Below are 56,744 nucleotides of genomic sequence, written 5' to 3'. Positions count from 1 at the left end.
CAGCGCGCTTGGCTGGCGTTATCCCGCGACCTTGTTCGGCGCGCTCGCGATCGTCGCAATCTATCTGTGCGGACTCGCGCTGTTCGCAGCGCAGTCGCCGGCGATCGCCGCCGCGCTGATCGCGGCCTTCAACCAGATGCTCTACGTGCAGGCGCGCATCGCGATGCTGGACATCTTCGCGCTCGGCTTCGGTCTGCTCGCCACCGCCGCCTTCATGCATGGGTTTCGCAGGGAGCGGCCGCAAGCGCTGTTCGCGGTGGCGGGCAGCCTGTTCGGCCTTGCGGCCGCGTGTAAATGGAGCGGCCTGTTCCCGCTCGGCGTCTGCATCGTCGTCGTTGCGGTGATCCGCCTGATGCAGGGCTGGCACACGCTGTTCGCCGATGCGAAGCCGGACGACTGGTATCGGCCGGAGCTTTGGCCCGGCCTGAAGCTGCATCATGTCGCGCTCTGCTTCGCCGTCCTGCCCGGCATGACTTATCTTGCGGCCTTCGTTCCGCTTTACGGATTGTCACTGCCGGACTTGATCGAGGCGCAGCGTCGGATCTTTGCCGACAACACCACGACGGCCATTGCCGGCCACACCTATATGAGCGCATGGCCGTCCTGGCCGCTGCTCGCGCGCCCGGTCTGGTTCCTGTTCGACAAGACGGCGGAGGACCACGTCGCTGCGATCGTCTTCCTCGGCAATCCCCTCGTGCTGTGGCCGGCACTGCCCGCACTCGCCATCGTGCTGCGCGACTTCATCGTGGCGCGGCGCTGGGACGCATTCCTGATCGCGGCATTCTACTTCGGTCCCTGGCTCGCCTGGGCGTTGCTGCCGCGCACGCTGGGCTTCATCTACTACTATCTGCCGGCCGCGACAGCGGCGACGCTGGCGCTGGTCTATGCAATGCGCCGCGATGGTCTGCCGCGCTGGCTGCTGTGGGTCTATGTCGGCATCGCCGCGGCCGGCTTTGCGGTGATGCTGCCGATTTCCGCAGCCTTCGTCGGCACCTCGATGGGGAGCTTCAACCGGCTGATGCTGTTCCAAAGCTGGATATGATTTCGCCGCCTGTCGGGCTGCGGCAGGCGGCGTGTTTCACCCAGGGGCGGAGAGTTACTTCGCCGCGGTCTTGGTGTCCATGTTCACGACCTGGACCCGGCGGTTGATCGGGTCGGCGCCGTTGGCTGCATCCTTCAGCTTGGTCTCGCCGTAGCCGACGGTGACGAGATCGTTGCCGTTGAGGCCGTAATTCTGCATCAGGTACTTCTTGATGGTGTCGGCGCGCCGTTCGGAGAGACCTTGATTGTATGCTTCGCCACCCGTCGCGTCGGTGTGGCCGGCGACGACGAAGGTCGAGCCCTTCAGCGCCGGATCGGACAGCGCCTTGCCAAGCGCCTGGACCGAGGCCACCGACGTCTTGGCGATGTCGGCCGAGTTGTAGTCGAACTGGATCTCCAGATCGATCTTCGGCTTGGTCGCAGCGAGCTCGGCAATCTGCTCGCGCTCGCCCGTCGAGAGCGACCGGGTCGAGCGGTTCCGCACGGTGTTCAGGAAGGTCGCTTCCTTGGCCTGCACGGTCGTGTCGGCCTGGGGGCCAACGGACAGGCCGCGCGTCGCCGGCTTCGGCTTCAGCGCATCGACGATCTGGTCGGCGGAGAAGTTGTTGTCGCCGGCCAGCGCAAGGCTCGCCGTCATCGTCAGGGCTGCGGAGAGAGTTATCGCCTTCAGTCCAAAGAATTTATCAAAACGGGTCATTGTCGTATCCTCGCTGTTACGCCTGATGGCGATTTGATGCTGCGAGCCTAGGGCAGGTTCAACGGCGTCGATGTGATCTTGGTCACATTCGAAACGACGACCCGAGGGCACCCTGGTCCGGTTCGATCGTTCGCAGTCTGCTTTCGGACCGGCAGCCGCGGGGTTCCGGGAAACCCGAAAGTCGCAAAGGCGTCGCCGCACCGCCCGCCCGCGAACAAGAATTCGACCAGATGCCCGCCTAGCACGCTTCAATCATTCGACAATTTGACGCGAGGGGAGGCGAGTTCCGTCCTGTGCCGAGGCCAAGTGACTATCAGCGCGACTATCAGTTCCATCGCAGCGGCCCGCCGGACCGGACAGTGACCCCGAGCACAATGCCCATCTATATCGGCGCGGCGATGATCGCGGTGGCGATCCTGCTGTCGACACTGATCACGGGGCTGACCTCCCGCTATGTCGGCCTGGAAGGGCCGACCGAGGAGAACATCTGGCTGGTCGATCGTCTCACCGGCAGCGTCTATCGGTGCCAGTCGGAGGGGCGCGGCAAGGCGTCGTGTGAACCCGATGTGGCGACCGGCAGCGTCGGGGAGCGCCCAAAAGCCGCACGTTAGGCGCAACGAAAATATCTTCTCTGCGAGCCGTTTGTCCGGGAAAGATGGATGCTGCGTTGGCCGGCATGTAGCCGGCTTCGTTTCCGGAGGAGAAATTGATGAAGACCCTGTTGCTCGCGGCAACGTTCGTTGCACTTGCTCTGTCTCCCGCATCCGCCGCCAAGATGGCATGCACCAGTGCGAACATGGCAAAGCTCGTTGGCGGGCTGGGCGGCGAAGACACGCCGGGCAAGATGGCAGCGAGGAAGTCGATGGCCTCGGCCAATTCTGAGATGAGCAAAGGCAACATGCGCGCCGCCTGCAAGCACTACATGAGCGCCGAAAAATCGATGGCGATGAAGTAAGGTTTCCTGCCGAACTTGCACGTTCTGGCCGCGCTGGCAGCAGATGGCAGCGCGGCTTTTTCTTTCGCCCGCCGTTTTGCCGTGTCTCTTTTTCCTGCGCGAATCCCGCTACATTCCTCCTCGCAATGTCCCGCGCGCCCAAACCACTCCCGCTCACCACGACACAGGCCCGGCAGATCTGGCTCCATGCCCAGCGGCTGGATCAGCGCGCCCCGTTCGGCGAAGGCGCACAGGCCGCCGCGGCCGCAGTCGCGCATCTCGGCTATGTGCAGATCGACACCATCAACGTCATCGAGCGCTGCCATCACCACATCCTGTTCAGCCGGATCCCGTCCTATCGCCGCGCCGATCTGCGCCATGCCCAGAGCATCGACAAGACCGTGTTCGAGTACTGGACGCACGCGCTCTCCTACGTGCCGGCGAACGACTTCCGCTTCTTCCTGCCGGCGATGCGCGAGCACCGCCGCGAGGGGCACAAATGGTTCGCTGCGGTGAAGCCGGCCGACACGCGCAAGGTGATGCGGCTGCTGCGCACCGGGCCGCTGACGATCCGTGACATCGACGACGACGTGCTCGTCGAGAAGGAGCATCTGTGGCAGAGCCGCAAGCCGTCGAAGCGGGCGCTGCAGCTCGCCTTCTATACCGGCGCCGTCACCATCAGCGAGCGCCAGGGCATGCTCAAGACCTATGAGCTGACGACGCGTCATTTCGGCTGGGACAGGCTGCCGAAGCCGGCGCCGGCAAGCGAGATCACGGCCTATCTGCTCGATCGCGCGCTGCGCTCGCAGGGCGTGGTTAGCCTCGATTCGGTCTGCCATCTCGATGCGCCGAGCAAGAAGCCGGTCGCGCGCCTGATCGCCTCGCGCGTCCGCCGCGGCGAGCTCGTGCCTGTCGCGATCGAGGGCGCCGGCAAGCAGGAGCACTGGGCTTCGCCCGCAGCGCTCGAGCCGCATGAGGTATCGCCCGATCTCGTCCACATCCTTTCGCCGTTCGATCCCCTGATCATCCAGCGCAAGCGCACCAACCTCATCTTCGGCTACAACCATCTGTTCGAGGCCTATGTGCCGAAGGCCAAGCGCAAGCTCGGCTATTTCGCGCTGCCCGTGCTGGTCGGCGACGAGATCGTCGCCGCGCTCGATCTCAAGACCGACCGGCAGAACAAGAAGCTCTTGATGCAGAAATGGACCTGGGTCGGGCAGGGCAGGAAGACGGCGGGCCGCAAGGAGCTGAAGCGCGTGATCGAGGAGGAGCTCGACCGCTTCGAGCGGTTTCAGGTGGCGGAGTGAGGGCTTGGCATCGGTCTCGTAGGGTGGGCAAAGGCGCGTTAGCGCCGTGCCCACCATCTGCTTATGGTGGGCACGCTTCGCTTTGCCCACCCTACGAGGGTGTGCATCTTGGCAACTCGATCGATCCAACCGCCGAGCGCAATCCCGATCACGTAGGCCACGAGATTCCACAGCGAAAAGATGCGCCCCAATAGCAGCCCGCCGGCCGTGGTCAGCCGGAACGCATCGAGCCATGGCGTGTGCACCAGCCGGAAGACTTCGACGACGATGGCGATCACAGCCGCGATCGCCGCAATCTGCGTCTGCGTGAGTCCCGGCAGCACGGCTCCGACCAGCAGAAACACCATCGTGGCCCATAACAGCGAGCCGCCATACTTCACCACGAAGGCTGGAAACCCGAGCGGGAATCCATACCAGCGCAAGGACAGCCCGCAGACGATCACCGCGAGTGCGAGGCCGGCGCGGATCAGCGAGATCCGCATCGGCGCCACGGGTTGATCCGGCTGCGCTCCGCGCATTGCTCGCTCCATTGACTCTTTGCCCGCGATGCTCAAAACCGCCACTTGGCCCTAGAAAAAGCAACAACCCGGGGGGAAGCCATGAGCCAGACCACCTATGCCGGTTCCGCCGGCGGTGCCGAGAGCGCCAGCAAGAGCGATATCGAAACCTCGACCATCCGCGCGATCTCCTGGCGACTGATCCCGTTCCTGGTGCTGGCCTACTTCTTCTCCTATCTCGACCGCGTCAATCTCGGCTTCGCCGCGCTGACCATGAATGCGGAGCTGAAGTTCACGCCGCTGATCTTCTCCTGGGGCGCTGGCATCTTCTTCATCGGCTATTTCATCTTCGAGGTGCCGAGCAATCTGGCGCTGGAGAAATTCGGCGCCAGCCGCTGGATCGCCCGGATCATGGTGACCTGGGGCATCATCTCGGCGCTGATGGCAATGGTCAGCGGCGTCACCAGCTTCTATGTGCTGCGCTTCCTGCTCGGCGTGGCCGAAGCCGGCTTCTTCCCGGGCATCATCCTCTATCTCACCTATTGGTATCCGGCCGAATATCGCGCCCGCTTTCTTGCGGCCTTCGCCATTGCGGTGCCGGTCTCGACCGTGATCGGCGCGCCGATCTCGGGCCTGTTGCTCGGGCTCGACGGCATGATGGGGCTGAAAGGCTGGCAATGGCTCTTCATCATCGAGGGCATTCCGTCGGTGCTGCTCGGCATCGCCACCTGGTTCTACCTCACCGACAAGCCGGAGAAGGCGGACTGGCTCTCGGCCGAGCAGAAGGCGTGGCTCAAGGCGAAGCTCGATTCGGAGATTGCGGCCAAGCAGGCGGTGAAGCATTTCTCGCTCGGCGAGGCGCTGACCTCGCCGAAGGTAATCACGCTGAGCCTGATCTATTTCGGCTTCGTCGGCGCGCTCTACGGCATGCAGTTCTGGCTGCCGCAGATCGTCAAGGCGTTCGGCCTCACCAACGCCCAGACCGGGTTCGTCACCGCGATCCCGTATCTGTTTGGCACCATCGCCATGATCCTGTGGGCGCGGCATTCGGATGCGAGCCGCGAGCGCGTGTTCCATGTCGGCGCACCGCTGATCCTGACTGCTATTGCGCTCGCGGTGTCCTCCTATCTCACCGATCCCACGCTAACCATGGTGGTGCTGACGGTCGCCGCGATCGGCGTGTTCTGCTGCTTCGGCGTGTTCTGGACGCTGCCGACGGCCTGGCTCTCCGGCACGGCGGCCGCCGGCGCCATCGCGCTAATCAACTCGATCGGCAATCTCGCCGGATTCGGTGGGCCGTACCTGATTGGCTGGGTCAATGAAGCGACGGGGCAGACCTCGACCGGTCTCTTGGTGCTCGCCGTGCTGCCGCTGCTCGCGGGCATCCTGGTGTTCGTCGGCGGCCACGACAGCAAGCACGAATTCGCCGGCCAAGGGCGGTAGTGCAGGGTCTTGTAGGGTGGGCAAAGGCGCGGCCCTTCGCGCCGTGCCCACTGTCTTCCCCTACGCTGACCTGATTGGTGGGCACGCTCCGCTTTGCCCACCCTACGATAGCACCGCTGTCGCCATTCCACTCAAAACGCACCACCCCCTTAACAATCACGCATTCCTGATGACTGACGATTATTGACTTTTATCAGTGAACAGTCGACATTCCTCTCAATCGAGATGCAGGAGTGTCCTTCGATGTTCGTCCGGTCGGTTTTGTCGAGCTATTCCAAGCTTTTGGCAGGAGCCTCGCTCGCCCTGATGGCCGTTTCGCTGGCGGGGTGCAACGATACCGTCGCCGAGAAGGCCGAACCGCCGCGGCCGGTTCTGGTGGCAACCGCCCATTATGATGCCGAGACGCCGGAGCGCAGCTTCGTCGGCACCATCCGCCCCAGGATCGAGAGCGATCTCGGCTTCCGGGTCGCCGGCAAGGTCGCCAAGCGCCTCGTCGAAGTCGGCCAGACGGTCGAAGTCGGCCAGCCGCTCGCCACCCTCGACGAGATCGATTTGAAGCTCCAGGCCGAGCAGGCCGTTGCCGAGCAGAGCGCCGCAACCGGCGTGCTGGCCCAGGCCGCCGCCGCCGAGCAGCGCGCCAAGGACCTCAAGGCCAAGGGCTGGACCACCGACGCGCAGCTCGACCAGAGCCGCGCCGCCGCCGATGAAGCGCGTGCGCGCTTGAACCGGGCCGAGCGCTCGGTCGAGTTGACCAAGAATTCCCTTTCCTACGCGACGCTCGTTGCCGACGCCCGCGGCGTCGTCACCGCAACGCTGATCGAGCCCGGCCAGGTGGTCGCCGCGGGCCAGGCTTCGATCCGTGTCGCCCGCTTTGCCGAGAAGGAAGCGGTCGTCGCGATCCCTGAGACGCTGGTTGGACGTGCCAAGTCGGGCGTCGCCAGCGTCACTCTTTGGTCCGAGCCGAACAAGAAATACACGGCCAAGCTGCGCGAGATCGCGCCGGCGGCGGATCCCGCCACGCGCACCTATCTGGCAAAGTTCTCGCTGCCCGAGGCCGACGACAAGGTCGCGCTCGGCATGACCGCGACGCTGACGCTGTCGGATGCCGCCACCGAGCGGGTCGCGCGGCTGCCGCTGTCGGCGCTGTTCAACGAGGGCGGCAAGCCGTCGTTCTACGTCGTCGACGACAACGGTGGCGTCACGCTCAAGCCGGTCACGGTGAAGTCCTACGAGAGCAAGGACGTCGTCATCACCGGCGGTGTGGAGGAGGGCGCCAAGATCGTCGCCCTCGGCGTGCAGAAGCTCGATCCGGGCCAGCGGGTGCGGATCGTGTCGTCGCTGAGCTTCTAAGAAATTCTTACGAGTTACGTCGTGTGAGGTGAGTTTCGGCCCTTGTCCCTAAGCAAAGGCTGAAGCGGCGAAGCGATCCAGAACCTGCCCAGCCCCCTGGATTGCTTCGCTGCCTCGCGACGACGGTTTGAGCATCGTTGTTTGCAACTGGATCGTCTTTCGGAGAGTGCGATGAAGCGCTTCAACCTTTCGGCCTGGGCCGTCAGCCATCCGACGCTGGTGCTCTTCCTGATGATCATCCTCGGCGTTGCCGGCTTCTTCTCCTACGAGAAGCTCGGTCGCGCCGAGGACCCGTTCTTCACGGTGAAGGTGGTCAACGTCTCCGTGATCTGGCCCGGCGCGACCGCGCAGGAAATGCAGACCCAGGTCGCCGATCCCATCGAGAAGAAGATCCAGGAACTGCCCTATTTCGAGAAGGTGCAGACCTATTCCAAGCCCGCCTTCACCGCGCTCCAGGTGACCTTCCGCGACAACACGCCGCCGAAGGACGTGCCGTACCTCTTCTATCTCCTGCGCAAGAAGCTGGTCGACGTGCAGGGTCAGCTGCCCGCAGGGATCCTCGGACCCGTCGTCAACGACGAGTTCTCCGACGTCGATTCCATCCTCTACATGATGACCGGCGACGGCGCCGACTATGCCCAGCTCAAGAAGGTCTCCGAAGGTTTTCGCCAGCGCCTGCTCAAGGTGCCCGGCGTCACCAAGGTCGACGTCTACGGCAACCAGGATGAGCGCATCTTCGTCGAATTCAGCCATGCCAAGCTCGCCACGCTCGGCATCACGCCGCAGGCCCTGTTCGATTCGCTCGCCAAGCAGAACAACGTGACCCCGGCCGGCACGGTCGAGACCTCCTCGCAGCGCGTGCCGCTGCGCGTCACCGGCGCGCTCGACGGTGCCAAGGCCGTCGCCGAAACGCCGGTCGAGAGCAACGGCCGCGTGTTCCGTCTCGGCGATATCGCCACCGTCACCCACGGCTATGTCGATCCGCCGAGCTTCGTCGTGCGCCAGGAAGGCAAGCCCGCGATCGGCATCGGCGTCGTCACCGCCAAGGGCGCCAACATCCTCGAGCTCGGCAAGCAGGTCGAGAAGGCGACGGCCGACTTCATGAAGGCGGTGCCGCAGGGCGTCGACGTCAGGCTGATCGCCGACCAGCCCAAGGTGGTCGAGCACGCCGTCGGCGAGTTCGTGCACTCGTTCATGGAAGCGCTCGTCATCGTGCTGTTCGTCTCGTTCCTGGCGCTCGGCTGGCGTACCGGCATCGTGGTCGCGCTGTCGGTGCCTTTGGTGCTCGGCATCGTCTTCGTCGTCATGAACACAATGTCGCTCGACCTGCACCGCATCACGCTCGGCGCGCTGATCATCGCGCTCGGCCTGCTCGTCGACGACGCCATCATCGCGGTCGAGATGATGGTGGTGAAGATGGAGCAGGGCTGGGACCGCATGCGCGCGGCGTCCTTTGCCTGGGAATCTACTGCGTTTCCGATGCTCACGGGAACGCTGGTCACGGCCGCTGGCTTCCTCCCCATCGGCTTTGCTAATTCCGCGGTCGGCGAATATGCCGGCAGCATCTTCTGGATCGTGGCGATCGCGCTGGTCGCCTCCTGGTTCGTGGCGGTGATCTTCACGCCCTATATCGGCGCCAAGCTGCTGCCCGAGATCAAGGTCCACCACAACCATGATCCGCATGCGGTCTACGAGACCCGCATGTACCGCGGCTTGCGCGCCATCGTGCAATGGTGCGTCAACCACCGCATCACCGTGGTGGTCGCGACCGTTGGCGTCTTCGTCGCCTCGATCGTCGGCTTTGGCCAGGTCCAGCAGCAGTTCTTCCCGCTGTCGGAGCGGCCCGAGCTGTTCCTGCAGCTGCGCCTGCCCGAGGGCACCGCCTTCAACGTCACCGAAAAGGCGGTGAAGAAGGCCGAGACGCTGCTCAAGGACGACAAGGACATCGAGACCTATACCGCCTATGTCGGCCAGGGCTCGCCGCGCTTCTGGCTCGGGCTCAACCCGCAGCTTCCGAACGAGGCCTTTGCCGAGATCGTCATCGTCGCCAAGGGCGTCGAGGCGCGCGAGCGCATCAAGGCCAAGATCGAGACCGCGGCTGCCGAGGGCTTCCTGACCGAGGCGCGCGTGCGCGTCGACCGCTTCAATTTCGGCCCGCCGGTCGGCTTCCCCGTCCAGTTCCGCGTGATCGGCCCGGATGCCAACAAGGTCCGCGAGATCGCCTACCAGGTCCGCGACGTCATGCGGGAGAACAAGAGCGTCAAGGACGTCCAGCTCGACTGGAACGAGCAGTCGCCTTACCTGAAGCTCGTCGTCGACCAGGACCGCGCCCGCGCCATGGGCCTGACCCCGCAGGACGTCTCGCAGGCGCTGGCGATGCTGATCTCGGGCTCGCAGGTCACCACCGTGCGCGACGGCATCGAGAAGGTCGGCGTGGTCGCCCGTGCGATCCCGTCCGAGCGTCTCGATCTCGGCGGCGTCGGCGATCTCACCATCACCTCGCGCAACGGCGTCGCCGTGCCGCTGCAGCAGATCGCTCGAATCGAATATGCCCACGAGGAGCCGATCATGTGGCGGCGCAACCGCGACATGGCGATCACCGTGCGCTCCGACGTCGTCGATGGCGTGCAGGCGCCTGATGTCACCAACCAGATCACGCCGAAGCTGAAGGCGATCAAGGATCACCTCGAGCCGGCCTACCGGATCGAGCCGGGCGGCGCGTTCGAGGAATCCGCCAAGGGCAACGCCTCGATCTTCATCCTCTTCCCGGTGATGGTCATGGTGATGCTGACGCTGCTGATGATCCAGCTGCAGAGCTTCTCGCGCCTGATCCTGGTGTTTCTGACCGCGCCGCTCGGCATCGTCGGTGCCTCGCTCGGCCTCAACGTCGCCAATGCCCCGTTCGGCTTCGTGGCGCTGCTCGGCCTGATCGCGCTCGCGGGCATGATCATGCGCAACACGGTCATCCTGGTCGACCAGATCGAGACCGACGTCAGCCACGGCCTGACCCGGCGCGAGGCGATCGTTGAGGCGACCGTCCGCCGTGCCCGACCGGTGGTGCTGACGGCGCTCGCCGCCATTCTGGCCATGATACCGCTGTCGCGCTCGGCCTTCTGGGGCCCGATGGCGATCACCATCATGGGCGGCCTGTTCGTCGCGACCTTCCTGACGCTCCTGTATCTGCCGGGCCTCTACGCCCTGTGGTTCCGCAAGAGCCTGGACGAGGCCGGAACGCCCGAGCAGCCTGCCGCGCCGCAGCATGGGAGCGATGACCCGCACGCAATTCCGCTTGCCGAAGCGGCTGAATAGATGAGAAGACTGCTGACCAACGAGTCCTGACTGATGGCCCTTGTTTCGGAACATATCGAAGTCGACACCCGGGATCGCATCCTCGAGGTGGCCGAGCGGCTGTTCCGCCAGATCGGCTACCAGAAGACGACGGTCGGCGACATCGCCAAGGAGCTCAGGATGAGCCCCGCCAACGTGTATCGCTTCTTCGAATCGAAGAAGGCGATTCATCAGGCGGTGGCGCGCTCGCTGATGGGCGAGGTCGAGCTGGAGGCGCAGCGGATCGTGGCAAAGCCCGGTCCGGTGAAGGAGCGCTTCCGCGAGCTGCTCACCACCATCAATCGCATGAACACCGAGCGCTATGTCGGCGACAACAAGCTGCACGAGATGGTCGCGATCGCGATGGAGGAGGACTGGGACGTCTGCGTCGCCCATATGGAATGCATCGCCGGAATGATCGGCCAGATGATCGCGCAAGGCGTCGCCTCCGGGGAGTTCGAGGCGCCGGACCTGCAGCTGGCCGCGCTCTGCTCCTGCTCTGCGATGATCCGCTTCTTCCACCCCCAGATGATCGCCCAGTGCGCCACCAAGCCGGGCCCGACCATCGACCAGATGATCGATTTCGTCATCGCCGGTCTGTCGCCGCGCCACTGACGGGCGGGGGCGTTTGCTCCTATAAGCAAGCCGTTCCGCCCCGGAATGACGGGCCGGTGGCGGGCAATGACGGACCAACAAACTCCGTCATTGCGAGCGCAGCGAAGCAATCCAGACTGTCTCTGCGGAGGGATTCTGGATTGCTTCGCTGCGCTCGCAATGACGAGCGGGGGAAAGCCAGCGTGACCGACAAAGACCTGTACTTCTACGAGCCCTCCAAGGGCCACGGCCTCAAGCACGATCCCTTCAACGCCATCATCGCGCCGCGGCCGATCGGCTGGATCTCCTCGCGCGACGCCAGGGGCCACGTCAACCTCGCGCCCTACAGCTTCTTCAACGCGTTCTGCTACGTGCCGCCGATCATCGGCTTCTCCTCCACCAACTGGAAGGACACGGTGGCGAACATGGAGCAGACCCGCGAGTTCGTCTGGAATCTCACCACGATGGATCTCGCCAAGCACATGAACGCGACCGCCGCGCACGTCGCCCCCGAAGTCGACGAGTTCGAGGTCGCGGGCCTCACGGCCGTGCCCGGCAAGCTCGTCAATGTCCCGCGCGTCGGCGAGAGCCCCGTCGCCTTCGAGTGCAAGGTCTCCGACATCGTCCGCCTCAAGGGCGCCGACGGCAAGGAGGCCGACGCCTGGCTGACGCTCGGCGAAGTCGTCGCCGTCCACATCGACAAGGCCTTGATCAAGGACGGCGTCTACCAGACCGCCGCCGCCCGCCCCATCGTCCGCGCCGGCCGCCGCGGCGACTATTTCGAGATCAAGCCGGAAAACATGTTCGAGATGGTCCGGCCGGATTAGGTCACTCCCGTCATTCCGGGGCGACGCGTAGCGTCGAGCCCGGAATCCATTGGTCCACCGAGCTGCTGCACGATGGATTCCGGGCTCGCGCTTTGCGCGCCCCGGAATGACGCCCCCACCCCTCCCGGAACTGTCCCCACGCCCAGGCCGTTATGGCTCGGGCGGCCGCCCGGCCGCGTCAATGTTGCAGGCGAGATGTTCGCCTCCGCCCGCCGATTTTCCGCTAAAATGACCTGTCTCCGCGCCGATGCATGAGGTCCGCCATGAGCTTCCGCCGCGACACCATCACAAAGCCGATCTTCTCCTGGGCGCGCGGCGTGCTGCCGGCGATGTCCGACACCGAGCGGGAGGCGCTGGAGGCGGGCGACGTCTGGTGGGATGCCGATCTCTTCACCGGCAACCCCGACTGGTCGAAGCTGCTGAAGGTCCCGCAGGCGAGGCTGACGGACGAGGAGCGGGCGTTCCTCAATGGCCCCGTCGACGAGCTCTGCGCCATGCTTGACGAGTGGAAGATTTTCTGGGAATCGCGCGACCTGCCGCAGGACGTCTGGCACTTCGTCAAGCGCGAAAAGTTCTTTGGCATGATCATTCCGAAGGAGTTCGGCGGCCTTGGCTTCTCGCCCTACGCGCATTCGGAAGTCGTACGCAAGATCTCGACCCGCTCGATCGCGGCCGCGGTCACCGTGATGGTGCCGAACTCGCTCGGCCCCGGCGAGCTCCTGATGCGCTTCGGCACCATTGAGCAGCAGCAGCGCTGGCTGCCGCGGCTCGCCGACGGACGCGAGATTCCCTGCTTCGGCCTCACCAGCCCGGAAGCCGGCTCCGATGCCGCCTCGATGGTCGACAGCGGCATCATCTGCAAGGGCGAATTCGAGGGGCGCGAGGTCGTCGGCCTCCGCCTCAACTGGCACAAGCGCTACATCACGCTCGGCCCGGTCGCGACGCTGCTCGGCCTTGCCTTCAAGGCCTATGACCCCGATCATCTCGTCGGGGGCCAGGAAGAGCTTGGCATCACCGTGGCGCTGATCCCGACGAACTTGCCCGGCGTCGAGATCGGGCAGCGCCACCTGCCCTCGATGCAGGTCTTTCAGAACGGCCCGAACTGGGGCCGCGACGTCTTCATTCCGCTCGACTATGTCATCGGCGGTGGGGAGCGCCTGGGGCAGGGCTGGAAGATGCTGATGACCGCGCTCGCCGCCGGCCGCGGCATCTCGCTGCCGTCACTGTCGGCGGCCGGCGCCGCCTATGCTGCGCGCACCACCGGCGCCTATGCCCGCATCCGCGAGCAGTTCGGCATCTCGATCTCCAAGTTCGAAGGCGTCGAGGAGCCGCTGGCGCGCATCGTCGCCACGGCCTATCAGCTCGATGCGGCGCGCCGGCTGACCTGCGCGGCGCTCAATGCCGGCGTCCATCCCGCCGTCATCTCCGGCATCATGAAGTTGCACGCGACCGAGCGGATGCGCACCGCGGTCGACGACGCCATGGACATCCATGGCGGCAAGGCCGTGATCGACGGTCCGCAAAACTATCTCGGCAATCTCCACCGCGCCGTGCCGGTCGGCATCACGGTGGAGGGCGCCAATATCCTGACCCGCAATCTCATCGTGTTCGGGCAAGGAGCGATCCGCGCCCATCCTTACCTGCTCGACGAGATGAATGCGCTCGCCGATACCGATCGCGAGCGCGGCCTCAGCGCGTTCGACAAGACGTTCTGGAAGCATGTCGCCCACAGCTTCCGGACCCTGTTCCGCGTCTTCGGCCGGAGCTGGACCTTTGGCGCATTCGCGCCGGCGCCGGATGCGGGCGACGCCACGCCTTTCTACCGCCAGCTCTCGCGCTACTCCGCGGCGTTTGCGCTGTGCGCCGACATGGCGCTCCTGACGCTCGGCGGCGCGCTCAAGCGCAAGGAGATGCTGTCGGCCCGCTTCGGCGACATCCTGTCCGAGCTCTACCTGCTCTCGGCCGCGCTGAAGCGCTGGCAGGACGAGGGGCGGCAGAAGGAGGATTTCGCCGCGCTGGAATGGTGCATGGCGACCGGGTTCAAAACCATCGAGAACCGGCTTGCCGAAATCCTGGCCAATTTGCCGAACCGCTTCGTCTCCGGCCTCCTCAAGCTCGTGGTCCAGCCGTTCGGCGCCCGCGTGCTCGGCCCGTCCGATCGCGTCGTGCACCAATGCGCTGCCATCGTGCTGGAGCCGTCGGCGGCGCGCGAGCGCCTCACCCCGGATCTCGCTCATGTCGACGACGACGGCGGCTTTGCCCGGCTGGAGCGCGCGTTCAAGCTGGTCGCGGCGACAGATGCGATCGCCAGGCGCATGCGTGCTGCGCATATCCGCGACTGGAAGGAGGCCGTCAGCAAGGGCGTGGTCACCCAGGCTGAGGGCGAGCAGCTTGCTGCAGCTCATGAAGCCGTCACAAAAGTGATAGAGGTCGACGATTTTGCGCCGGAGGCGCTGTCGCCGATTTACAAGAAAACCGTCAATGTGCATCAGTTCTTCCAGGAACTCGGTGAGCAGAGGGCGGCGAGCTGATGGCACGACCGGTATTTATCGTCGACGGCAGCCGGACGCCGTTCCTGAAGGCGCGTTCGGGGCCCGGGCCGTTCACGCCGGTCGATCTCGCCGTGCAGTGCGGCCGGCCGCTGCTGGCGCGCCAGCCGTTCGCGCCCGATAGCTTCGACCAGGTCATCCTCGGCTGCGTCAACGTGATCGCTGACGAGATGAACCCGGCCCGCGTCGCCGCGCTTCGGCTCGGCATGGGTGAGGACATGGTCGCCTTCACCGTGCAGATCAATTGCGGCTCGGGCATGCAGTCGATCGACACCGCCTATCGCTATATCCGCGAAGGCCATGCCGACATGATTTTGGCTGGAGGCACCGAGGCCTTGAGCCACGCGCCGCTGGTCTGGCCGAATTCCGGCGTGCGCTGGTTCGCCGGTCTTGCCACTGCCAAGGGCGTTGCCGCGAAGATCGCCTCAGCGTTCAAGCTGAGGCCGCGCGATCTCAAGCCGATCATCGGCCTCGAGCGCGGCCTGACCGATCCCGTCACCGAGCTGAACATGGGCCAGACCGCCGAGGTCGTCGGCCATCTCTTCGGCATCACGCGCGCACAGTCGGATGCCTATGCCGCCGAAAGCCATCGCCGGCTCGCGCATGCGCAAAGCGCGGGTTATCTGAAGGGCGAGGTCGAGACCGCGTTCTCCCGCGACGGCAAGTTCTTCGACCACGACGACGGCGTGCGCCCGGACTCGACGGCCGAGACGCTCGCCAAGCTCCGGCCGGTGTTCGAGCGCCCGTGGGGCCAGGTCACGGCCGGCAATTCCTCCCAGATCACCGACGGTGCGTCTTGGGTGATCCTCGCCTCCGACGCCGCCGTGGCAAAGCACAAGCTGACGCCGAAAGCCGTCATCGTCGACAGCCATTGGGCCGCACTCGACCCCAGCATCATGGGGCTCGGCCCGGTGATGTCGGTGACGCCGCTGCTCCAGCGCAACGACCTCACCATCAAGGACGTCGAGACCTGGGAGCTGAACGAGGCCTTCGCGACGCAAGTGCTCGGCTGTCTCGCCGCCTGGAACGATGACAAGTTCTGCCGCGAAATATTGCGGCTCGATGGTGCCGCCGGCGAGATCGACCGCGAGAGGCTGAACGTCGATGGCGGCGCGATCTCGCTCGGCCATCCCGTCGGCACCTCCGGCAATCGCATCGTGCTGCATCTCGTCAATGCGATGAAGCGGCTCGGCACGCGGCGCGGAATTGCCACCGAATGCATCGGCGGCGGGCTCGGTGGCGCCATGCTGATCGAGGCGGTGTGACCATGGATTCCAAGATCATGACCGTGCTCGGCGGCCGCGTGCTGGAGCTCGGGCCGCAGCCCGCACCGGATGGTCCCTACAAGCACTTCAAGCTGACGCGCGATGCGGATGGTGTCGCCTGGCTGCTGTTCGACCGCGCTGACGCCAGCGCCAACACGCTGTCTTCCGATGTGATGGAGGAGTTCGACGCCGTGCTCGCGGCGATCGAGACCGAGCGCCCCGCCGGTCTCGTCATCCGCTCGGCAAAGCCGTCGGGCTTCATTGCCGGCGCGGATGTCAACGAATTCCGCGGCGCGTCCGATCCCGACATGGTCGAGACGCGCATCCGCGCCGCGCACGCGGTGGTCGACCATCTGGAAGCGCTAAAGCTGCCGACGGTCGCGGTCATTCACGGCTTCTGCCTCGGCGGCGGGCTCGAGGTGGCGCTGGCCTGCCAGGCCCGCATCGCCATCGAGGGGGCGCGTTTCGGCTTCCCGGAGGTGATGCTCGGCCTGCATCCTGGTCTCGGCGGCACCGCCCGGTTCACAGCGCTGGTCAATCCGACCCAGTCGATGGCGCTGATGCTGACCGGCCGCACCATCGACGCGCGCCGCGCCAAGGCGCTCGGCCTCGTCGACACCGTGACGCAGGAGCGCCACGTCCAGGGCGCGGTGAAGGATGCGCTGTTCGGCCGTCTGAAGCGGGCCAAGCCCGGTCTGCTGACGCGCGCCGCCAATCTCGGGCCAGTGCGCGGCCTGCTGGCCAAGCGCATGCGCGCGGAGGCCGCGAAGGCCGCATCGCGCGAGCATTATCCCGCGCCCTATGCGCTGATCGATCTCTGGGAGACCGATGGCGGCAGCAAGTCCGCGATGCTGAAGGCCGAGCAGGCCTCGTTCGCCAAGCTGATGGTGACGCCGACCGCGCAGAACCTGATCCGAGTCTTCTTCCTGCGCGAGCAGATGAAGAAGGCGGCAGGCTCCGGCAACACGGTGAAGCAGGTCCACGTCATCGGCGCCGGCGCCATGGGCGGCGACATCGCGGCCTGGTGTGCGGGGCAGGGCTTTCGCGTCTCGCTCGCCGACATGAAGCCGGAGCCGATCGCAGGCGCGGTGAAGCGCGCGGCCAACCTCTACGGCAAGATCATCCGCAAGCCCACCGACGTGCGCGACGCGCTCGATCGCCTGATCCCCGACATGGACGGCGAGGGCGTCCGCAACGCCGATCTCATCATCGAGGCGGTGCCGGAGAAGCTGGAGCTGAAGCAGAAGGTCTATGCCGGGCTCGAGCCGCGGATGAAGCCCGGCGCGATCCTCGCGACCAACACGTCGAGCATTCCGCTCCAGGACCTGCGCACGACGCTGGCGCGGCCGGAGCGGCTGGTCGGCCTGCATTTCTTCAACCCGGTGTCGCGGCTGCAATTGGTCGAGGTCGTCAGCCATGACGGCAACGATACACAAGTACTCAAAGAGGCGCTCGCCTTCGTCGGCGCCATCGACCGCCTGCCGCTCGCCGTGAAGAGCTCGCCCGGCTTCCTCGTCAACCGCGCGTTGACGCCTTACATGCTGGAAGCGATGGTGATGCTGGACGAGAAGACGGACCAACGCCTGATCGACGCTGCGGCCGAGCAGTTCGGCATGCCGATGGGACCGATCGAGCTCGCCGATCAGGTCGGACTCGATATCTGCCTCGACGTCGGCGACATGCTGCGCACCAAATTCGGCGATCTCCTGCCGCCGACGCCGGCCTGGCTGCGCGAGAAGGTCACCAAGGGCGAGCTCGGCCGCAAGACCGGCAAGGGTTTTTACACCTGGAAGGATGGCAAGGCGGAGAAGACGCCGTTGCCGCAGACCGGTCCGCGCGTCACCGACCAGATGATCGACCGCCTGGTGCTGCCGATGTCCAACGTCTGCGTCGCGGCCCTTCGCGAAGGCATCGTCGACGATGCCGATGCAGTCGACGGCGCCATGATCTTCGGCACCGGTTATGCACCGTTCCGCGGCGGTCCGCTGAACTATGCGCGCATGCGTGGCGTCGAAAACATTGTATCCACTCTGGGCGCGCTGGCTGAACGATTCGGCGCGCGTTTCGCGCCCGATCCGGGCTGGGACAATTTCAAGTGAGCAATCTCGCGTGAGAGGGGCATGAACGAGCAAGCCACGACCGGCCCGAGCGGCGATCTCTGCATCCGCACGCTGGCGATGCCGGCCGACACCAATGCCAACGGCGACATCTTCGGCGGCTGGCTGCTCAGTCAGATGGACGTCGGCGGCGGCGTGTTCGCCTCGAAGGTTGCGCGGTCGCGCACCGTGACGGTCGCGATCGAGGCGATGAATTTTCGCAAAGCGGTCTATGTCGGCGATCTCGTCTCGGTCTATGCCAATCTCGTGCGCGTTGGGCGCACCTCGCTGACCGTGCATCTCGAGGCGTGGGCATTGCGGCGCAAGGAGCTGCATCCGTTCCTCGTCACCGACGGTCATTTCACCTACGTCTCGATCGACGACCACGGCCGTCCGCAGGCGATCCAGCGAAACGATCCGCCGATCGCGACGTAATCGCGCGCGGCGCTCTGCCTCATCTTGCGAGCTTTGCAGCGCCGCAAAACGCGGCACGAGCAAGTCACCCGCGTCGCGGCTTCGCCAAGAACCAGTCATAAAACGGATGAGGTCCCGGCGTACTCAATTGCGTGTCGATTCGGGGTGGAAACGGCCTCAAATGCCTAGGGAACCTTTGGGCAGGAGCACCGTTGTTTGCCCGCACTGAGGAATCCACGGACTATGCCGGACAGCTACATCATCGAAGTCGATTCGCAGACCGCAGGTATCGTCGTTCGTTCTTCTGGAGGCTACTGCTTCTTCGCCTCGTCGCACCGCTTCAACCGTCTCGAAGGCCAGCTCTTCCGCAACGCCCGCGAAGCCGAGCGCGCCGCGCGCAGGCTGGTGAACGGCGATGTGAAGGAGGCGGCGTAAGCACCTACCGCCGGTGATTTCGACGCGCGAGGCGTGGTCGGAATTTTTTGCCGCCCCTTCCTTCTCCCCCTGTGGGAGAAGGTGGCATAGGCCGCCTCCGGAGGCCTTAAGAGAACGCCGAAGCAAAGCTTCGGCTATGGCGCCGGATGAGCAGTATCTTTCGGTGCATTCAAAAATCAGAGAGGTGCTCGCTGAGGCAACCCCTCACCCGGCTTCGCTTTGCGAAGCCACCCTCTCCCACAAGGGGAGAGGGCAAGAACGTCATCACAACTTCGTCGCCGCCCGCGACAACAGCTTCCACTCGTCGCCCTGCTTCTGCCAGTTCATCAGGATGTGAAGGTTGGTCGATACTTTTTTCCCATCGGCCGCCATCTCCTGCTCGCCCAGCCAGTGGAAACGCACGATCGCTGCGGGGCCGACCACCTTGATGGTGGGATCCTTGTATTCGATCGACAGAAACTTCGACTTGCCGTCGGTCGCGTTGGCGACGAAGGTCGCCTTGTCCTCGACCTTGCCGCTGGAATGGCTGTAGCTCAGTTCCTCCGCGCACAGCGCGCCGAGCGCCTTGGGATCGGCCGCGATCTGGGCGAGGCGGAAGGCCTCGACCCTCTTCGCCACGGCTTCCTCGTCTGCCGAAGCGGCGAGCGCCGGCGTCGCGAACGCAAGCGCGGAGACGGCAAGAGTCGAGAGAGCCAGATCGCGTCGGTTGATCGTCATCGTTTCCTCCTTTTTGATCTTGCAACCAGTGTTGCAGTCGCGCGCGGCTTTGTCGAGTGTCACCTGCCAGTCATGTGGACGCGTCATTGCGCGATCGACGCCGTATTGATACGCCTTCCGCATCGATGCGTCGCGCATTTGGGAAAGTACGGAAATGATCGAGACCAGACACGATGGAATGGGCCGGGCGTTGTTGTTCGACATCGACGGCACGCTCGCCGACACCGACCCGTTGCACTTGAAGGCTTTCAACCAGGTGCTCGGCCCGCACGGACACGTCTTCGATCACGCACGTTTCTCCCGCGAGCTGCAGGGCTTCGCCAATGTCGCGATCGGCGATCGCTTTCTGCCCCACGAGGCGCCGGAGCGGCGCGCCCTGATCCTCGAAGAGAAGGAGGAGGTCTTCCGCACCCTGGTGGCCGGACAGATCGCACCGCTGCCGGGCCTGATGGCGCTGCTCGACCGCGCCGATGGCGCCGGCATTCCCATGGTCGCCGTGACCAACGCGCCGCGTCTCAATGCCGAGCTGCTGCTCTCCGGCCTCGGCATCACGCATCGTTTCAGGGCGCTCGTGATCGGCGCCGAGCTGCCGCATGGCAAGCCGCATCCGCTGCCCTATCAGGAAGGGCTGCGTTTCGTCGGCGCGAGGCCGCAAGCCTCGATCGCATTCGAGGACTCCCGCACCGGCGTGCAGTCCGCAACGGCGGCCGGCATTCCGACCGTCGGCATCCGCACCAGCCTCAGCCATGCTGACCTGGTTGGAGCAGGCGCGGTCGCCTCCGCCAGCGCGTTCGACGATCCGGACCTGATCGCACGTCTTGCAAGCGTCATGGCGTGGTAAGAAATGGCGTCGTGAGAACCTCCATCCGTTAACCGTGATCGGCATCCGCATTGACCGCAGGCACGAACCGCCGCACCATGCATCATCCTGATGTGAGGCCTTTGCCGTGACCGGACTGACCCATCGCCAAGCTGAAATCCTCAACATCGCGCGCGCCTCCGGCCGCGTCATGGTCGAGGAGCTCGCGCGCCGCTTCGAGGTGTCGGCGCAGACCATCCGCAAGGATCTCAACGATCTCTGCGAGCGGCGTTCGCTGACCCGCATCCATGGCGGCGCCATCATCGCCTCGGGCGTGGAAAACCTCGCCTATGAGGCGCGCCGCTTCGTCGCCGCCGACGAGAAGAAGGCGATCGGGGCGGCCGCCGCCTCGCTGATCCCGAACGGCTGCTCGCTGTTCATCAACATCGGCACGACGACGGAGGAGGTCGCGAGCGCGCTGACCTCGCATGAGGACCTGCTCGTCATCACCAACAACCTCAACGTCGCGATGCTGCTCTACCGCCATCCGCGGATCGAGGTGGTGGTCGCCGGCGGCACGGTGCGGCGCGCCGACGGCGCCGTGGTCGGCTCGACCGCGACGCAGCTGATCGGCCAGTTCAAGGTCGACTACGCCATCATCGGCGCGTCCGCGATTGACGAAGAGGGCGCGCTACTCGACTTCGACTATCGCGAGGTGCAGGTGGCGCAGGCCATCATTGCCAATGCGCGCAGCGTCATGCTGGTCGCCGATTCCACAAAACTCCGCCGCAGCGCACCGGTGCGCATCGCGCACATTACCCAGATCCAGACCTTCGTCACCGACCAGGAGCTGCCCGAGCGCCTCGCCACCATCTGCCACAGCAAGGGCATCGAGGTGGTCGAGGCGATGCCGAAGGGCGCGGATATCGACGATGCGCCGACCGACGGCCAGGACGCCGCACCGGAAGCCGCGCCAGTGGTGCGGCTGAGATAGCGGCTAAGCGTCGTCCCACGGGTTGAGCAGCGCAACGCCCGTCGGTTTGAAATCCTCTACGTTGCGCGTAACAACCGTCAAACCATGAACGAGCGCGGTTGCAGCAATGAGCGCGTCGCGCTCGGCGCGCGGGTTGGGAACGTGAAGTTGTGCGCAACGCTGCGCGACAGCCGTATCGATAGGCAGGATCCGACCCTCGAAGCGAGCCAGAATCTGGCTGTTGATCCAGCTGCGCAAGATGGCACCTTGCGCTGCGTCCCTGCGTTCGATCAGGCGTGCGCCAAGTCCGATCTCGAGAATCGAAATGACTGAGATGAAGAAGCTTGCTGCCGGAATTGCGCCTGCCCAGGCAACGACGTGCCGATCGGCCTTGTCCGGTCGCCTCAATTCGGAAATGAGATTGGTGTCCAGCAGGAACATCAGCCGAGATCAGCAGCCCTGAAGATGCCCTCGTCCACGCGAGGCGGATCGAAATCAAAATCCGCGTTCGTTTGCGCCAGAGCTTCCGCAAGGCTCATGTGTCCGCCGGTTAGGCGCAAGTAGTCCTCGATGGTCAGCAGGACATGGGCTGGACGGCCGCGGTCCGTAATGAAAACGGGTCCTTGCGATGCCGCTTTCTTGGCGCCGCTGGTGTCTTGATTGAATTCTCGGCTGGTCAGGGTGGTCACCATCGTCTGAGCCTCCAAGCCGTGGCCATGCTCCGCTCGGGAAGCTATGTAGGAATGTTGCTACATACAAGTGCAAAGGCGTGCCGGCCCACTGCCTGGATGCCGTTCGGTCGAGCTACTTGCCCCAAAATATATCCATCCACCTGCCGATTTCGCTGCCTCATTGCCCACCAAAAAAGTTCCGCTTTCGCTTCCTTTCGCCTCTCTTTCATCTTGCTTTCGTTTTCCGGTGTGATCTAATGAAAAGCGAAAGTAACCGCTCGATAACGGGCGGTCGCCGGGGGATGCGTCTGTTGGAGCGTATTTTCGATCTCGCCATCATTGGAGGCGGTGTTAACGGCTGCGGCATCGCGCGCGACGCGGTGGGCCGCGGCAACACGGTTTTCCTGTGCGAAATGAACGATCTGGCGAGCGGGACATCGTCCTGGTCGACCAAGCTCGTGCACGGTGGCCTGCGCTATCTCGAATATTACGAGTTCCGGCTGGTCCGCGAGGCGCTGATCGAGCGCGAGATCCTCTGGGGCATCGCGCCCCACATCATCCGCCCCCTGCGTTTCGTTTTGCCGCATCATGCCGGCCTGCGCCCGGCCTGGCTGCTGCGCCTCGGCCTCTTTCTCTATGATCACATCGGCGGCCGTCACCTGCTGCCGGCGACGCGCTCGGTCGATCTCAAGCGCGATGAGGTCGGCAAGCCACTGATCCCGAATCGCTACAGCCGCGCCTTCGAATATTCGGACTGCTTCGTCGACGATGCCCGCCTCGTCGTGCTCAATGCGCGCGATGCTGCCGACAAGGGGGCCGAGATCCGCACCCGCACCCGCGCCACCGAGATTCGCCAGTCGGACGGCCTCTGGACCGTCAGCATGGTCGACACGCTGACGGGCGCGCGCTCGCAGATCCGGGCCAAGGCGCTGATCAATGCCGGCGGGCCCTGGGTCGAGGACGTCCTCGGCCGCGGTGCCGGCGTGAATGCGAAAGCCAAGGTGCGCCTGGTGCAGGGCTCGCACATCGTCGTGAAGAAGCTCTACGACCACGACCGCGCCTACATGTTCCAGAATGCCGATGGCCGCATCATCTTCGTGATCCCGTACCAGGACGACTTCACGTTGATCGGCACCACCGACCGCGACTATGACGGCGATCCCGCCAAGGTGAGGGCGACGACTGAGGAGATCGAATATCTCTGCAAGGCGGCGAGCGAATATCTGGCCAAGCCGGTCGCGCCCGCCGACGTGGTCTGGACCTATTCCGGCGTGCGTCCGCTTTATGACGACGGCGCCAGCGAGGCCAAGGCCGCCACGCGCGACTACGTGTTCGAGCTCGACACGCCCGGCGGCGTGCCGCTGCTGTCGATCTATGGCGGCAAGATCACGACCTATCGCAGGCTCGCCGAGGAGGCGCTGGAGCGCCTTGCGCCCTATCTGCGCAGCGCGAAGGCGCGCGAGGGCTGGACCGGCAAATGGCCGCTGCCGGGCGGCGACATGAACGTATCCGACATCGACGGCCTGATCGCCGAGCTGCAGCGCGGCTATCCCTTCCTCAGCCATGCGCATGCGCGGCGCCTGGCGCGCGCCTATGGCACCCGCGCCACCAAGCTGCTCGGCGATGCGAAATCGGCTGCGGATCTCGGCCAGGCCTTTGGCGCCACGCTGACCGAACGCGAGGTCCGCTATCTCATGGCCAACGAATGGGCCGTCACCGCCGAGGACGTGGTCTGGCGCCGTTCCAAGCTCGGCCTGCGACTATCTGCCGACGAGATCGCGGCCCTCGACGACTGGATCAGGAGCCACGCGGTGGCGCAAAGTCCCCTGCTGGAAGCAGGAGGACGCTCATGACCGTGACGCTCGATCACGTGACCCGGACCGTCGAGGGCGTGCCGCACATCCGCGACGTCTCGCTGACGCTCGAGAGCGGTACGCTCAACGTGCTGCTTGGGCCGACGCTGTCGGGCAAGACCTCGATCATGCGATTGCTCGCCGGCCTCGACAAGCCGACCACGGGCAAGGTGTTCGTCAACGGCAAGGACGTCACCGGCGCCGATGTGCGCCAGCGCTCGGTCGCGATGGTCTATCAGCAGTTCATCAACTATCCCTCGCTGACGGTCTACGAGAACATCGCCTCGCCCCTGCGCGTGCAGGGCAAGCCGCGCGACGAGATCGAGGCGCGCGTGGCGGAGGCGGCAAAGCTGCTGCGGCTCGAGCCGTTCCTGAAGCGCACGCCGCTCCAGCTCTCCGGCGGTCAGCAGCAGCGCACCGCGATCGCGCGCGCGCTGGTCAAGGGCGCCGATCTCGTGCTGCTCGACGAGCCGCTCGCCAATCTCGACTACAAGCTGCGCGAGGAGCTGCGGGCCGAGCTGCCGCGCATCTTCGAGGCCTCGGGCGCGATCTTCGTCTATGCCACCACCGAGCCGACCGAGGCGCTGCTGCTCGGCGGCAACACGGTGTGCATGTGGGAAGGCCAGGCACTGCAGATGGGCGAGACGTCGAACGTCTATCGCCGCCCGCGGACCCTGCGTGTCGCCCAGGTCTTCTCCGATCCGCCGCTCAACCTGGTGGGCCTCGAGAAGGGGGATGGCATGGTTCAATATGCCGGCGGCAGCGCTGCACCGGCGTCCGGACTTTATGCGGGCCTTCCCGACGGCTTTTATCGCGTCGGCTTCCGCGCCCATCAACTCGGGCTTGCCAATGGCGAGGCCGACCGTCACGCCTTCCACGCCACTGTCACGGTGACCGAGATCACCGGTTCGGAGAGCTTCGTGCATTTGACCCGCGACGGATCGAACTGGGTTGCGGTGCTGCACGGCGTGCATGAGTTCGAGCCCGGCCAGATGCTCGATGCCGTGCTCGATCCCAATGACGTCTTCGTCTTCGATGCCGCCGACCGGTTGGTCGCGGCACCGGGCTCTTGAGAGGGAGATGCGCCATGGCCCGCATTGACCTCGTCGATCTCGCCCATTCCTACGGCGGCAACGATGCACCGCAGGAAAGCTTTGCGCTCAAGCCTGTCACCATGACCTGGCGGCAGGGCGGCGCCTATGCGCTGCTGGGCCCTTCCGGCTGCGGCAAGACCACGCTGCTCAACGTCATCTCCGGCATCATCACGCCGTCGCGGGGGAAAATCCTGTTCGACGGCAAGGACATCACACCGCTGTCAACCCAGAAGCGCAACATCGCCCAGGTGTTCCAGTTTCCGGTGATCTACGACACCATGACGGTCGGACAGAACCTGGCGTTCCCGCTGAAGAACCGCGGCGTGCCGAAGGCCGACATTGACAGGCGCGTCGCCGAGATCGGCCGCCTGCTCGACCTCGAGCCCTATTTGAACCGCAAGGCCACGCGCCTGACCGCCGACGCCAAGCAGAAGATCTCGCTCGGCCGCGGTCTCGTGCGTAACGACGTTGCCGCCGTGCTGTTCGACGAGCCGCTGACGGTGATCGATCCCGAGCTGAAATGGCAGCTCCGCTCCAAGCTGAAGGCGCTGCATCGCGAACTCGACCTCACGATGATCTATGTCACCCACGACCAGACCGAGGCGTTGACCTTCGCGGACACCGTGGTCGTCATGCATGACGGCCGCGTGGTGCAGAGCGGCACGCCGGCCGAGCTGTTCGACAAGCCGGCGCACACCTTCGTCGGCTACTTCATCGGCTCGCCCGGCATGAACATCCTGCCGGCGGAGGTGAGGGGGCGCGAGGCGCGCATTGGCGGTCACGTCATCGCGCTGAACCGCAGCTACGACAACCTGCCGGCCGGCGCGAAGATCGAGATCGGCGTCCGTCCCGAATTCGTCGAGGTGGTCGCGCCCGCGCCCGGCCTGCTCACCGCCAGGATCGAGCGCATCGACGATCTCGGCCGCATCCGCTTCGCGCGCGTGCGCGTCGGCGACGCCAAGCTCGCGGCGCGTGCCCCCGGCAGCTTCACCAGCGCGGACGGCACTGCCGGGCTGAGATTCGATCCGTCGCACGTCCACGTCTATGCCGACAGCCTTCTGGTGGAGGGAGCCGCCTGATGGACAAGACCGTCAACCAAAAAGCCTGGTTCCTGGTGCTGCCGGTGTTCCTGGTCGTCGCCTTCTCGGCGGTGCTGCCGCTGATGACGGTGGTGAACTATTCGATGCAGGACACCTTCGGCAACAACCAGTTCTTCTGGAACGGCGTCGGCTGGTTCAAGGAGCTGCTCGATCCCTCCACCGATCTCGGCGGCCGCTTCCTCGCCTCGCTCGGCCGCAACCTGTTCTTCTCGCTCGTCATCCTCGCCATCGAGGTGCCGCTCGGCATCGTCGTCGCGTTGTCGATGCCGCGCGAGGGGTGGACCGTCGCGGCCTGCCTCGTCATCCTCGCGCTGCCGCTGCTGATCCCCTGGAACGTGGTCGGCACCATCTGGCAGATCTTCGGGCGTCCCGACATCGGCCTGCTCGGCTACGTCCTCAACGCCATGGGCTTCGACTACAACTACGTCTCCAACGACGTCGATGCCTGGGTCACCGTCATCGTGATGGACGTCTGGCACTGGACCAGCCTGGTCGCGCTGCTCTGCTACGCCGGCCTGAAGTCGATCCCCGAAGCCTATTACCAGGCCGCGCAGATCGACGGCGCCTCGCGCTGGGCCGTGTTCAAGGCGATCCAGCTGCCGAAGATGAACCGCGTGCTGTTGATCGCGGTGCTGCTGCGCTTCATGGACAGCTTCATGATCTACACCGAGCCGTTCGTCGTCACCGGCGGCGGGCCCGGCAATTCCACCACCTTCGTGTCGATCGAGCTGGTCAAGATCGCGCTCGGCCAGTTCGATCTCGGCAAGGCCGCCGCGCTGTCGCTGGTCTACAACCTGATCATCCTGATCGTCTGCTGGATCTTCTACACCGTTATGACCAATGCCGGTGTGGAACGCAAAGTCCAGGCGGAAAGCGAGCCGGCGGTGGAGCCCAAGCCTTCGGCCGCGCTCAAGCCCGTGCCCGCACTCAAGCCTAGGGAAGGAGTGGCCTGATGCATTCGATCCCCGGCCGCCGCCTCATCATGGGGCTGTTCCTGGTCTTCCTGCTGCTGCCGATCTATTGGCTCGTCAACATGAGCTTCAAGACCAACAGCGAGATCGTCTCGACAATGACGCTGTGGCCGCACACCCCGACGCTGCAGCACTACAAGCGCATCTTCACCGACGAGAGCTGGTATTCGGGCTACATCAATTCGCTCGAATACGTCGTCCTCAACACCATCATCTCGATCGCCGTGGCGCTGCCGGCGGCTTACGCCTTCTCGCGCTACCGCTTCCTCGGCGACAAGCATTTGTTCTTCTGGCTGCTGTCGAACCGCATGGCGCCGGCCGCGGTCTATGCGCTGCCGTTCTTCAATCTCTATTCGGCGATCGGGCTGTTCGACACCCCCTGGGCGGTCGCGCTCGCGCACTGCATCTTCAATGTTCCGCTGGCGGTGTGGATCCTCGAAGGCTTCGTCTCCGGCGTGCCGCGCGAGATCGACGAGACCGCCTTCCTCGACGGCTATTCCTTCCCGCGCTTCTTCATCAAGATCCTGGTGCCGCTGATTGCGAGCGGCATCGGCGTTGCCGCGTTCTTCTGCTTCATGTTCTCCTGGGTCGAGCTGCTGCTGGCGCGCACGCTGACCTCGGTGCATGCAAAGCCCATTGCCGCGATCATGACGCGCACGGTCTCGGCCGCTGGCATGGACTGGGGCCTGCTGGCCGCCGCCGGCGTGCTCACCATCATTCCGGGCGCGCTGGTGATCTGGTTCGTCCGCAACTACATCGCGCGCGGTTTCGCGCTCGGCCGCGTGTAGGAGGCATCAATGGAATCCATCGCATGGATGGCCTGGACGCTGCCGACCGCGATCTTCTTTGCCGCGCTCGCGTGCACGCTGGCGGTGATGACCTGGCTTGCCGCGGTCTATCCCGAGGCCGAGCGTGTCGGCGTGCTGCGCATCCCGACCACGCGCGGCGACCGCCTGTTCATCTCGCTGATCGCGGCCGCCGTCATCCACCTCGCGTGGATCGGCCTCGTCGGCACCGACGCGGTCGCCACTCTGCCGGTCGGCGAGGAGGGGTTTGAGATCTCGAGCCTGTGGCTCGCATCAGGAATTTCGCTGGTCACGGCCGCGCTCATTTTCCGCACGGTCTGAAGCTTGCGAAGGGACGGCCAGATCCGGGACCAACCCGGGCCTGTATAAAAGTTTGTCGCTGCAACGGAGGAACAACATGCGACAGTTTAGGAGAAGGAAAGGTCCATTGACCAAGAATAGTTTTCTGACCATGTCCAGCGCCGCTGCGATCATCGCAGTGTCGTTCGCCGTCTCGGCGCCGGTTCGCGCCGCCGACGACGCCGTGATCCAGAAGTGGATCGCGGAATTCACGCCCTCGACGCTGTCGAAGGAAGACCAGAAGAAGGAGCTGGAGTGGTTCGCCAAGGCCGCCGAGCCCTTCAAGGGCATGGAGATCAACGTCGTCTCCGAGACGATCACGACTCATGAATACGAGGCGCAGACGCTCGCCAAGGCATTCTCCGAGCTCACCGGCATCAAGCTCAAGCACGATCTCATCCAGGAAGGTGACGTCGTCGAGAAGCTGCAGACCCAGATGCAGTCGGGCAAGAACGTCTATGACGGCTGGATCAACGACTCCGACCTGATCGGCACGCATTTCCGCTACGGCCAGACCATTGCGCTGTCGGACTACATGACCGGCGAGGGCAAGGACGTCACCAACCCCATGCTCGACGTCAACGACTTCATCGGCAAGTCGTTCGGCACCGGGCCGGACGGCAAGCTCTACCAGCTGCCCGACCAGCAGTTCGCCAACCTCTACTGGTTCCGCTACGACTGGTTCACCAATCCCGACTACAAGGCCAAGTTCAAGGCCAAGTATGGCTACGAGCTCGGCGTGCCCGTGAACTGGTCGGCCTATGAGGACATCGCCGAGTTCTTCACCAACGACATCAAGGAGATCAACGGCGTCAAGGTCTACGGCCATATGGACTATGGCAAGAAGGACCCCTCGCTCGGATGGCGCTTCACCGACGCCTGGCTGTCGATGGCCGGCAACGGTGACAAGGGCATTCCGAACGGTCTGCCGGTCGACGAATGGGGCATCCGCATGGAGGGCTGCCGTCCGGTCGGCTCTTCGGTGGAGCGTGGCGGCGACACCAATGGTCCGGCCGCAGTCTACTCGATCACGAAGTATCTCGAGTGGATGAAGAAGTATGCGCCGCCGCAGGCGCAGGGCATGACCTTCTCCGAGTCCGGCCCCGTGCCGTCGCAGGGTAACATCGCCCAGCAGATGTTCTGGTACACCGCCTTCACCGCCGACATGGTGAAGCCGGGTCTGCCGGTGGTGAATGCGGACGGTACGCCGAAATGGCGTATGGCTCCGTCGCCGCACGGCTCCTATTGGAAGGAAGGCATGAAGCTCGGCTACCAGGACGCCGGCTCCGCCACGCTGCTGAAGTCGACCCCGCCGGATCGCCGCAAGGCAGCCTGGCTCTATCTCCAGTTCATCGTCTCCAAGTCGGTGAGCTTGAAGAAGAGCCATGTCGGTCTCACCTTCATCCGTGAATCCGACATCTGGGACAAGTCGTTCACCGAGCGTGCGCCGAAGCTCGGCGGCCTGATCGAGTTCTACCGCTCGCCCGCGCGCGTGCAGTGGACCCCGACCGGCAACAACGTGCCCGACTATCCGAAGCTCGCGCAGCTGTGGTGGCAGAACATCGGCGATGCGTCGTCCGGTGCGAAGACGCCGCAGCAGGCGATGGATGCGCTGGCCGCTGCTCAGGACTCCGTGCTGGAGCGCCTGGAGAAGTCCGGTGTGCAGGGCGCCTGCGGTCCGAAGCTGCACAAGAAGGAGTCGGCCGAATTCTGGTTCGCCAAGGCCCAGAAGGACGGCACCATCGCGCCGCAGCGCAAGCTCGCCAACGAGAAGCCGAAGGGCGAGACGGTGGACTACGACACCCTGATCAAGTCGTGGCCCGCCACTCCGCCCAAGCGCGCATCGCTGCAGTAAGCGACGTCTCATAACCACGAAAGGCCGGGAGCAATCCCGGCCTTTTTTGTTTTGGTGGTGTGCTGCTTCCACACCCATCATTGCAAGCGCAGCTCGCAACGACGCGTTTGTTGAGAAAGGCGCCCACCACAACCACGGTGTGGTCCTGGCGAAGGCCAGGACCCATAACCACCGAACTTTGTTGTGGCGAACAACGGTGGCCTCGTCGCGCCAAGACAACGCCCACCGGGGAAATGGGTCCTGGCTTTCGCCAGGATGACGCGGGGAGACGGCGTAGTCGACCGCCCCTCCGCTTGACTCCCCATCACATCGAATTCATGATCAGCATAATGCGATTGAAGTAATCGTATAACGATTACTCGCGAAAGCCGTTTGGGCCAGCATTGGCCCGTTCCGGAGGCGGGTGGATGGCATTGATCGAGGCGTTCAGGCAGTTGCTGGGCGACACGGCCGTGCTGACGCGCGAGGAGGATCTCGCGGGTCTGACCGAAGATTGGCGCGGCCGGTTTCACGCCCCGGCGCTCTGTGCGGTCCTGCCTTCGACGACGGAGCAGGTCGCGGCGATCGTCCGTCTCTGTGTTGCCCATGACACGCCGGTGCTGCCGCAGGGCGGCAACACCAGCCTGTGCGGCGGCGCGACGCCATCGGGGCAGGGCAAGCCGCCTGTGATCGTTGCCCTGACGCGCATGCGCCGGATCCGCTCGCTCGATCCCGTCAACAATACCATGGTGGTCGATGCCGGCTGCGTGCTTGCGACCATCCAGGAGAGCGCGGCTGCCGCCGGCCGGCTTTATCCGGTCAGCCTCGGCGCTGAAGGCTCGTGCCAGATTGGCGGTAATATCGGCACCAATGCCGGCGGCACTGGCGTGCTCCGCTATGGCAATACGCGCGACAATGTGCTCGGGCTCGAAGTCGTGCTGCCGGACGGCTCGATCTGGGACGGCCTCTACGCGCTGCGCAAGAACAACACCGGCTACGACCTCAAGCATCTGTTTATCGGTTCGGAAGGCACGCTCGGCATCGTCACCGGTGCGGTGCTGAAGCTGCATCCGCTGCCGACGGCGGAAGCCGTCGCCTGGCTCACTGTCGACAGTCCGCATCGGGCGCTCGACGTGCTCGGGCTGTTCCAGGCGGCCTGCAACTCGCGGCTCTCCGCCTTCGAGCTGATGAATGCCAAACAGATCCAGCTCGTGCTGGAGCAGGTACCGGGCCGGCGCTGCCCGGTCGCAGAGATCGACACCTGGCACGTGCTCGTTGAACTCTCCGACACGGGCGATGCAGCCGCGCTCGCGGCGACGATGCAGGCGGTGCTCGAGCAGGCGCTTGAAGCGGGCCTCGTCAGCGACGGCGTCCTCGCGTCGAGCGAGGCGCAGCGCAAGGCGATGTGGCTGGTGCGTCACAGCGTGTCGGAAGCCAACAAGAAGGCCGGCGTCGGCCTGACCTCGGATACCGCCGTGCCGGTCTCCACCGTGCCTGCCTTCATCGACCAGGCCATGGCGGCTGTGCGCGCGATCGTGCCGGACCTGCCGTTCATCATCGTCGGCCACATGGGCGATGGCAACATCCATCTCATCCCCTTCTTCAGCTTCGCCGAATGGGACGCGCTGCCGGACCGCGACGTGACGGCGCAGAAGATCCGTCGCGCCATGAACGATGTCGCCAGCTCCTTGCGCGGCACCTTCAGCGCCGAGCACGGCGTCGGGCGCACGCTGACCGGCGAGATGAGCCGCTACAAGCCGCCGGTCGAGCTCGCTCTTATGCGGGCGGTGAAACAGGCGCTCGATCCGTCGGGTCTGTTCAATCCCGGCCGCGTTCTGCCGCCGTCATCGGCGCCTGAGGCGGCCCCAATTTCGCCGACCACCGCAACATCGTAGAGAGGGGACTGACATGACCAACGCATCGAAGCTCATTACTTCCCGCCGTCGTCTGCTGCTTGGCGCGGGAGCCGGCGCTGTCGCGCTGGCCGCGCCGTCCGTCTGGTCGCCGTCCCGTGCCGCGGGCAAGCGCATCGTCGTGCGCGACGACGGCGGCATCTACACCAAGGCCTATGGCGCGGTGTTCTATCGTCCGTTCACCGCAGCGACCGGCATCGAGGTCGTCGGCGTGCAGGCCAATGCCGAGCCGGTCGCGCAGATCAAGACCATGGTCGACACCAAGAACTACACCTGGGACATGGCCAAGATCTCCTGGCCTGCGATCGAGATACTGACTACCGGCGGCAAGCAATATCTGGAGAAGCACGGTCTCGAATCCGAGCCGGTCGTCAAGTCGATCCCGGCCGAATTTGCTTCGCCCTACGGTGTTGCCACCAACGTCTACACCACCGTGCTGGCCTACCGCACGGACGCATTCAAAGGACGCAAGGCACCGCAGTCCTGGGCTGATTTCTGGAACGTGGCGGAGTTTCCGGGCCGCCGCGCCGTGCGCAAGCATCCGTTCGACACGATCGAGCAGGCGCTGATGGGTGCGGGCGTGCCGACCGCGCAGGTCTACCCCTGCGATCTCGACAAGGCCTTTGCCTCGCTCGACAAGATCAAGTCGCAGGTCGCCGTGTGGTGGACCAGCGGCGCGCAGGTCGAGCAGATGCTGACCTCGGGCGAGATCGATCTGCTGCCGACCTGGGTGTCGCGTCCCCAGGCAGCCCAAGCAGCCGGCGCGCCGGTCGAGATCGTCTGGAATCAGGGCATCTGGGGCGGCGACAATTGGTCGATCCTAGCAGGCACGCCGAACGCCGATGCCTGCCGCGAGTTCATCAAGTTCGCTTCTGATCCGAAGCGCCAGGCGGCGCTCGTCGAATATTTCCCGGCCGGTCTCACGCAGCCGGAGGCCTTCAACTACGTCAAGCCCGAAGTCGCGAAGAACTGCCCGACCTACCCCGACAACATCAAGGCCGGGCTGAAGATCAACGCCAAATACTGGCTCGACAACCAGGCCGCCGTCATCGAGCGCTTCAACAGCTGGATCCTGGCTTGATCGGCAAGGGAGGCGCCAACGGATCGGAGCGGCCTATGGTCTCGTCGAGCCTGCGCATTCACGCGCTGTGCAAGCGCTATGGCGACTTCGTCGCGCTGGCGCCGACCAGCCTCGACGTCGCCAAGGGGGAATTCCTCACCCTGCTCGGCCCGTCGGGCTCGGGCAAGACCACGCTGCTCAGCCTGATCGCCGGGCTCGCCCATCCCGACGAAGGGCAGATCCTGATCGACGACACCGACGTCACGCGCAGCCCGGCCTATGCGCGCGACATCGGTGTCGTGTTCCAGAACTACGCGCTGTTTCCTCACATGACGATCGAGGACAACATCGCCTTTCCCCTCAAGATGCGGAAAGTCTCTGATGCGGAGGCGCGCCGGCGTACCGCCGAGGCGCTGGAGACGGTGCGCCTGCCGCACGTCGCAAAGCGTTATCCGCGCGAATTGTCCGGCGGTCAGCAGCAGCGCATCGCGCTGGCGCGCTGCATCGTCTATCGCCCCGCCATCATCCTGATGGACGAGCCGCTGGGGGCGCTCGACAAGAAGCTGCGCGACCAGATGCAGCTCGAGATCAAGCGCATCCATCGCGAGCTCGGCACCACGATCGTCTACGTTACCCACGACCAGGAAGAGGCGATGACCATGTCGGATCGCATCTGCCTGATGAACGCAGGCGCGATCGAGCAGCTCGGCACGCCGCAGGATCTCTACTTCCGGCCGCGCTCGGTGTTCGTCGCCGACTTCCTCGGCGAGTCCAACCTGCTCAGCGCCACCGTGCGCGGCGTCGACGGCGAGGGACTCGACATCGTCCTCACCGAGCAGCTTGCGGCCTCGCGCGCGGTCGGCAATGGCTCCCGGTTCGTCGCCGGCGAGCCGGTCAAGGTCATGGTGCGCCCGCAGAACCTCGTGGTCGGCGAGGGCGGCCAGCTGTCCGGCCGGCTTACGGACGTGATGATCAGCGGCAGCCTGACGCGGCTCTACATCGCACCGGAGACCGCGGACCTGCCCCAGCTCGTTGCTGCACATCCGACCCGCAGCGGAGCGGCGCCTTACGAGATCGGCCAGCGCCTGTCGCTCGGATGGCATGCGGCGGATGCCGTCGTCATCCATGACGGGAAGGGGGGCTGAGCTTGGCTGGCATGCGCGCGATATCGCAGAGGCTGGCCTGGACGCGGGCCGCAATGGGCGCGCCGCTGGTGCTGCTGCTCGTGCTGTTTCTGGTCTATCCCGTCGGCCAGCTGCTGCTGCTCAGCGTCTACGGCGACAATGGCTTCACGCTTGCGCAATATCGCCAGCTCTTTGCTTCGTCGGTCTATCTCGACGTTCTCCTGATCACGCTCAAGATATCGCTGGCGACCACGCTGGTCTGCGTCGTCACCGGCTATCCGATCGCCTATCTGATCTCGGTCGTCGGCAAGGAGCGTAAGGCGACGCTGCTGTTCTGGGTGCTGCTGTCGTTCTGGACCAGCTTTCTCGTTCGCGCCTTCGCCTGGATCGTGCTGCTCGGCCGCAACGGCGTCATCAACAAGCTCCTGCTCTCGCTCGGCATCATCTCGAGCCCCGCGAGCCTGCTCTACAATTTCGGCAGCGTCCTGGTCGGCATGGTCAATGCGCTGCTGCCGCTCGCCGTGCTGACCATGCTCTCGGTGATGGAGAATATCGACCGCACCCTGCCGCGCGCTGCCGCCACGCTCGGAGCGCGACCGGGCATGGCGTTCTGGAAGATCTATTTTCCGCTGTCGTTGCCCGGCGTTGCCGCTGCCGGAATCATGGTGTTCGTCACGGCGATCGGCTTCTTCATCGTGCCAGCGCTGCTCGGCGGGCGCCGCGAGACCATGATCACCCAGCTCATCATCGACCAGGTCCAGCAGACCATGAACTGGGGCTTCGCCGGTGCGATCTCGGTGCTGCTGCTGGTCGTCGTCCTCATCGTCTTTGCCGCCTATGACCGGCTGCTCGGCCTGTCGACCATGACGGGCGCATCGGCACCGCGCAATGCGAAGCCGTCGCGTCTGTCAGGCCCGGTCGTGCGGGCAGGCGATGCGCTGCTGACGCTGCTCGGCGCGATTTCCGACCGTATCGTTCTGCTATGGCCGTCACGCCGTCGCGACCGCAATCCCGATCAGGCCGGCATGGGCTTGCAGGCTTTTGTCTGGACCATGCTGCTCATCATCAGCGCCCCGACGATACTGATGATCCCGCTGTCATTCGGCACCGGCGGTCTGAATTGGCCGCCGCAGGGCTTTACCCTGCATTGGTACGAGACGGTGCTGAATTCGCCGGTCTGGACCCAGGCCATGCTGCGCTCGCTGCTGGTCGGCATCGGCACCGGTCTGCTCGCCATGCTGATCGGCACGCCGGCCGCGTTCCTGCTGGTGCGCAGCGATATCCGCGGCAAGGCGGCGTGGCTCGCCTTCATCCTGTCGCCGATCGTGGTACCGCGCATGATCATCGCAGTCGGCCTGTTCTACGTGTTCGCGCGCATGGGTCTCGTCGGCAGCGCCGTCGGCCTCATTCTCGGCCACACCGTCGTCGCCGTGCCTTACGTGGTCATGACCATGATGGCCGTGCTGCGCAATTACGACACGCGGCTAGATCAAGCTGCGCAGAGCCTCGGGGCGCGCCCGTTCGCGACGCTGCGTTACGTCACCTTCCCGATTCTCGGCGCCGGCATGATGTCGTCTTTCCTGTTTGCGTTTGCGACCTCGTTCGACGAGCTGACTATCGCGCTGTTTGCCACCGGCGGCCTCAACGCGACGCTGCCCAAGCAGTTCTGGGACGAGGTGACGCTTCAGGTTTCCCCCTCGATCGCCGCCGTCTCGACCTGCCTGTTCGTTTTCATGGGGCTTCTCATCTTCGTGGCCGAACGCCTGCGCCGGCGCGCCGCCGCGAGGTAGAAGCGCCACCGTCCAACCAGAGGTTCTCAAATCATGCTCACTGCCAATCGTCTCCGCGGCTTGTTCCCGGCCGTTCCGACCCCGGTCAAGGCCGACGACACCATCGATGCCGGCGCGGTCTCTTCCATGTTCACCTGGCTCAACAAGCAGGGTATCGACGGCGTGGTGCCGCTCGGCGGCACAGGCGAATACGGTGCGCTGGCTAGATCCGAGCGGATCAAGATGGCCGGTCTGTCGGCGAAGGCGATGGCCGGCAAGGGCCCCGTCATCGCAGGCGTGCTCGACACCGGCTTCCACGATGCCTTGCAGGCGGGCCGTGAATTCGCAGCCGAGGGCGTGGACGGCCTGCTGGTTCTTACGCCATATTATACCAACCCGACTCAGGCGGGCGTTCGCGACTATTTCCTGCGCTATGCCGATGCCTCGCCGGTGCCGATCCTGATCTACGAGATTCCCTATCGCACCCGGATCGCGATCGAGCCCAAGATCCTGCATGAGCTCTCCAGGCATCCTAACATCATCGGCATGAAGGCCTGCAATCTCGACATGTACCATTTCCTTCAGGTCGTGGCCGGCGTTGACGAGAGCTTTGCGGTGCTGAGCGGCGAAGACAGCCTGTTTCCGCTGCATCTCGCCGCGGGCGCGAGGGGCGGCATCATCGTGACCGCGTGCCTGTTGCCGCGCGCCTGGCGTCAGATCTTCGAAACAGCCACGGCAGGCAACACGGCCGAGAGCTTGAGCCTGCATCGCCGCTTGATCCCGCTGATGAACATGGCCTTTGCGGAGACCAATCCAGGACCGATGAAGGCGGTGATGGATATGGTCGGCGTCGAGGCACCGCGGATGCTGGCGCCGCTGGTGCAGCCGGCGCCGGCCCTGGTCGCCGCCTTGCGCGCCGAGCTCGGCCGGCAGCTGACGATCTCGGAGGGCATCGCATGAGAGGATGGCAGCATGGCGCGTAGCAGCCGCGTGAGCGGCGGCCGGCCTGCCAAGGCAAAGGCCGCCAAGATAGGCGACAAGACAAGCGCGAAGTCCGCGGCGAAGACGACTGACAAGGCGGACGAGCCGCGCTCGTCTCTGTTCGTCGGCTCGACCGAGAAGGCGTTCCAGGTTCTGCATGCCTTCGATGGGCCACGACGCTTCATGACACTTGCCGATATCGCGCGGGCCGCCAATCTCGATCGCAGCGCCACGCAGCGCCTGGTCTACACGCTGGAATCGCTCGGCTATCTCAAGCGGGTTGAGGGCACGCGCAACTACGGGCTGACGTCGAAGGTGCTGCAGTTCTCCCACAGCTATCTCAAGGCCAACGAGCTCATCGACAAGGCCTCGCCCTATCTTCTCGAGATGAGCCGCAATCTTGGCGAGACCTGTAACCTGCATGAACTCGACGGCCACGAGGTCGTGTTCGTGGCGCGCTTTCCCGGCCAGCACCTCATCCATATCGACTTCGTGATCGGAAGCCGGCTGCCGGCGTACTTCACGGCTTCCGGCATAGCCATCCTGGCGGCTCTTCCTGAGGCAGAGCAACAGGAGCTCTTGAAGCGTACGCGGCTTGAGCCACTCACGCCTTACACGATTACCGATCCGGATATGCTCATGAAGCAGGTGCACCTCGCCGCCAAGCGCGGCTATTCGATCCAGATCAACCAAAGCGTCATGGGCGATATTTCCGTCGCGGCGCCGATCATCGACGAGCACGGACGGGCCATCGCCGCGGTCAACATCTCCGTACCCACGACGCGCTGGACCACGGAGCGTGTCGAAGCCGAGCTCGTTCAGCATGTTCACGTCGCCGCAACCTCGATCTCGAAGTCCAAGTTCAAACGCTACGCGGCCTGAACGCCGATGCCGATGCTCCTCAATGCCAGCGACTATCGCCGCCGAGCGCGACGGTTCCTCCCGCGCGGCTTGTTCGAGTACATTGATCGCGGCTCGGAGGACGAAACGGCATTGACGCGCCTGCGGGCCTCGCTTGACGCCATTACCCTGCTGCCCACGGTACTGACGGGGCGCGACCGGCGCGATCTCGACACGGTGTTGTTCGGCCAAAGGCTCGCCGCGCCCCTCGTCGTCGCGCCAACGGCGCTCGCCGGTCTTGTTTCGCACGATGGAGAGACGAAGCTCGCCCGCGCGGCGTCGCGCGTCGGCATTCCCGTCTGCATCTCGACGCAATCGGTGACAACCGTGGAGACGATCCGGCGCGGCGCGCCGGATGCGCTGCTCTGGTTCCAGCTCTATGTCTGGCGCGATCGTGCCCTGACCGCACGCCTCCTGGAGCGGGCGAGCGCCTGCGGCTGCGACAACCTGCTCGTCACGGTCGATACGCCGGTCTCCCCGAACCGGGAGTATAATGAACGGAACGGTTTCGGCATTCCCTTCAAGCCGCGGCTGCGCAGCATGATCGACGTGGCACTGCATCCGGGTTGGTTGTTCGGGGTTCTCGCGCGCTATCTCATGGGCGAGGGTGTGCCGACCTACGGCCACTATCCGGATGCATTTCGCACCGCCATCACCCGCGCTGACATCGCCGAGTCGGTCCGGATCGAGCCGCGGCTGAGCTGGGACGACATGTGCTGGCTGCGCGAGATCTGGCCGGGCAAGCTCACCATCAAGGGCGTGCTTGCGGTGGAGGATGCCGAAAAGGCGGTCGAGATCGGCGCCGACGGCGTCGTGGTCTCGGTCCATGGCGGACGCAATCTCGACTGTCTGGCGACCCCCGTGGATTGCATTCCGGCGATTGTCGGTGCCGTGCAGGGGCGTCTGACGATTCTGGCCGACAGCGGCGTCCGGCGCGGCACCGACGTCCTGAAGTATCTGGCGCTCGGCGCGGAAGCTGTGCTTCTCGGCCGCTTGCCGCTGTGGGGTCTTGCGGCCGGCGGAGAGGCGGGCGCCGAAGCGGTCCTGCGCATGGTCCTGCGCGAGATGGATACCGCCATGGCTTTCCTGGGAGCGCATTGCGTTCCGGCCTTGCGGAATGGGCGCGCGAGTGAGCTACGGAACTAAGTTCAACTGCAACATTTGGAAAACCGCCATGTCCGTCAAATCAGCACCGCAGACGCATACCGCCAATGCCGATCTTGCCGGCGAAGTCGACAGGCTTCTCGCCGAGCTCGGCGTCAAGCGCTCCGACTATACGGAGGGCGCCATCGTCGTTCGTACGCCGATCACGGGCGGGATCATTGGCCGCGTCATGGAGATCGGCGCAGCCGAAGCTGCCGGCGTGATCGGACAGGCGCACGCGGCGTACCTCGGCTGGCGGCTGGTGCCGCCACCCAAGCGAGGGGAGCTCGTGCGGCTGTTCGGCGAGGAGCTCCGCGCCCGCAAGGCGGCTTTGGGCCGACTGGTGTCGATCGAGGTCGGCAAGATCGTCTCCGAAGGCCTTGGCGAGGTTCAGGAGATGATCGACATCTGCGATTTCGCGGTCGGCCTGTCGCGCCAGCTCTACGGCCTGACGATCGCAACCGAGCGCGGCGAGCATCGCATGATGGAAAGCTGGCATCCGCTTGGCGTCACTGGCATCATCTCCGCGTTCAATTTTCCGGTCGCTGTGTGGGCCTGGAACGCAGCCCTGGCGCTGGTGTGCGGCAACAGCCTCGTCTGGAAGCCGTCCGAGAAAACACCGCTGACTGCGCTTGCGACCCACGCCCTTTTTGAGCGTGCGGTCAAACGCTTCAACGAGGCTGGCGGGGATGCGCCGCAGGGGCTCGCGGCGGTGCTGTTCGGCGGCCGTGAGATCGGGGAGGTGCTCGTCGACGATGCGAAGGTGCCTCTGGTCTCGGCAACCGGGTCTACAGCAATGGGACGCGCGGTCGGTCCGCGGCTCGCCAGCCGGTTCGCCCGGGCGTTGCTCGAGCTCGGCGGCAACAACGCTGCGATCGTCGCGCCGACGGCCGACCTCGACCTCACGCTGCGTGGCGTTGCCTTTGCCGCGATGGGAACGGCGGGACAGCGTTGCACGACGTTGCGTCGCCTGTTCGTCCACGAGAGCATCTACGACAGCTTTGTGCCGCGCCTGAAGCAGGCCTATGCGTCCGTCACCGTCGGCTCGCCGCTGGAAGGCGGTAACCTGGTTGGTCCGCTTATCGACGGCGCGGCCTATCACGCGATGCAGCGTGCGCTCGAGGCTGCCAGCGCTGCCGGAGGTCAGGTCCAAGGTGGCGAACGCATTGCCATCGAAGGGGCCGCCGACGCTTACTATGTCCGCCCGGCGCTGGTCGAGATCGCGGCGCAGACCGGACCGGTTGAGCACGAGACCTTCGCGCCGATCCTCTACGTGATGAAATATCGCGATTTCGACGCCGTGCTCGAGTTGCACAACGCCGTTCCGCAGGGGCTGTCGTCGTCCATCTTCACCAATGATCTGCGCGAAGCGGAAACATTCTTGTCGGCGCGTGGCTCTGATTGCGGCATTGCCAACGTCAATATCGGCCCATCTGGCGCGGAGATCGGAGGCGCCTTCGGCGGCGAGAAGGAGACCGGCGGCGGACGCGAGTCCGGATCCGACGCGTGGAAAACCTATATGCGGCGAGCGACCAACACCATCAATTACGGTCGCACGCTCCCGCTGGCTCAAGGCGTCAAGTTCGACGTGGTATGACCGGTCCAAAAAGTGCATCTGGAGCGCATACGCATCGCCGTGCGGCTATGCGAGGCCGGCAGGTACTGTCATGCCGCGCGTTCGCGGGGCATGACAGCGATCGCGTGGACCTACTCCGCCGGCTCGGCTGCGAGCGTCGGGTAATCCGTGTAACCCTTGGCGCCGCCGCCGTAGAAAGTATTCTTGTCCCAGTCGTTCAGCGTCGCCCCCTGCTTCAGCCGCTCGACCAGGTCGGGGTTGGAGATGAACGGTTTGCCGAAGGCGATGAGGTCGGCGGCGTTGGCGGCCAGCACCTTGTTCGCGAGCTCGAAATCGTAGCCATTGTTGGCGACGTAGGCGCCACTGAAGCGCTTGCGCAACGACGCATAGTCGAACGGCGCGACGTCGCGCGGCCCACCGGTGGCGCCTTCGACCACATGAAGATAGACCAGCTTCAGCGCGCTGAGGCCGTCGACGATGTGGTCGTACAGGGCCTGCGGGTTGGAGTCCGAGATGTCGTTGGCCGGCGTCACCGGCGAGATGCGGATGCCGGTACGATCGGCGCCGGCCTCGGCGACGACCGCCTTGGAGACCTCCAGCATCAGCTTCGCGCGGTTCTCGATCGAGCCGCCATAGGCATCTAGGCGCTTGTTGGTGCCGTCCTTGGCGAACTGCTCGAGCAGATAGCCGTTGGCGCCGTGGATCTCGACCCCGTCGAAGCCGGCCTCCAGCGCATTCTTCGTGGCGCGCTTGAAGTCGTCGATGATCCCGGGAATTTCGGAGAGCTCGAGCGCGCGCGGCTCGGAGACGTCGGCGAAGCCGCCATTGACGAAGGTCTTGCCCTTGGCGCGGATCGCGCTCGGCGCCACCGGAGCTGCGCCATTCGCCTGCAGGTCGACATGCGAGATGCGGCCGACATGCCAGAGCTGGATGAAGATCTTGCCGCCGCGTTCATGCACCTTGTCGGTGACCTTGCGCCAGCCGGCGACCTGCTCCTTGCTATAGATGCCGGGCGTGTCCTGGTAGCCCTGACCTTGTTGCGAGACCTGGCTCGCCTCGGTGATCAGGAGGCCCGCGGACGCGCGCTGGGCGTAATAATCGGCGGCGAGCGGACCGGGCACGAAGCTGCCGGGTACGGCGCGGTTGCGCGTCAGCGGCGCCATGACGAGGCGGTTGGCCAGCGTGATCGGGCCGAGCTTGTAGGTCTCAAACAATTTGGTCGAACGGCTCATGGGAATGCTTCCAGGCGGTGAGAGGTCTCGAACACTTGTGCATCGCGACATCAGGCGCAAGGGATGAGCCATACGGAAAGTGCAGGCGAGCTACGCGGCAGGGCGCGCGTAGCATAATTCATGTGCAATTTCGGCGGCGACAGCGGATTTCCGCTGTCGCGGCCGTGCGATTTCACAAATCAGTTCGCGCCCATGAAATCGCGCTTACCGATCTCGACGCCGTTGTGACGCAAGATGCCGTGGGCTGTCGCCGCGTGGAAATAGAGGTTCGGCAGCGAGAACGAGCTCAGGAATTGCTGTCCCGTCATGGTGATGGTCTTGCCGGGGCCGACCGGAAAGGTGACGTCCCTGGCTTCGGCGCCCTCAAACTGCTCAGGCTTGAAGGATTTGACGTAGTCGATCGTCTTCGCCAGTCGCTGTTTCAACTCCGCAAAGCTCGTTTCGGTGTCGGGCGTCGAGGGGACCTCGCTTTGCGTCAGCCGCGCGCAGCCTCTGGTCGGATAGTCGCTGACCAGCTGGATCTGCCGCGACAGCGGCAACATGTCCGGGAAGAGGCGGGAGCCGAGCAGGACGCTCGGCTCGATCTTCCTGGCCGCGCAATGCGCCTCGGCCTTGGTAAGCAGGCCGATCATGCTGTTCAGCATCTGCAAATAGGCGGGAACGACGGCGTCGTAGAAGGACATGTGATGCTCTCTTCAATGAGGGAAAACTCAGGAGGAAACCTGAGCCACTCACATGGGAGCCTCATGGAATAATACAATCGCGGAAACGTCTTGTGCGGTGCGAAAATTCTACCGCGGCCACCTTCTTCCCTGTCATCGCCGCCACACCCTCGGTGTCATCGCCCGGCTTGACCGGGCGATCCAGTACGCCGGGACGGTTATGGTTGAATCGATCGGCCCGCGGCGTACTGGATGCCCCGGACGAGCCGGGGCATGACAGAGGAGGGCTTAGCGGATCGTCGCCTGTGGCTGGGCCTGCGCCGTGCCGCCGCGCATGCGCGCGAGCAGCTCGGCGGTCGGCCAGGAATCCGCCGGCAGGCCGTATTTGACCTGCATCGCCTTCACCGCGGCGCGGCTCTGCTGTCCCAGCACACCGTCGACCTTGCCGACGTTGAAGCCGGCGCGCACCAGCAGCTGCTGCAATTCCTTGAGCTCGTTGAATGGCAGTTGCGCGACCGGCGCCGCCGGCTTGCGCATCGGCGCCGCTCCGGCGATGCGCGAGGCGAGATAGCCCGCGGTGGTCGAATAGATCAGGGAGTTGTTCCACTCGGTGTAGGCGGCGAAATTCGGATAGGCCATGAAGGCCGGCCCGAAGCGTCCCATCGGCAGCAGCACGGACGCTGCCAGATTGTCGTTCGGCAAGGGCCGGCCGTCGGGATAGGTGACGCCCAGTTGCGCCCATGTCGAGCGCGGCTCGCGCACGGTGAGATCGGTCTTCTCCCACGGCAGGTTCGGCGGCACCTTGATCTCCTCCAGCCACGGCTCGCCGCGCCGCCACTTCAATCCGTTTGCGATGTAGTTCGCGGTTGAGCCGATCACGTCGGCTGGCGAGCGCAACAGGTCGCGGCGTCCGTCGCCGTCATAGTCGACGGCGTAGTTGACGTAGTGCACGGGCAGGAATTGAGTCTGGCCGAGCTCGCCGGCCCAGGAGCCGATCATCTCCTCGGGATGCAGATCGCCGCGGTCGATGATCTTCAGCGCCGCGATGGTCTCGTTCACGAACATCTCCGAGCGGCGGCAATCATAGGCCAGCGACACCAGCGATTTCAGCGTCGGCAGGTTGCCCATGTTGGCGCCGAAATCGCTCTCGAGGCCCCAGAACGCGGCGATCACGGCGGGCGGCACGCCATATTCCTTCTCCGCGCGTGCAAACGCCGCGGCGTATTGCTTGATGTGCTGCTGCCCGTTCTGCATGCGGTAGGGCGCGGCCATCCGGCCGGCAAACTCGGTGAAGAGCTGGCCGAACACGCGCTGGCCGCGGTCGCGGTTGACGATGCCCTGGTCGTAGACGAGATAGGGCGATGTGTCCGCGATCGTCCGCTGCGACACGCCGGCGGCGATGGCCTGCTGCTTCACGTCGGCGAGGAAGCGATCGAAGCTCGCGCCGTTATGGCATGAGGCCGCGCGCGGCGAGGGCGCGGCGGCTCTTGGCGCGGCAGGCTTGGCGGGCGGTGGCGCGAACTGGGCAGAGGCTGTGGCGGAGCATGCGAGGAGCGCGACGGCCGCGATCGCAAATCGGGTCTGGAGCATGAGGAGTTCCGGCGGGGAGGGCGGGCGTGGATTCGCCCGAAGTCTAAAGCATGATCCGGAAAAGTGCGAAGCGGTTTTCCGAAAAGATCATGCCTATCCAAACAGCCGCATCAGCAGCGCCTTGCCGACCGGGAGCGCTTTGACGCCCTGATAGGCGCGCACATATTCGCCGGCATAAAACGCTCTGATCGCATGCACGCGCGTATCCAAGCTTTCCTCAAACCGGACCGCGAATCCGTCCGGGGTCCGCCGCACTACCATCGCTGCGATCGAGCGGCCATAGATCCGGCATTCGATCGTGCTGCCGGGCCTCGGCGGATCGGGATCGATCAGGCGGGCCCCGGTGATGGAGATGTCGGCGAGCCGCGCGAGATGGGACCTGCCATCCTGGCGCAAAACGACCGGTTCATTGCGATTGAACCGCTCCGCCTTGCGCTTGCGCGGCTGCTCGATGCAGACGAAGCAGACCACGGTGAGAATGAGCGCGTTGTAGAGGCTCCAGGCCAGCGCCAATCCGCCATAGGCGATGTTCTCGCCGCGCAGGTGCAGGATGAAGGCGTAAGCGATGGCCGCAAGCGTGATGAGGAGGGCGGTGCCATAGAGACGCAGCAGCGGCCATTCGACGAAGCGCCTGTCGCGGTCGCCGCCTTTCGCGGTGACCTTGAACTTGTGTCCTTTCGGCTTCAACAGGCCGGTCGCAACCGCCTTGAGCACGGCGGGCGCCGCGATGAGCTGCGAGACATCCGTCATCATGGCGAGCGAACGGCCATGCGACAGCCAGGCCATGGTGAGACCGTTCCAGACATAGAACGGCAGAAAGATGCGCAATAGCTCGGTCAGGTCGGCCCGGACAGCCTTGATGCCGAACAGCAGGAACAGCCAGGGCACCACAAGGCCGGCCACCTTCGAGGTGTAGACCGCGGCCCAGCTCATGAAGGCGTCGACCAGCGAGAGCCGGTCGATGAAGGCAAGCTTCGACTTCCGCGAGAGCGGTCCGCTGCGGCCGCGTACGATCTGCATCAAGCCGAGGCACCAGCGCGCGCGCTGGGTGATGTATTCCTTCAGGCCTTCGGGCGCGAGCCCGATCGTCAGGCGCTCGTTGAGATAGATCGTGTTGAGGCCGCATTCCTTCAGGCGCAGGGTGACGAGGTAGTCTTCGGTCACCGAGTCGGTCGGAAATCCGCCGATCTGCACCAGCCCGCCGTAGCGAATGAGGGATGAGGTGCCGCAGCAAAACGCGACGCTCCACGCATCCTTCGCCGGCATGAGGATGTCAAAGAAGAATCGTTGCTCGTCGGGCCAGACGTCAGTCGCGGCAAGATTGGTCTGGATCGGGTCGGGATTGATGAAGTGTTGCGGCGTCTGCACCACCCCGACCGACGCATCGTCCATGAGCAAGATGGGGCGCGCCAGGAAGTCAGGCCGCGGCACGAAGTCCGCATCGAGAATGGCGACGAATTCCGGCCGCTCCGGCAGCGCGCCGACATGCTTGAGTGCGTGGTTGATATTGCCGGCCTTGGCGTGCCGGTTGTCCGGCCGCGTCAGATAATGGCAGCCGAGCTCGCCCGACAGGCGTCGCAGCCAGGGCCGTCTTCCGTCGTCGAGCACCCAGACGCGATAGTTGCCGTAGTCCATACCGGTCGCCCCGATGATCGTGCGCTCGAGGATCGATCGTTCCTCGTTGTAGGTGCAGACGAAGACATCGATCAATGGTGCGCGCGGGTCGGTGGCGCGGTCGTCGATCCTCGCCGCGCCGCTGCGGTCGCGCGTCCGGCTCAGGAACAACAGCGATAGCGCGACCGCGACCAGCGAGGCCGCCTCCAGCAGCATGAAAGGGTAACCGATCACGGCGTCGATAGTCAGATGCGGTGGCGGGAGCGTCGACGTGACACGCCAATGAAGATAGCGCAGCAGCAACGCCACCGATACGACGGCCAGGAACGAGCGCGCCATCGTGCTGTCGCGCCTGAGCAGCGGCACGATCGCCATGAACGCGCCGAGCGCAATAATGCCGGGCGTCAGCGCCGTCGTCACGGCGTGGTCTCGTGCCGGGCGAACACGACGCGGCCAGTGCGTCCGACGGTGCAGGCGCGGGCCGCGGCATCGCGTGATGCCACGGTCACGCGATAGGGCTCCTTGCTCAGCGCATCCGGATTGATCGCGAGATTGGCGGGCGCGCCGGCGGCGCCGGTGAGATTGACCACGCGGCCGGAGATCGGCTCGCCGCCATCATTCGGCTCGAAGGTGGCGTGATCGCCGAGCTGCAAGCGGTTGTAGACGTTCTCGGTGACATTGGCGGTGATGACGGCGCCGCTGCAGTCGAGCACTTTGAGCAGGGGCTGGCCGGCCTGCACGTCCTCGCCCGGCGAGGTCATCATCTCCCAGACCGGTCCTGCGACGGGTGTCGTGATGTTGGCTTCGGACAGATCGGCGAAGCGGACCTCTTCCACGATGATCTCGTTGGCGAGCCAGGCGATCTCAGTGTCGGTGCGTGCAAGATCGGCCTCGAGGTCGCCGGCGCGCTGGCGCATCTCTTCCTCGCGCTGCACCGAGCTTGGCCGGTCGTTGTAGCTGTCGCCGAGGAAGGAGCCGTTCTGTGCCGCGGCAAGCTCGACCTTGGCGGCGTCCAGCCGCTTGCGCGCGCCGAGCTCGGTCTGTTGCGAGACCGAAAGCTCGCGCGTCAGCCGCGCCAGCTCGACCGTCGAGACATTGCCGGATTTCGCCAGCGAGGAGGCGCGCTCGACAGCGGCGCTGGCCTCGTCCCGCCGCGCGGCCGCCGCCTCGATCGAGGTCTGGATCTCCGCAATGCGCGCCTCGAGCTGGAGCACGCGCCCCTCGCGGAATTGGGTGGCCTGCCGCGCAAGATCCTTTTGTGCGGCCTTCGCCGAGGCAAGCTTGGCGGCAAGGCTCGGCCGTTCGTTTTCAAGGCGCGCTTTCTGCCGCCGGAGATCGTCGAGCCGGGTCCGATCGCTGCGCGAGTTCACGACGCGCAGAACCACGGTTCCGGCTTCGAGCTTGGCCTGGTCGCTGACGCGCTGAGCAGCCGCCACACGGCCGCCGATCGGCGCGCGCAAGGTGACGAGGCGGGAATTCAGCACCGCCTCGACGCTCGAATGCTCCCAGATCGCGCGCAGCGGCAGCCAGCCGAACACGGCGATGATGACGAGCCCGATGGCAATCTTGGCCCCGCGCCGCAGATACAGCCGGCGGCGTTCTGGTTCCGGCGCAGTCTGCCCATCGGATTGGCCGGCTTCGTCGTGGGCGAACAGCTGCTCGTGTAGTGCCTCCTGCAAGCCCTTCGCGTCGGTCTTGCTCTCGTTAGGGGAAGGAGTGGATGTAGGGTCGACGGAAGCGGCGCGTGAGCGGTCCATCATGACGGTCACCTTGCTGACGAGATGCCAACGGAACCGGTCAATGCACAAGACCGTGCGACGTGCCCGGTTACCGCCGATTAAGCCAACCCCGCGCTTTCCAGGTTGCTAAGTGTCCACGTGTGTTTTTGCGCAAATCCCCGTCAAGGTTTAGCGGGAGTGGAAACGCTGGCCGCACCTGCGATGGATCTGCGGCCCGGCGACGCACGAACCTTGCGGTCGTCCACGGCATTCATACTTCGGGGGAGCCGGCCAGAGGCTCGCGCCCGCGGCCGCTCTAGGAGAGACGGCCATGAACTATCTTCGTACCGCAATGCTGCTCGCAGGCCTGACCGCCCTGTTCATGGGCGTCGGCTATCTGATCGGCGGCGCCTCGGGCGCCATGATCGCGCTCGTCATTGCCGCCGCAACCAATCTCTTCACCTACTGGAACTCCGACGGCATGGTGCTGTCGATGTACGGCGCCCATGAGGTCGATCGTTCGACCGCGCCGGAGCTGGTCGGCCTCGTCGCCGAGCTTGCCGGCCGCGCCGGCCTGCCGATGCCGCGCGTGTTCGTGATGGATGAGGTCCAGCCCAACGCGTTCGCAACTGGCCGTAATCCGGAAAACGCCGCCGTCGCCGTCACCACCGGTCTGATGAACCAGCTCAGCCGCGAGGAGCTCGCCGGCGTGATCGCGCACGAGCTCGCGCACATCAAGCATCACGACACGCTGCTGATGACTATTACCGCGACCATTGCCGGCGCGATCTCGATGCTCGCCCAGTTCGGCATGTTTTTCGGCGGCCACCGCGACAACAACAACGGTCCGGGCATCATCGGCTCGATCCTGTTGATGATCCTCGCTCCGCTCGGCGCCATGCTGGTGCAGATGGCGATCAGCCGTACCCGCGAATATGCCGCCGACAATCTCGGCGCGCGCATCGTCGGACAGCCGATGTGGCTGGCCTCCGCGCTGGTGAAGATCGAGGGCGCCGCGCACCAGGTGCCGAACGTCGAGGCCGAGCGAAACCCTGCGACCGCGCACATGTTCATCATCAATCCGCTGTCGGGTCACGGAGTGGATAACCTGTTCACCACCCACCCCTCGACGCAGAACCGCGTCGCCGCGCTCCAGCAGCTCGCGGCCGAGCTCGGCACCCGCGCGGCGCCGTCGGTCGGCGCCAACGAGAACTATCCGCCGCGCGGTCCCTGGGGCCGCTCCTCTTCACGTGGTCCTTGGAGCTGACGGCAGCCGGCAAGGATTTGCGGTTGGCTTTGTGATCTGGCGCACACAGGGGCGTCCCCGACCGGTGTTAACACCTTCGACGTGACCGTTCCTTCGAAAGGGGATGCGTGGCCGGCCTGCTGCCGGCCATCGTCGAAGATGACCAGATTTGCCGTACCATTGCTGATCGTCCTTTGCGTGCTCGTCGGCTTGTCCACGCACATGGTCGTCAATTGCGGCGACGAGGACGATCCCGACATCTGCTCGGCCGTGATCGGCTTCTCGCCGCTGCGCGGCTCGCTGATCGCCTTCGCCTATGCGGGGCGCGGGCGGATCGCGCTGCGTCACGGCGACTTCAGGCGGGCGATCGCCGATTTCGACCAGGCCATCCACCTCAATCCCAACCGCGCTTCGCTCTATCGCGACCGGGCGCTGGCGCGCCGGCAGAACGGCGACCTCGAGCTTGCCATTGCCGATTACGACGAGGCGATCGCGCATGATCCCAAGCTCGCCGCACCCTATCACCAGCGCGGTCTCGCACTTGCCGCCACCGGCGATCTCGACCGCGCCATCCTGAGCTACAGCACGGCGGTCCGCCTCGACCCCACCGATGCGCAGGCGCGTCTTGATCGCGGCCTTGCGTTCCTCGCCCGCGGCCAGGCCGACGACGCCCGTGCCGATTTCGAGGCCGCGCTGGCGCTGCCCGCCGGCAAGGACGGACACGCGCGAGAGGCCGCGCGCGCCAAGCTCGCGGAAATCGCCAGCGCCGAGCCGACACAGGTTGCCGCGCCGCGCAGGTGAGGGGAGTCTCTCCGCGAACCCGGAATCGTAGGGTGGGCGAAGGCGCACTTCGCGCCGTGCGCACGATTGTTTCAATACGACAACAGACGCGTGGGCACGCTTCGCTTTGCCCACCCTACGATGCGTCTGTAGGACAGGTGGCTTGCCGTATAGCGGCGAGACAGGTGAGAGATGCGAGAGCACGACTGTCGGCTGCCTGCTGCGCGCATGAACCAACTAGGCTAATATGAGTTGGATCTGTACTGTCCGGGGCCAGAGTGCATCCATGTCGTGCGCGCTTGGAGGAGCTTCCAATGTGCAAATGGGCTTTGACGATTTTGACCGTGGGTATCGCCCTGACAGCGGGAGACGCTCGGGCTCAAAGATATGACCCGGCTTTTCCCGTTTGCTTGAACGTGGTTTCTCGCGGAATGACCCCTTACTACCGATGCAGCTTCATGACGATGGACCAATGCAGGGCATCGGCAAACGGTCAGATGTGCGTCCTCAATCCGTATTACGCCGGTGCGGCAGCCAGAGGGAACTCTCGGCGTCATCATCGCCAGACCTACGCGCCACCGAGGCCGCCGATCCAGTACCGGGCTGCACCATATAACCAGTTCAATGAACCCTATTATGGAGCGTCCCAAGGCTACGCGCCTGGCGAGAAACAGCGATTTCTCGACAGCTTGAGGCGATACATGTGAGGATGTCGCTCGACTGTGTTCGAGCAGCACATGCCTAAAGCACGATCCGGAAAAGTGTGCAGCGGTTTTCCGAAAAGATCATGCTCAATCAATAGCCTAAAGCGCGATGACGATTCATCCTAATCGCATCGCGCTTTAGGGCGGGAGGAATCTTTGAGGTCGCGGCCGCCCGATTGCGGCGGGCACGCGGGAGCGTGTCGCAAACGCGCAACGCGGCGATCCGATCAAGCCAGAGATGATAAGGCGACAGGCCGGCGAGCCTCCAGATCGCCAATCCCGCGGCGGCGATCAGGGAGGTGCAACGACTACGTCTTCTTGTTCGCTTTCGCTTTCTTTGCGGCCTTCTTCGCCGGTTTCTCGTCCTTTGCCTTCTTCGCCTTCACCGTAACAGGCGTGCTGGCGGCCAGGCGCATCGATCGCGCGTAGCTGTCGGCGACGTTGTCGGCGGACATCTGCAGGCGCTTGGCGGCCGCATTGGCCTGCTCCATGGTGGCCTTGGCCATCATCTTGAAGCGCTCGCCGGTCTCCTTGCCCTTGGCCTTGGCCGCAAGGCTGTTGAAGCGATCCCGCCGCTCCTTGGCACGGGTCATCAGGCCCGTATGCAGCTGTCTGGCCAGTTGCCGGATCACGACATCCAGGTCGGCGTCCGCCATGTTCTCTCATCCCCTTCGAAAAACGCTATCGATGCGGGCGGGACTATGCAGATCGGACCCCGCCTTGGCAATTCCCGGCGGTGCGTCATCCGCAGCTTCCGGCGTGCGAAACAAAAAAGCCGCGCTGTTCGCGCGGCTCTTTGGCTCGGCTTGGTGCCTTCCGCTCACTTGAGCGAGGCGACCGGGCCGTTCGAGGCTGCCGGCTCGGGGTCGAAACCGAACACGCCGACCAGGTATTTGTAATAGTCCGGCATCTTCTCCTTGAGCGCCTCGCGCGACTTCGGATCGTGGAATTCGCTTTTGCCGGCCAGGAAGATGCTGGCGGTCACCGCAAAGAATTCCATGGGATTCTTCATCGCATAGGATTCCTTGGGCAAGAGATCCTTGGACTTGGCCAGGGCGTAATAGGCGATCACGCCCTTGTTGGCGTAGCCGTCGGGCAGCAGCCGCGCGTGATAGGCATGCAGCAGCTCGTGCAGCAGCACGGCCTCCTTCTCGTAGCGCATCATGTCGGGCCGCAGCATGATCACGCCGAGCCCGGAATCGACCGCGAGGTCGACGGCATTCGGATTGGTCCAGCGCTGCTTGGCAGGATCCCACACCGTCAGCGTCCGCGGCACGCGGCGCTCGACGTTGGGGGCGACGCGGCCGTAGCAGGCGGTTGCGGCGCCTTCATCGAGGCAGGCGAGCTCGCTCGCGATGATCGGCACGGTGCGGAAGAAGCGCAGCACGCGGGGCGACAGGCCGGCCGCTTCGACGGCGTCGATCTGCTGCTTCAGATTGTCCGTGAGCTTGTCGACGTCCTTGCGGTCGGAATTCTCCGACAGGTCGAACATGTAGCCGCGATAGCTCTGGAAGCCAGGCGGCAACGACTGCGCCGCGTCGGCATCGAGCGAACCGGCATTGGACGGATTGGCAAAGAGCGCGCCGACAATGGTCGCGGTCAGCAGCAACGCAATGCGCATGATGAACCCCCTGATGTCACTTCGCCCGGCAGATTAGGCCGCCCTTGTTTGCGAAAAGTGAGTGCGGCGAGACTAAGGCGCCGATGTTGAGGCGTGCTTAACCGTTGGTTGCAGATCGCGGAGATGGATTAGGAGAGGATTAACCAAGCGTGGATCGGCGGCACAGTTCGGCGTAACATCCGCCTCCGGGCAACAGGCCCGGAAGTCCAGACAGCCGGAAGGGGAGGATGCCATGTATGCCGCCATCCGTCAGGCCAAGGCGAAAAGCGGGAGCGCGGAAGAGCTGACGCGCCGCATCAAGGACGGCGCCGTTCCCATCATCAGCGACGTCGAGGGTTTCCGCGCCTATTACGTCGTCTATGCCGGCGACGACACGGTCACCGCGATCTCGATCTTCGACAAGTTCGAGCAGGCCGAGGAGGCGAACAAGCGCGCCATCGCCTGGATCGAGAAGGATCTCGGCCCGCTGCTCGCCGGCGACGCGCGCGCCGTGGCGGGGCCGGTGATCGTGCATACGCTGGCGTGACTTCGCGTCATTGCGAGGAGCCCGCGACAAAATTGCGAAGCAATTTTGCGCAGGCGACGAAGCAATCCAGGCTGTCACCGCGGAGACAGTCTGGATTGCTTCGCTTCGCTCGCAATGACGAGGAGGCAGCTGCGCCCCCTCACAACTCCCTTGCATTCGAGAACGCAAAGCTCGACACCCTTCGCGTCGTCTCATCCAAAATCAACGTGCGCGTGATCGGCGGCTCGGCGCGCTGGGCGCAGTTCTCGCGCTCGCAGAGGCGGCAGTTGACGCCGATCGGGGTGCCCTCGGCCTTCTCCAGGTCCATGCCGGTGGCGTAGGTCAGGCGCGCGGCGTGGCGGATCTCGCAGCCGAGGCCGATGGCGAAGCGCGGCTGCGGCAGCGGATGCGGCGCCACGGGGCGGCGCACCATCTGCGCGATCGAGAAATAGCGCGTGCCGTCGGGCAGCTCGATCACCTGCTTGAGCAGGCGATCCGGCGTGTCGAAGGTCGAGTGCACGTTCCAGAGCGGACAGGTGCCGCCGAATTTCGAGAACGGGAACGTGCCGGAGGAGAAACGCTTGGAGACGTTGCCGGCATTGTCGACGCGCAAGAGGAAGAACGGAATGCCGCGCGCGTTCGGCCGCTGCAGCGTGGTGAGGCGATGGCAGACCTGCTCGAAGCCGGAATTGAAGCGCTGTGCCAGCACGTGGATGTCGTAGTTCAGCGCTTCGGCGGCCGCGAGGAACGCCGGGTAAGGCATCATCACGGCGGCCGCGAAATAATTGCCGAGGGTGATGCGGAACAGCCGGCGCGGCGCGTCGTCCAGCGGGCCGGCACGGCCGATGATGGTCTCCAGGGCCTGAGCGCATTCCCCCAAGCCCAGCTGGAAGGCGAGCTGGAATGCGCGGCCGGGCGGATCGACCAGCTCCGAGATCAGCAGCTGCCGGCGGTGGCGGTCGAAGCGGCGGAGCGTCTCGCGCATCACGTCGACCGGCATGATGCGGGTCTGGATCGAGTGCTTCTCACGCAAGCGCGCGACCAGCGCGGCGTACAGCCCCTCGGCGGGCACGTTCAGCTCGTCGCGCAGGTTTTCCGCGGCCTGCTCCAGCTCCGGAAAATAGTTGCGGTTGGCTTCGATCAGCTCGCGCACGCGCTCGACCGGATTGGCTTCAAAGCGCGTGCCGACGTCGCGGTCGGCCATCTGCGCCGCCGCCAGCGTCTCGCCCTGGCGCGCCTCGGTATAGGCGGCGTAGAGCCGTTGCAGCGCGTGGGTGACGCCGGGGCAGAGCTCGGCGAGGTCGCGCAGCTCCTGCTTGGGCACGTCGATCTGCCGGAACAAGGGATCGGAGAAGATCTCGTTCAGCTCGGCGAAGAAGCGGTCCTCGTCGGCAGTGGCGAGGTCGCGCAAATCGAGGTCATAGGTCTCGGCCAGCCGCAGCAGGATCTGTGCGGTCACCGGGCGCTGGTTCCGCTCGATCAGGTTGACATAGCTCGGCGAGATCCCGAGCCCCTCGGCGATCTGGGTCTGCGACAGCCCCAATTGCTGCCGGATCCGCCGGAAGCGCGGGCCGACGAACAGTTTCTTGCCGGACTCGGCGGGCATGTCTCAGATCTCCAAGCTCATCAAGGTCAGAATGGCTGACCTATACTAAGATTTACAAAATAACATCTATTACACGTTCAGATGTTACATGACATCACCAATAAAAAACAAGCCATCTATACGAACTTTGTCTTTTCGCGTTTAGCTTCCTGACACGCATCTCGCAATGCATTGTCAAGAATGTCGATGGCTCATTGCCGTCGTCAGCGAAAGGATCAGGCACATGAATTACCAGCCCCGCGATATCAGCACCCTCCAGGGTCCGTCCTCGTATCAGGACGAGGTCAAGGCGGCTCAGGCGCTCCTCGAGACCCAACCGACCTGGAACGGCGTGTCGGCCGAGGCCGTCGCGCGCATGCGCCTGCAGAACCGTTTCAAGACCGGCCTCGACATCGCCCGCTACACCGCGGCCGTGATGCGCGCCGACATGGCCGCCTATGACAAGGACCCCACCAAGTACACGCAGTCGCTGGGCTGCTGGCACGGCTTCATCGCCCAGCAGAAGCTGATCTCGGTCAAGAAGCACTTCGGCGGCAAGACCGACCGCACCTATCTGTATCTCTCGGGCTGGATGATTGCGGCGCTGCGCTCCGAGTTCGGTCCGCTGCCCGACCAGTCGATGCACGAGAAGACCTCGGTGCCGGCGCTGATCGAGGAGCTCTACACCTTCCTGCGTCAGGCGGATTCGCGCGAGCTCAACGACATCTTCCGTCTGCTCGACAAGGCGCGCAAGGAAGGCGATAAGGCCCGCGAGAAGGAGCTGATCGAGAAGATCGACAACTTCCAGACCCACGTCGTCCCCGTCATCGCCGACATCGATGCCGGCTTCGGCAACGCGGAAGCGACCTATCTGCTCGCCAAGAAGATGATCGAGGCGGGTGCCTGCGCGCTGCAGATCGAGAACCAGGTCTCCGACGAGAAGCAGTGCGGTCACCAGGACGGCAAGGTCACCGTGCCGCATGACGTCTTCCTGGCGAAGATCCGCGCCTGCCGCCACGCCTTCCTCGAGCTCGGCGTCGAAGACGGCATCGTCGTGACCCGCACCGACTCGCTCGGCGCCGGCCTGACGCAGCAGATCGCGGTCAGCCACAAGCCCGGCGACATCGGCGACCAGTACAACAGCTTCCTCGATTGCGAGGAAATCACCGCGGAGAACGCCAAGAACGGCGACGTCATCATCAACCGCAACGGCAAGTTGATGCGCCCGAAGCGGCTGCCCTCCAACCTTTACCAGTTCCGTCCCGGCACCGGTGCAGACCGCTGCGTGCTCGATTGCATCACCTCGCTGCAGAACGGCGCCGACCTGCTCTGGATCGAGACCGAGAAGCCGCATATCGAGCAGATCGCCAGCATGGTCGACCGCATCCGCAAGGTGGTGCCGAACGCCAAGCTCGCCTATAACAACTCGCCGTCGTTCAACTGGACGCTCAACTTCCGTTGGCAGGTCTACGACGCGATGAAGGAAGCGGGCCAGGACGTCAGCAAGTACGACCGTGCCGAGCTGATGAAGGCGGAGTACGACGACACGCCGCTGGCGAAGGAAGCCGACGAGCGCATCCGCACCTTCCAGGCGGATTCGGCCAAGCGCGCCGGCATCTTCCACCACCTGATCACGCTGCCGACCTATCACACGGCGGCGCTCTCGACCGACAATCTCGCCCGCGAGTATTTCGGCGAGCAGGGCATGCTCGGCTACGTCAAGAACGTCCAGCGCGCCGAGATCCGTCAGGGCATCGCCTGCGTGAAGCACCAGAACATGGCCGGCTCCGACATCGGTGACGACCACAAGGAGTACTTCGCGGGCGAAGCTGCCCTGAAGGCGGGCGGCGCCCACAACACCATGAACCAGTTCGGCTAACGGCGGATCGGACCGGTCTGGACGCCAGGTTGGAGTCCAGACCGGTCACGCACCTCAACAGGAGACTGACAATGACCAAAGGCAGCAATTTCTGGGTGATCGGCGGCGAGTTCGGCTCGATGAACTTCCACAAGCTCGTCGAAGGCTCGGCCCAGGTCAAAGGTCCGTTCAAGACCCGCAAGGAAGCCGAGGACTGCTGGCGCGAGGTGTCGGAAGAGAGCCGCCACAAGGCCGGCGTCCGCTTCTCGATCGTGGAAGAGCCGCAGCGCGCCCCGGCAGCCTGATCGGCAGCTGCCGAGCTGAAACAATCTGAAACAAGAAGACGTCCAAGGACGGATGGTCCCATCCAGGCCTCAAGCCTGGGTGGGATCGTCTGCTTTTGGCACAGGCGAAACGGCTGTGGGTGCCGTAAGTCTCTGGAATTGTGGGCCTTTGCGGAGGGTTTGGTTGCTGATAGGTTAATGGGGATAAGTCGAAGACGAGGCCGACAATGTCAGAGCCCGAGACCAGCGGGACCCATCCCGGCCAGCCGCGCCCGGTGCGGCTGCGCGATGCGTTGCTGCGCGCGCGGATCGAGGCGGCCGACCGGACCGGCGTCGTCGTCGATTTGCGCGACGCCGAGGTGGCGCGGCTCGAGATCCTCAACGACGCGCTCGATCCCCTGTTCGCGCAGGTGCCCGATCAGATCGACCTGTTCGACCGCGGCATCAGCCAGGGCGATACGCCGCGGCTGTGGATCGACGTCGTCGCCCACATCGTGATGGGCCGCGACAAGCGGATGTACCGATTCGTCCAGGACACCCGCTTCGGCCGCATCGTGCTCGCCGAATCGCACGACACCGCCGTGATCGTCGAGGCCGTCACCGACTATGTCGCGCGCCGCATGATCGAGCGCGAGCGTGCGATGGTGATCGCGCCCGAACCGCAGGCCCCGGCCGCCGCGCCGCCGCGCCGCTCGCGCCTCTGGCCGTTCGTGTTCGGCTTCGTGCTCGGCGCTGCCGCGTTGTTCGGGGTGGCGGTGCTAGCGGTCTTGCGGAACTGGTGAGGCTCTCTCCGCCGTCATTGCGAGCGCAGCAAAGCAATCCAGGAATCTCTCCGCGAAGGAACTCTGGATTGCTTGGCTTCGCTCGCAATGACAGCGGGTCTAGAGCATGTTGTTTTTGACTGGAATCGGGGTTCCCAGAGGGGGCGATTTCTGATTCAAACTCC

The 56,744-nt window shown here is 64.8% G+C and carries 51 protein-coding genes (1 of these 51 running past the window's edge); 38 read left to right on the top strand and 13 right to left on the bottom strand.

The window, feature by feature from the left end:
- A protein-coding gene (locus XI05_RS19130) for a phospholipid carrier-dependent glycosyltransferase (protein WP_271504510.1) crosses the window boundary here: on the top strand, positions 1 to 1,042 show its 3' portion. 239 nt of this gene lie to the left of the window's left edge; 1,042 of the gene's 1,281 nt are visible here — the last part of the coding sequence; its start codon lies off the left edge, out of view; it ends in the stop codon at positions 1,040 to 1,042.
- Between the two features lie 54 nt (positions 1,043 to 1,096).
- On the opposite strand, the gene XI05_RS19125 is transcribed toward XI05_RS19130, so the two are convergent.
- Positions 1,097 to 1,738: an OmpA family protein gene (locus XI05_RS19125; protein WP_212259495.1), complete on the bottom strand. Its 642-nt coding sequence runs from the start codon at positions 1,736 to 1,738 to the stop codon at positions 1,097 to 1,099.
- 374 nt (positions 1,739 to 2,112) lie between these two features.
- On the opposite strand from XI05_RS19125, the gene XI05_RS19120 reads away from it, so the two are divergent.
- From XI05_RS19120 to XI05_RS19110, 3 genes are all read left to right on the top strand, one after another.
- Complete coding sequence (locus tag XI05_RS19120; protein WP_172785959.1) at positions 2,113 to 2,349, top strand: hypothetical protein; 237 nt, start codon at positions 2,113 to 2,115, stop codon at positions 2,347 to 2,349.
- Between the two features lie 98 nt (positions 2,350 to 2,447).
- Positions 2,448 to 2,693 (top strand): hypothetical protein, encoded by a 246-nt coding sequence (locus XI05_RS19115; protein ID WP_212259503.1) that lies wholly within the window; start codon positions 2,448 to 2,450, stop codon positions 2,691 to 2,693.
- A 125-nt stretch (positions 2,694 to 2,818) separates the two neighbouring features.
- Positions 2,819 to 3,979: a winged helix-turn-helix domain-containing protein gene (locus XI05_RS19110; RefSeq protein ID WP_271504507.1), complete on the top strand. Its 1,161-nt coding sequence runs from the start codon at positions 2,819 to 2,821 to the stop codon at positions 3,977 to 3,979.
- Positions 3,980 to 4,017: 38 nt separating this feature from the next.
- Here XI05_RS19110 and XI05_RS19105 read toward each other — a convergent pair whose 3' ends face one another.
- Positions 4,018 to 4,497, bottom strand: coding sequence for a ribosomal maturation YjgA family protein (locus tag XI05_RS19105; protein WP_271504504.1), 480 nt, complete (start codon positions 4,495 to 4,497; stop codon positions 4,018 to 4,020).
- 81 nt (positions 4,498 to 4,578) lie between these two features.
- Between XI05_RS19105 and XI05_RS19100 the strand changes: the two genes are divergently transcribed.
- The 10 genes from XI05_RS19100 to XI05_RS19055 all read left to right on the top strand — a co-directional run bounded on the left by XI05_RS19100 (position 4,579) and on the right by XI05_RS19055 (position 18,776).
- A complete protein-coding gene (locus XI05_RS19100; RefSeq protein ID WP_271504501.1) occupies positions 4,579 to 5,919 on the top strand; it encodes an MFS transporter in 1,341 nt (446 codons plus the stop codon).
- A 243-nt stretch (positions 5,920 to 6,162) separates the two neighbouring features.
- Complete coding sequence (locus tag XI05_RS19095) at positions 6,163 to 7,269, top strand: efflux RND transporter periplasmic adaptor subunit (protein WP_271504499.1); 1,107 nt, start codon at positions 6,163 to 6,165, stop codon at positions 7,267 to 7,269.
- Positions 7,270 to 7,440: 171 nt separating this feature from the next.
- Complete coding sequence (locus tag XI05_RS19090; RefSeq protein WP_271504496.1) at positions 7,441 to 10,578, top strand: efflux RND transporter permease subunit; 3,138 nt, start codon at positions 7,441 to 7,443, stop codon at positions 10,576 to 10,578.
- A gap of 33 nt (positions 10,579 to 10,611) precedes the next feature.
- Positions 10,612 to 11,211 carry a TetR/AcrR family transcriptional regulator gene (locus tag XI05_RS19085; protein ID WP_197963547.1) on the top strand — a complete coding sequence of 200 codons (600 nt, stop codon included), beginning with the start codon at positions 10,612 to 10,614 and terminating at the stop codon, positions 11,209 to 11,211.
- A gap of 182 nt (positions 11,212 to 11,393) precedes the next feature.
- Positions 11,394 to 12,017: a flavin reductase family protein gene (locus tag XI05_RS19080; protein ID WP_271504494.1), complete on the top strand. Its 624-nt coding sequence runs from the start codon at positions 11,394 to 11,396 to the stop codon at positions 12,015 to 12,017.
- Positions 12,018 to 12,280: 263 nt separating this feature from the next.
- Positions 12,281 to 14,548, top strand: a complete 2,268-nt coding sequence (locus XI05_RS19075; protein WP_271504492.1) for an acyl-CoA dehydrogenase — start codon at positions 12,281 to 12,283, stop codon at positions 14,546 to 14,548.
- A complete protein-coding gene (locus XI05_RS19070; RefSeq protein WP_271504490.1) occupies positions 14,548 to 15,831 on the top strand; it encodes an acetyl-CoA C-acetyltransferase in 1,284 nt (427 codons plus the stop codon). The genes XI05_RS19075 and XI05_RS19070 overlap by 1 nt, the downstream gene beginning before the upstream one ends.
- Positions 15,832 to 15,833: 2 nt before the next feature.
- A complete protein-coding gene (locus tag XI05_RS19065; RefSeq protein WP_271504488.1) occupies positions 15,834 to 17,930 on the top strand; it encodes a 3-hydroxyacyl-CoA dehydrogenase NAD-binding domain-containing protein in 2,097 nt (698 codons plus the stop codon).
- 21 nt (positions 17,931 to 17,951) lie between these two features.
- The gene (locus XI05_RS19060) at positions 17,952 to 18,362 is read left to right on the top strand and encodes an acyl-CoA thioesterase (protein WP_027577195.1); all 411 of its coding nucleotides are present in this window, start codon (positions 17,952 to 17,954) and stop codon (positions 18,360 to 18,362) included.
- Between the two features lie 222 nt (positions 18,363 to 18,584).
- Positions 18,585 to 18,776 (top strand): hypothetical protein, encoded by a 192-nt coding sequence (locus tag XI05_RS19055; protein WP_036013862.1) that lies wholly within the window; start codon positions 18,585 to 18,587, stop codon positions 18,774 to 18,776.
- Between the two features lie 264 nt (positions 18,777 to 19,040).
- On the opposite strand, the gene XI05_RS19050 is transcribed toward XI05_RS19055, so the two are convergent.
- Positions 19,041 to 19,493, bottom strand: a complete 453-nt coding sequence (locus tag XI05_RS19050) for a nuclear transport factor 2 family protein (RefSeq protein WP_271504486.1) — start codon at positions 19,491 to 19,493, stop codon at positions 19,041 to 19,043.
- Between the two features lie 154 nt (positions 19,494 to 19,647).
- Here XI05_RS19050 and XI05_RS19045 point away from each other — a divergent pair, with 154 nt between their 5' ends.
- A complete protein-coding gene (locus tag XI05_RS19045; protein ID WP_271504484.1) occupies positions 19,648 to 20,334 on the top strand; it encodes an HAD family hydrolase in 687 nt (228 codons plus the stop codon).
- A 106-nt stretch (positions 20,335 to 20,440) separates the two neighbouring features.
- Positions 20,441 to 21,286 (top strand): DeoR/GlpR family DNA-binding transcription regulator, encoded by an 846-nt coding sequence (locus tag XI05_RS19040; protein ID WP_172785859.1) that lies wholly within the window; start codon positions 20,441 to 20,443, stop codon positions 21,284 to 21,286.
- A gap of 3 nt (positions 21,287 to 21,289) precedes the next feature.
- Here XI05_RS19040 and XI05_RS19035 read toward each other — a convergent pair whose 3' ends face one another.
- Together XI05_RS19035 and XI05_RS19030 are read right to left on the bottom strand one after the other, a co-directional pair.
- Positions 21,290 to 21,706, bottom strand: a complete 417-nt coding sequence (locus XI05_RS19035) for a type II toxin-antitoxin system VapC family toxin (protein ID WP_271504482.1) — start codon at positions 21,704 to 21,706, stop codon at positions 21,290 to 21,292.
- Positions 21,706 to 21,957, bottom strand: coding sequence for a type II toxin-antitoxin system prevent-host-death family antitoxin (locus XI05_RS19030; RefSeq protein WP_271504479.1), 252 nt, complete (start codon positions 21,955 to 21,957; stop codon positions 21,706 to 21,708). The genes XI05_RS19035 and XI05_RS19030 overlap by 1 nt, the downstream gene beginning before the upstream one ends.
- Positions 21,958 to 22,238: 281 nt before the next feature.
- Here XI05_RS19030 and glpD point away from each other — a divergent pair, with 281 nt between their 5' ends.
- The 15 genes from glpD to amaB all read left to right on the top strand — a co-directional run bounded on the left by glpD (position 22,239) and on the right by amaB (position 40,420).
- Positions 22,239 to 23,789, top strand: coding sequence for a glycerol-3-phosphate dehydrogenase (gene glpD / locus XI05_RS19025; protein ID WP_271504478.1), 1,551 nt, complete (start codon positions 22,239 to 22,241; stop codon positions 23,787 to 23,789).
- Entirely contained in the window at positions 23,786 to 24,862 is a 1,077-nt protein-coding gene (locus XI05_RS19020) for an ABC transporter ATP-binding protein (protein ID WP_212259020.1), read from the top strand. Before glpD ends, XI05_RS19020 begins: the two co-directional genes overlap by 4 nt.
- Before the next feature lie 14 nt (positions 24,863 to 24,876).
- Positions 24,877 to 25,962, top strand: a complete 1,086-nt coding sequence (locus XI05_RS19015; protein ID WP_271504476.1) for an ABC transporter ATP-binding protein — start codon at positions 24,877 to 24,879, stop codon at positions 25,960 to 25,962.
- A complete protein-coding gene (locus XI05_RS19010) occupies positions 25,962 to 26,936 on the top strand; it encodes a carbohydrate ABC transporter permease (RefSeq protein WP_212259022.1) in 975 nt (324 codons plus the stop codon). The genes XI05_RS19015 and XI05_RS19010 overlap by 1 nt, the downstream gene beginning before the upstream one ends.
- Positions 26,936 to 27,742, top strand: coding sequence for a carbohydrate ABC transporter permease (locus XI05_RS19005; protein ID WP_260372166.1), 807 nt, complete (start codon positions 26,936 to 26,938; stop codon positions 27,740 to 27,742). Before XI05_RS19010 ends, XI05_RS19005 begins: the two co-directional genes overlap by 1 nt.
- Positions 27,743 to 27,751: 9 nt before the next feature.
- Positions 27,752 to 28,081 carry a DUF2160 domain-containing protein gene (locus XI05_RS19000; RefSeq protein ID WP_271504474.1) on the top strand — a complete coding sequence of 110 codons (330 nt, stop codon included), beginning with the start codon at positions 27,752 to 27,754 and terminating at the stop codon, positions 28,079 to 28,081.
- Positions 28,082 to 28,211: 130 nt separating this feature from the next.
- Positions 28,212 to 29,954 (top strand): ABC transporter substrate-binding protein, encoded by a 1,743-nt coding sequence (locus tag XI05_RS18995; RefSeq protein ID WP_271504892.1) that lies wholly within the window; start codon positions 28,212 to 28,214, stop codon positions 29,952 to 29,954.
- Positions 29,955 to 30,361: 407 nt separating this feature from the next.
- Positions 30,362 to 31,828 (top strand): FAD-binding oxidoreductase, encoded by a 1,467-nt coding sequence (locus XI05_RS18990; RefSeq protein ID WP_271504471.1) that lies wholly within the window; start codon positions 30,362 to 30,364, stop codon positions 31,826 to 31,828.
- Positions 31,829 to 31,841: 13 nt separating this feature from the next.
- Positions 31,842 to 32,927, top strand: a complete 1,086-nt coding sequence (locus tag XI05_RS18985) for an ABC transporter substrate-binding protein (RefSeq protein WP_271504467.1) — start codon at positions 31,842 to 31,844, stop codon at positions 32,925 to 32,927.
- Between the two features lie 35 nt (positions 32,928 to 32,962).
- Positions 32,963 to 34,051 (top strand): ABC transporter ATP-binding protein, encoded by a 1,089-nt coding sequence (locus XI05_RS18980; protein ID WP_271504891.1) that lies wholly within the window; start codon positions 32,963 to 32,965, stop codon positions 34,049 to 34,051.
- Between the two features lie 11 nt (positions 34,052 to 34,062).
- Positions 34,063 to 35,820, top strand: a complete 1,758-nt coding sequence (locus XI05_RS18975) for an ABC transporter permease subunit (protein WP_271504461.1) — start codon at positions 34,063 to 34,065, stop codon at positions 35,818 to 35,820.
- 33 nt (positions 35,821 to 35,853) lie between these two features.
- The gene (gene dapA / locus XI05_RS18970; protein WP_271504459.1) at positions 35,854 to 36,759 is read left to right on the top strand and encodes a 4-hydroxy-tetrahydrodipicolinate synthase; all 906 of its coding nucleotides are present in this window, start codon (positions 35,854 to 35,856) and stop codon (positions 36,757 to 36,759) included.
- A 12-nt stretch (positions 36,760 to 36,771) separates the two neighbouring features.
- Positions 36,772 to 37,662 (top strand): IclR family transcriptional regulator, encoded by an 891-nt coding sequence (locus tag XI05_RS18965; RefSeq protein WP_271504456.1) that lies wholly within the window; start codon positions 36,772 to 36,774, stop codon positions 37,660 to 37,662.
- A gap of 12 nt (positions 37,663 to 37,674) precedes the next feature.
- Positions 37,675 to 38,826, top strand: a complete 1,152-nt coding sequence (locus XI05_RS18960) for an alpha-hydroxy acid oxidase (protein ID WP_271504453.1) — start codon at positions 37,675 to 37,677, stop codon at positions 38,824 to 38,826.
- 28 nt (positions 38,827 to 38,854) lie between these two features.
- Complete coding sequence (gene amaB, locus XI05_RS18955) at positions 38,855 to 40,420, top strand: L-piperidine-6-carboxylate dehydrogenase (protein WP_271504450.1); 1,566 nt, start codon at positions 38,855 to 38,857, stop codon at positions 40,418 to 40,420.
- 110 nt (positions 40,421 to 40,530) lie between these two features.
- On the opposite strand, the gene XI05_RS18950 is transcribed toward amaB, so the two are convergent.
- From XI05_RS18950 to XI05_RS18930, 5 genes are all read right to left on the bottom strand, one after another.
- On the bottom strand, positions 40,531 to 41,631 hold the full coding sequence (locus XI05_RS18950; protein WP_271504447.1) for an alkene reductase: 1,101 nt from the start codon (positions 41,629 to 41,631) through the stop codon (positions 40,531 to 40,533).
- Positions 41,632 to 41,810: 179 nt separating this feature from the next.
- Complete coding sequence (locus XI05_RS18945) at positions 41,811 to 42,314, bottom strand: DUF1993 domain-containing protein (protein WP_271504444.1); 504 nt, start codon at positions 42,312 to 42,314, stop codon at positions 41,811 to 41,813.
- A 267-nt stretch (positions 42,315 to 42,581) separates the two neighbouring features.
- Complete coding sequence (locus XI05_RS18940; RefSeq protein WP_271504441.1) at positions 42,582 to 43,883, bottom strand: lytic murein transglycosylase; 1,302 nt, start codon at positions 43,881 to 43,883, stop codon at positions 42,582 to 42,584.
- 93 nt (positions 43,884 to 43,976) lie between these two features.
- Positions 43,977 to 45,917: a glycosyltransferase gene (locus XI05_RS18935; protein ID WP_271504438.1), complete on the bottom strand. Its 1,941-nt coding sequence runs from the start codon at positions 45,915 to 45,917 to the stop codon at positions 43,977 to 43,979.
- Complete coding sequence (locus XI05_RS18930) at positions 45,914 to 47,257, bottom strand: HlyD family secretion protein (protein WP_271504435.1); 1,344 nt, start codon at positions 47,255 to 47,257, stop codon at positions 45,914 to 45,916. Before XI05_RS18930 ends, XI05_RS18935 begins: the two co-directional genes overlap by 4 nt.
- Positions 47,258 to 47,546: 289 nt before the next feature.
- On the opposite strand from XI05_RS18930, the gene htpX reads away from it, so the two are divergent.
- The 3 genes from htpX (at position 47,547) to XI05_RS39550 (ending at position 49,948) form a co-directional block, all read left to right on the top strand.
- Positions 47,547 to 48,482 carry a zinc metalloprotease HtpX gene (gene htpX / locus XI05_RS18925; protein WP_271504432.1) on the top strand — a complete coding sequence of 312 codons (936 nt, stop codon included), beginning with the start codon at positions 47,547 to 47,549 and terminating at the stop codon, positions 48,480 to 48,482.
- Between the two features lie 138 nt (positions 48,483 to 48,620).
- A complete protein-coding gene (locus tag XI05_RS18920) occupies positions 48,621 to 49,262 on the top strand; it encodes a tetratricopeptide repeat protein (protein WP_271504429.1) in 642 nt (213 codons plus the stop codon).
- 293 nt (positions 49,263 to 49,555) lie between these two features.
- Positions 49,556 to 49,948 (top strand): DUF3551 domain-containing protein, encoded by a 393-nt coding sequence (locus XI05_RS39550; RefSeq protein ID WP_333939945.1) that lies wholly within the window; start codon positions 49,556 to 49,558, stop codon positions 49,946 to 49,948.
- 305 nt (positions 49,949 to 50,253) lie between these two features.
- On the opposite strand, the gene XI05_RS18910 is transcribed toward XI05_RS39550, so the two are convergent.
- Positions 50,254 to 50,601, bottom strand: a complete 348-nt coding sequence (locus tag XI05_RS18910; protein WP_271504426.1) for a hypothetical protein — start codon at positions 50,599 to 50,601, stop codon at positions 50,254 to 50,256.
- Positions 50,602 to 50,765: 164 nt separating this feature from the next.
- Positions 50,766 to 51,566, bottom strand: coding sequence for a hypothetical protein (locus XI05_RS18905; protein WP_271504423.1), 801 nt, complete (start codon positions 51,564 to 51,566; stop codon positions 50,766 to 50,768).
- A gap of 232 nt (positions 51,567 to 51,798) precedes the next feature.
- Between XI05_RS18905 and XI05_RS18900 the strand changes: the two genes are divergently transcribed.
- Positions 51,799 to 52,092: an antibiotic biosynthesis monooxygenase gene (locus tag XI05_RS18900; protein WP_018648871.1), complete on the top strand. Its 294-nt coding sequence runs from the start codon at positions 51,799 to 51,801 to the stop codon at positions 52,090 to 52,092.
- A gap of 139 nt (positions 52,093 to 52,231) precedes the next feature.
- On the opposite strand, the gene XI05_RS18895 is transcribed toward XI05_RS18900, so the two are convergent.
- Entirely contained in the window at positions 52,232 to 53,677 is a 1,446-nt protein-coding gene (locus XI05_RS18895; RefSeq protein ID WP_172785886.1) for a helix-turn-helix domain-containing protein, read from the bottom strand.
- A gap of 223 nt (positions 53,678 to 53,900) precedes the next feature.
- On the opposite strand from XI05_RS18895, the gene XI05_RS18890 reads away from it, so the two are divergent.
- From XI05_RS18890 to XI05_RS18880, 3 genes are all read left to right on the top strand, one after another.
- Positions 53,901 to 55,535, top strand: a complete 1,635-nt coding sequence (locus tag XI05_RS18890; RefSeq protein ID WP_271504419.1) for an isocitrate lyase — start codon at positions 53,901 to 53,903, stop codon at positions 55,533 to 55,535.
- Positions 55,536 to 55,606: 71 nt separating this feature from the next.
- The gene (locus XI05_RS18885; protein WP_024341447.1) at positions 55,607 to 55,819 is read left to right on the top strand and encodes a DUF4170 domain-containing protein; all 213 of its coding nucleotides are present in this window, start codon (positions 55,607 to 55,609) and stop codon (positions 55,817 to 55,819) included.
- 206 nt (positions 55,820 to 56,025) lie between these two features.
- Positions 56,026 to 56,580 (top strand): hypothetical protein, encoded by a 555-nt coding sequence (locus tag XI05_RS18880; RefSeq protein ID WP_271504416.1) that lies wholly within the window; start codon positions 56,026 to 56,028, stop codon positions 56,578 to 56,580.
- The last annotated feature ends 164 nt before the right edge of the window (positions 56,581 to 56,744 follow it).

Origin of the sequence: Bradyrhizobium sp. CCBAU 11357 (assembly GCF_028128865.1) — a bacterium.
Lineage (GTDB): Bacteria > Pseudomonadota > Alphaproteobacteria > Rhizobiales > Xanthobacteraceae > Bradyrhizobium.
Note: the sequence above shows the minus strand (reverse complement) of the source record. Positions and strands in the feature narration are given on the sequence as shown.

Excerpts from the sequence above, each read along its gene's own strand:
- XI05_RS19110 (WP_271504507.1), top strand. The coding sequence starts at position 2,819 with ATGTCCCGCGCGCCCAAACCACTCCCGCTCACCACGACACAGGCCCGG.
- XI05_RS18910 (WP_271504426.1), bottom strand. The coding sequence starts at position 50,601 with ATGGCGGACGCCGACCTGGATGTCGTGATCCGGCAACTGGCCAGACAG.
- XI05_RS18895 (WP_172785886.1), bottom strand. The coding sequence starts at position 53,677 with ATGCCCGCCGAGTCCGGCAAGAAACTGTTCGTCGGCCCGCGCTTCCGG.
- XI05_RS19035 (WP_271504482.1), bottom strand. The coding sequence starts at position 21,706 with ATGTTCCTGCTGGACACCAATCTCATTTCCGAATTGAGGCGACCGGAC.
- XI05_RS18940 (WP_271504441.1), bottom strand. The coding sequence starts at position 43,883 with ATGCTCCAGACCCGATTTGCGATCGCGGCCGTCGCGCTCCTCGCATGC.
- XI05_RS18990 (WP_271504471.1), top strand. The coding sequence starts at position 30,362 with ATGGCATTGATCGAGGCGTTCAGGCAGTTGCTGGGCGACACGGCCGTG.
- XI05_RS18975 (WP_271504461.1), top strand. The coding sequence starts at position 34,063 with ATGCGCGCGATATCGCAGAGGCTGGCCTGGACGCGGGCCGCAATGGGC.
- XI05_RS19075 (WP_271504492.1), top strand. The coding sequence starts at position 12,281 with ATGAGCTTCCGCCGCGACACCATCACAAAGCCGATCTTCTCCTGGGCG.
- XI05_RS18960 (WP_271504453.1), top strand. The coding sequence starts at position 37,675 with ATGCTCCTCAATGCCAGCGACTATCGCCGCCGAGCGCGACGGTTCCTC.
- XI05_RS19085 (WP_197963547.1), top strand. The coding sequence starts at position 10,612 with ATGGCCCTTGTTTCGGAACATATCGAAGTCGACACCCGGGATCGCATC.
- XI05_RS18945 (WP_271504444.1), bottom strand. The coding sequence starts at position 42,314 with ATGTCCTTCTACGACGCCGTCGTTCCCGCCTATTTGCAGATGCTGAAC.
- XI05_RS19005 (WP_260372166.1), top strand. The coding sequence starts at position 26,936 with ATGCATTCGATCCCCGGCCGCCGCCTCATCATGGGGCTGTTCCTGGTC.
- XI05_RS19095 (WP_271504499.1), top strand. The coding sequence starts at position 6,163 with ATGTTCGTCCGGTCGGTTTTGTCGAGCTATTCCAAGCTTTTGGCAGGA.
- XI05_RS19030 (WP_271504479.1), bottom strand. The coding sequence starts at position 21,957 with ATGGTGACCACCCTGACCAGCCGAGAATTCAATCAAGACACCAGCGGC.
- XI05_RS19015 (WP_271504476.1), top strand. The coding sequence starts at position 24,877 with ATGGCCCGCATTGACCTCGTCGATCTCGCCCATTCCTACGGCGGCAAC.
- amaB (WP_271504450.1), top strand. The coding sequence starts at position 38,855 with ATGTCCGTCAAATCAGCACCGCAGACGCATACCGCCAATGCCGATCTT.
- XI05_RS19120 (WP_172785959.1), top strand. The coding sequence starts at position 2,113 with ATGCCCATCTATATCGGCGCGGCGATGATCGCGGTGGCGATCCTGCTG.
- XI05_RS19055 (WP_036013862.1), top strand. The coding sequence starts at position 18,585 with ATGCCGGACAGCTACATCATCGAAGTCGATTCGCAGACCGCAGGTATC.
- XI05_RS18900 (WP_018648871.1), top strand. The coding sequence starts at position 51,799 with ATGTATGCCGCCATCCGTCAGGCCAAGGCGAAAAGCGGGAGCGCGGAA.
- XI05_RS19045 (WP_271504484.1), top strand. The coding sequence starts at position 19,648 with ATGATCGAGACCAGACACGATGGAATGGGCCGGGCGTTGTTGTTCGAC.
- XI05_RS19010 (WP_212259022.1), top strand. The coding sequence starts at position 25,962 with ATGGACAAGACCGTCAACCAAAAAGCCTGGTTCCTGGTGCTGCCGGTG.
- XI05_RS19115 (WP_212259503.1), top strand. The coding sequence starts at position 2,448 with ATGAAGACCCTGTTGCTCGCGGCAACGTTCGTTGCACTTGCTCTGTCT.
- XI05_RS19060 (WP_027577195.1), top strand. The coding sequence starts at position 17,952 with ATGAACGAGCAAGCCACGACCGGCCCGAGCGGCGATCTCTGCATCCGC.
- XI05_RS19070 (WP_271504490.1), top strand. The coding sequence starts at position 14,548 with ATGGCACGACCGGTATTTATCGTCGACGGCAGCCGGACGCCGTTCCTG.
- XI05_RS18880 (WP_271504416.1), top strand. The coding sequence starts at position 56,026 with ATGTCAGAGCCCGAGACCAGCGGGACCCATCCCGGCCAGCCGCGCCCG.
- XI05_RS19050 (WP_271504486.1), bottom strand. The coding sequence starts at position 19,493 with ATGACGATCAACCGACGCGATCTGGCTCTCTCGACTCTTGCCGTCTCC.
- XI05_RS18980 (WP_271504891.1), top strand. The coding sequence starts at position 32,963 with ATGGTCTCGTCGAGCCTGCGCATTCACGCGCTGTGCAAGCGCTATGGC.
- XI05_RS19000 (WP_271504474.1), top strand. The coding sequence starts at position 27,752 with ATGGAATCCATCGCATGGATGGCCTGGACGCTGCCGACCGCGATCTTC.
- XI05_RS19090 (WP_271504496.1), top strand. The coding sequence starts at position 7,441 with ATGAAGCGCTTCAACCTTTCGGCCTGGGCCGTCAGCCATCCGACGCTG.
- XI05_RS19020 (WP_212259020.1), top strand. The coding sequence starts at position 23,786 with ATGACCGTGACGCTCGATCACGTGACCCGGACCGTCGAGGGCGTGCCG.
- XI05_RS18920 (WP_271504429.1), top strand. The coding sequence starts at position 48,621 with ATGACCAGATTTGCCGTACCATTGCTGATCGTCCTTTGCGTGCTCGTC.
- XI05_RS18930 (WP_271504435.1), bottom strand. The coding sequence starts at position 47,257 with ATGATGGACCGCTCACGCGCCGCTTCCGTCGACCCTACATCCACTCCT.
- XI05_RS19125 (WP_212259495.1), bottom strand. The coding sequence starts at position 1,738 with ATGACCCGTTTTGATAAATTCTTTGGACTGAAGGCGATAACTCTCTCC.
- XI05_RS18950 (WP_271504447.1), bottom strand. The coding sequence starts at position 41,631 with ATGAGCCGTTCGACCAAATTGTTTGAGACCTACAAGCTCGGCCCGATC.
- XI05_RS18985 (WP_271504467.1), top strand. The coding sequence starts at position 31,842 with ATGACCAACGCATCGAAGCTCATTACTTCCCGCCGTCGTCTGCTGCTT.
- dapA (WP_271504459.1), top strand. The coding sequence starts at position 35,854 with ATGCTCACTGCCAATCGTCTCCGCGGCTTGTTCCCGGCCGTTCCGACC.
- XI05_RS39550 (WP_333939945.1), top strand. The coding sequence starts at position 49,556 with ATGTGCAAATGGGCTTTGACGATTTTGACCGTGGGTATCGCCCTGACA.
- XI05_RS18995 (WP_271504892.1), top strand. The coding sequence starts at position 28,212 with ATGTCCAGCGCCGCTGCGATCATCGCAGTGTCGTTCGCCGTCTCGGCG.
- XI05_RS19100 (WP_271504501.1), top strand. The coding sequence starts at position 4,579 with ATGAGCCAGACCACCTATGCCGGTTCCGCCGGCGGTGCCGAGAGCGCC.
- XI05_RS18965 (WP_271504456.1), top strand. The coding sequence starts at position 36,772 with ATGGCGCGTAGCAGCCGCGTGAGCGGCGGCCGGCCTGCCAAGGCAAAG.
- XI05_RS19065 (WP_271504488.1), top strand. The coding sequence starts at position 15,834 with ATGGATTCCAAGATCATGACCGTGCTCGGCGGCCGCGTGCTGGAGCTC.
- XI05_RS18905 (WP_271504423.1), bottom strand. The coding sequence starts at position 51,566 with ATGCGCATTGCGTTGCTGCTGACCGCGACCATTGTCGGCGCGCTCTTT.
- XI05_RS19105 (WP_271504504.1), bottom strand. The coding sequence starts at position 4,497 with ATGCGCGGAGCGCAGCCGGATCAACCCGTGGCGCCGATGCGGATCTCG.
- htpX (WP_271504432.1), top strand. The coding sequence starts at position 47,547 with ATGAACTATCTTCGTACCGCAATGCTGCTCGCAGGCCTGACCGCCCTG.
- glpD (WP_271504478.1), top strand. The coding sequence starts at position 22,239 with ATGCGTCTGTTGGAGCGTATTTTCGATCTCGCCATCATTGGAGGCGGT.
- XI05_RS18885 (WP_024341447.1), top strand. The coding sequence starts at position 55,607 with ATGACCAAAGGCAGCAATTTCTGGGTGATCGGCGGCGAGTTCGGCTCG.
- XI05_RS18890 (WP_271504419.1), top strand. The coding sequence starts at position 53,901 with ATGAATTACCAGCCCCGCGATATCAGCACCCTCCAGGGTCCGTCCTCG.